The following is a 57,671-nucleotide window of genomic DNA, read 5'->3' as shown; positions in this document are numbered from 1 at the left end:
GATGAGTATGGGATGGTACTAAACTTGTCCGATGTGAAGCACGTCATCAAGAAGGAAGTTACCAGTCAACTAGATTTTTCCTATCTCAATGATGTGTGGACAGAATTTCAACAAACTCTCCCCACGACGGAAAATATGGCGCGAGTGATTTGGGAACGTTTATCACCCCATTTACCTGTGGTGCGCGTCCAGTTATTTGAACATCCTCAACTTTGGGCAGATTATCAAGGAGAGGGAAAACAAGCTAATTTAACCATCAGGACTCATTTTAGCGCTGCTCACCGTCTAGCACCTAACCTCAGTGTTGATAAATATGGTAGATGTACTCAGACTCACGGACATAATTATCATCTAGAGGTGACTGTAGGAGGGGAAATAGACTCCCGGACTGGCATGATTGTGGATGTAGCTGCTTTAAATCGAGTGGTGGAAGATTATGTGGTGAAAATATTTGATCACTCTTGTGTAAATGAGGATATTCCTTATTTTGCCGATATTGTCCCCACTACAGAGAATATTTCCCGTTACATTCATGGTCTTTTAGAATCGCCCGTTGATGAATTAGGGGTGAAGCTATCCAACGTTAAACTGTTTGAAAGTCATCAGCTTTGGACAGATTATTCAGGTCAGGATATGGAGGGGTATTTGAGTATTAGCACTCATTTTAGCTCTGCTCATAGATTGGCACACCCTGATTTGAGTTTAGCAAAAAACACGGAAATTTATGGTAAATGCGCCCGTGTAAATGGACATGGACATAATTATCAGTTGGAAGTAACTATAAAAGGGGATATTGACTCCTCTACGGGGATGGTGATTGATTTGGGGGCTTTAAATCAGATAATTACAGATTATGTGATTGAGCCATTTGATCATACTTTCTTAAATAAGGATGTTGCTTTCTTTAATCAAGTTGTGCCAACGGCGGAAAATATTGCTCTTTATATTAGTAATACTTTGCGATCGCCTATTCAAGAATTAGGTGCAACTCTTTACAAAGTTAAATTGGTGGAAAGTCCCAATAACGCTTGCGAAATCTATGCGGCTGATTCTGAATCAATATCTGTTAATGCAGCAGTAAGTCAACCCGTATTGGCAATAGTTTAAACCCATCCAGATCCCCGACTTCTTTGAGAAGTGGGGGATCTATTTGCTCTATTCAGTTATAAAACTAAGCTTATTTGCTAATTTTTTATCTAACGTCACCAACTCAAGTCCATAATGCTTGGTAGTTGCAGCAATAATAGAATCAATAGTTGGTGTTATGTTTGCCATAACTCCATTCATGAGAAATAGAAAAAACCAACAGGATCAAAAATTTTATATTTTAATTTTAATCTGATTCATAATGATAACGAGCTTGTAAAAAATAAACTTTATTTTCGGTAACTTTATAAACCAAACGATGTTCTAAATCAATGCGTCGTGACCAAGTATCAGGAGCAATATATTTAAGAGGTTCAGGTTTACCTAAGCCCGTAAATGGTTGACCATCAAGAATATCGGCTACTAGATCTAATATCTTATCCCCTTTTTTGCGGTCATGACTATACCACCAAGCCAAATCTACTTTAAAATCAGGACTGAAAATAGGAAAATAACCAGATAATTTTGGCTCTTCATCATGAGTATCTGGCTTTTTTTTCTTACTACTCAATTCCTAACTCCTCTTTTAATTCAGCCAATGTTTGAGGAGTTTCTATTGTTGTTTCAGCCCATTCTAAAGCCCGAAATAAACGTTGAGCGTTTTCAGGTGATCTTAATAAATAAACACACTCTAATAAACTAGAAAGTTCATCTTCGGCAATTAACGCCACATTTTTCTGATTACGACGTTTAATTACTACAATTTCCCGTTGGTCACACACCTGATCTAAGATAGTTGCTAAATTCAACTTTGCTTGCGAGTAAGTGGTTTCTTTGCTTAACATTCTCTTTTTTAAGGAGTTTTACAACTATATTGTACAACAGAGGAACTCAAAGCTAGTTAATCAGATCATTACTTGGTTAGTAAAAATATATTTGGATATTTTATGCGAACTGCAAAAAGCCGTCTTCAGTATTATGAAATTCACTCAAGATTGTAAGGATTGATAATTTTAACTGGTGTCATTTTAAAATCATCAACATTGCGAGTAACTAAAGTCAATTGATGATAATGCGCTGTTGCGGCAATCAGACTATCCATTACGGCTAATTTTTTACCTTTCAATTCTGCATTTGCAGAAAATTTTGCCCAATTATCTAAAATATCATCATGTATCGGTAAAACACGGGAATAAAATTCAATTTCTACTTTTTGCAGCCATATTTTTAGTTTTTGATATCGTTCAGGTTGTGAGTTTTGGATTTTATAAATCCCTTTTTTTTATTTCAGCGATGGTTATACTACTTAAAAATAACTGTTCCATTGGTTGCTGATTAAACCATTGACTAACTTGGGGGTTGGGAGCTTGTTTAACAAACTCAGACATTACACAAGTATCAATTAGATAAGTCATAGTTCAAAATTTCTGCCTGTGTCTTGATCACGTTCAAACAATAAGGCGATATCATCTTCGGCAGATTCTTCATCTATAAAACGTAATCTCTCAAATAAAGGCAGTTCCTTTTTTTGTTGCTGCAAGTAATTGGATAATATTTTAATGACTGCTTCCTGTGCATTTTCATAGTGACTGACTGCGATAATTTCATTAATTAGTTCATCATCTATTGTGATAATGGTCATTGTTTTGTTCTCCGTTATATTCAATAAAACAGGACTTACGCAAAATATTCCTCAAATCCTCATTTCTCCGTGTTCTCTGTGCCTCTGTGGTTCGTTATTCCGTGACTCGTACGTAAGTCCTATAAAAGTTCAGATTTACCTAAGCCTGTAAATGGTTAACCATCAAGAATATCCGCTACTAAATCTAATATTTTCCCTTCTTTTACTATCATGATTATACCACCAAGTCAAAGGAGCAGCTAGAAACCACATCTACATCCACCTAAGTTTTATTTTTGATAATGCTAATTATCGGTTAAACAAATACGGACGACCGACTAAACTGCGTAAATAGCGATAAATTAACCAAGCTAAAAGTCCTAAGCCAAAATTGAATAATAGTTCTTGGACTATAAACCAGAAAATTTTCGGATCAAACCAAAGTTCCCACCGCAAAGGACTAATTTTTCTGGAGAGAATCAATAATCCAAATAGAGAATTTCCGCCTAGTGATAGGATTAACAATACTAAACCTCTTTGCCAAGTGCGGGCTGAGGATGTAAGTCCAGAAATTAACTCTAAAGGGTGTTTTTTCTGGAGTTTTCGCAGTAGTTGTTCCAACCGCCAAAACATCCATAATAGTACAGGAAATAAACAATAAATGAGTAAATTTGTAGGTCGTGAAAACCTCACAGAAATAGATAAAATATTGACTAAAGCATGAAAGAAAACAGAATTTAACCAAGCAATAAAAATTAAATGCCGATGGCGATTAAACCTTTTACTGACAGAAATGTATATTGCTAAAGCATATCCCCAAGGGGCAGAAAACATGGCATGGACTGGTGTGCCAATGCTGCGGTCGAGAATGGAAGATGTGCCGTGAGATAAATAAATCCAGGTTTCTTCGGCTGTGAAACCTAAAGCTACGGCTATGGTAAATAAAAAAACTGTAGTAGCTCGCAGATAATACTGACGTTGTAGATAGGAAATGGGCAGAATAACAGCTACTAATTTACAACCTTCTTCAATGGGAGCGATCGCTAATATTTGCCGAAAAACGACTCCAGAAAAATGACGCTGAATCTGCTGCCAGTCTAAAACCCGGTTAGCCACATTTTCCATAGCCCATTCTAAGCCCAGAGCAGCAAAACCAGAGATAGCACCAATAGTGAACAAAACCCATAAACTGAACCAATGTGGGGCGGCAGGAGTTCTGCGGTAGTAAAACCACAAAAACAGCAGGGGGGGAATAACTGCCCACAACACTAAATATAAATTAGCCACTCACCTGAGCAATGATAGTACGGTGACGCGGACTATTGCTAGTAATAGTAGGAGGTTGGAAACCTGCCCCAATTAAGGCTTGTTCAATATCCAAACTGAAATATTCATCTAAATAAGGTTCAGTACTTCTAAGCAACGTCAAAATATAAGTTGGCATTTTTTTGTAAATTTCCGATTTGGGATTCATGTCCATAATTGCTAGGTGTCCACCGGGACGTAAAATACGTCTAGCTTCAGCAAAAATCTGGTGAGTTGCTGACTGAGGTAATTCATGACACATCAAAAAAATCGAAGCTAAATCAAAGGAAGCATCTGCTATGCCTGTAGATTCTGCTTGACTATGTACCCAGTTAATTTGGGTTTGACGTTCTTGGCTACGATAGTTAGCTACAGCTAGGAAGTAAGGAGATAAGTCTAAACCGATAATTTTAGCATGGGGATAAACTGCCTGGAGGGCAAACGTACTCATCCCCACGCTACATCCTAAGTCTATAATATCTTTTGGCTGCTCAGAAATAGAATTTTTGAGGATATCGTGAAAGCTTTGGCGAAGTTTTGCGTCACCTTGATTTTCCGGTTGCTGCCAAATCCTAGAGTGGACAGCATGAGCCGCAGATTCTACTTCAAAAGCTGCTTGCCAACTGAGATTTCCGGTTTCATAGGCGTGGAATGAGGTGACGTAGTAATCTGGGTAGTTTAGCTGGGGATTTTGGACTTGCGCTAAATCGCTTCCCCAATCACGGGTTTGCAGTTTCTCTACTTCCTTTGTCCAAAATACACCAATTTTTTCAGCCCGTTTAATCATCATTTGTCTAGCTCGGTGTTTAGCAAAATTAGCTACGGGTTTAATGGCCAAGATGCTATTAACAAAATGGGACGCTAAATCAGGTTCGGTCTTGATGGTAGTAGTCATAAATCAATCTTCTCTGGAACACTCTTTTTAATTTATGACATATTGGCTGGATTTGAGTCTATATCTGGTTAAATTTGCTATCTGTCATCCCCAAACTTTTAAGTTTATTAGAGGTAAAATGCCCCGTTTTGGTACTACCCTCCTCAAAAACCTTGCACCTATTTTCCTTGTCGGATTTGGAAAATTGAGGATATCCGGATAGTTGAAACTGTCACCTGTCCCCTGTCACCTACCTTCACAGACAACTTATTCAGCAAACCCTACTTAGAGTTTGCTGGCTAAAGCCGCGAGTCGTGTATAGTTGATCAGATTAATGGTGTTGTTAGCAGTATCAATTTTAATCCATTCTTTTTCAGAGAGTTTTTCCATGATTTTGGTTGTTTCTTCCAGGGTGATTTCTGTCACTTCTGCCAAATCTTTCAGGGGAATGTTAAAAATTTTCTGGCCTTGTTCTGATTCTTGACTATAACTATCGGTTAAACTTACTAAGACATGGGCAAGTTTAACCGCAGGTGGTGACAAACGCATTTGTAACCGCAGATTAATTTGACGAATTCTGCCTACCATCAGTTGCAGCATTCTATGATGTAAATGTGAGTCTTTAAACAGGATTTGAATAAAACTCTCCCTAGAAACACTTAGTAGTTTTACTTTGGAAAGGGAAACAACGTCCGTTGATCTTGGAAATTCATCTAAAACAGCCATTTCTCCAAAGAAATCACCTGGTCCTAAAATTGCTATGGTGACGGATTCTTCGACCTTGGTGCGGCGAACTTTTACCCAACCGGAAACAATAAAGTAAACTGCATTACCCCAGGCATCTTCCATTAAAACAGCCCGTCCTGATGGGTAATCATGTTCGGTTGCTATATTCAGCAGCCATTCTCTGGTTTCTGGGCTGGATGTACTAAAGAGTGGAAAAGTATCAATAATAATATCTTTTTTCATTATATCTAAGGAAGGATGGTAAGTAGGGAATAGGTAAGGGGCAGGGGCTTTCTAGGAGGGGTAGGGGCGAAACTCTGTCCACAACAGGTTTTTACTTCTGACTCCTGACTCCTGACTCCTGACTCCTGTGATAATTCTGACTTCTCAGAGTTTGGGCGGCAAGATAAATTTTCGTCCATTCACCTAGAACTTGATGATTTTTAAGTTGTAGTTGTTGGGCTATAGTTTCTATGGAGTTACCTGCTTTGCGGAGGTTGAGGATTTGTTGTCCTAGAGGGGTGATTTTTTCTGGGAGTTGTTGCCATTGGGTTTCTGTTAGCCCTAGATTATGTTCTTCTAGGGAGATGGATAGCCAGTTATCAATTAGTTCTGGTTGATCTTTGATGGCAAAAACGCGGACGGCATGATAACTGAGTTTTTCCCGGAGACGATATACTTCTTTGATAGGTTTTTGGAGTTGTTTGGCAATTTCTTCTGGGGATTTACCTTGCAGATACAATCGCAACCAGTCTACTGCGTGTTGTCCAATATTTTCTAACAGGTATTGTTCAAATTTTTCCTGTATGAGTTGACGGTTGGTGATTTGTTCTTCTAGGTGTTGGGTTTCTTGATATTGAGTGATCGCCTGATTATCAACTAAACTCACTGGATTGTCGTTGTTTTCGGTGAGAATTTCCTCGGAAACAAGTTTTACTAATTCCCTGCTAGGTACTTGTGTCAAGCCTCCCCGCTGCATCCGTCGCAGGTAGTTAACAAAGCGGTACATTAAAATTGGTTGATTCCGCACAGGGCGCAAACAATATTCTTCGATGCTGGCAAATAGTAATGTGTCCCGCAATCTTTTGTCCGTTGTTAATGCGGCAATGTGCGTCATTTGTTGTTGGATATATGAGTCACTTTGCATCAGTTCTTGGATGACTTCTTGCAGCACATCAACAACACTCCGTTGGCGATCGCGGCTGAGGGATATCCACGTTTGAATTTTGTTTCTGACTGCCACCACACTACCCAATCGGCTAATCAGTTGACGATAAGCCTTTTCTCTGCCCATCCCTAAATAACGTTTGTGCAGAATTCGCCACCGATATTCCATTGCTTGTTTAGCAATTTCTAATTCTTTTGGGTTAAGTAAATTAAACCTTTCTAAATCTACTCCCAAAAGCCAGTTAAGAATACTTTGTCTGGTAGCCTGACTTTGTTCTGGACATTCCGCACTTAGTCGCTGTTGCCAATATTGAGCTAGATTTGCCCCATCTGTTGTCATAGCGATATTCCGCTCCTCGAAATTAGATTTAGCGATTTAGTAGCAGGTAATAACTCCTATTTGATTCGTTCAATAGACCCCAATACCGAATTAAGATGAAGCTACATTGAATAAGATTTCAAAAATAATTAACCGTAGATAGAGACGGATGAATTAATGAATTTTATTTCAAGATTCAGCCGTTATGAAACTATGAAGATCATCCGACAGGTTACGTAGTTAGGAGGTACAAAATCTCAATTTAAACCTAGACACAAAGCCATTTTTACTCCTGACTCCTGAATTCTGCTGTAATATCGCTAGTTAGGGAAAGAGGGAATAGGAAGTCACTTGATTTTGGATTGACGATTTTGGATTTTGGATTGACGTTAGCGAAGCGTACGCAGCGCAGCGAGTATGTTTTTGTCCTCAAGTATGGAGACTTATACCAAATTTTTTTCATCTAAAATCTCAAATCTCAAATCTCAAATTCCCAGTCACTACCCATTACCCATTACCAGCCGAACATACCAATTAGCCTCTAGACGCACCAATGATGGGATTTTCCACAGAATCTCGATATTGTTGAACGTCTGCTGTATAAGCGATAGGTAATACAGCTTCAACGTTTTCATGGGGACGGGGAATAATTACCCAAGATTCAAGAGTACCACCATAAACATTTTCAGCAGCTTCTACCCCAGCGGCCATAGCAGCTTTCACTTCAGAAACGTCACCGCGAATATTCACGGTGAAGCGAGCGCTACCAACTCTGATATAACCTACAAGAGTAACTCGACCGGCTTTGACCATTGCGTCTGCTGCGGCGAGAACGGCGGGAAAACCCTTGGTTTCTAATGATCCAACAGCTTGTAGTGACATTTTTAATCTCCTGTTATGAATATAAAAAGTTATAGGTTGCTACAAATTATGTTTATGAAGCTGGGCTTCAATTTTTGATAGCGAACTTACTTAGAAAATACGGAAAGGTTCAGATTTGGACGTGAAGTGGATCGGTAAAACTGTTTCTACATTTTCCGGGGGATTGGGAATAATGTAGTGGGTAATAACCTGACCACCATAGGCTGCTTCACCAGCCACAATACCAGCCGCTACGGCTGTTTTTACTTCGGCCACCTGTCCTCTGACAGCAACAATCATACGGCCACTTTCGGCTATACCGTAGTATACCAAAGTGACAGCAGCGGCTTTAACCATAGCATCTGCTGATGCTAAGACTGCGGGAAAGCCTAATGTTTCAATTGCGCCAACTGCCATTGGCATGGCTTGAATCTCCTACTTTTGGATAACCGATTCTTATTTTACGGGGATTGTGTACCTATTTTTATTTTTGCGGAAATTTTCTTTTTTAATTGATCACTGGGTATTGGTCATGGTGGTACGCACTGATGTACACTGGAATTTATGTTTCCAAGTTTTCTTCCTGCCGCCGTTGGTCAACTCACAGAACCAACATCCATCGCTTTGGCTCAAAATATCCAAAGTCAGGCGATTCTTGCTCATGCCGCCAATGAACCCATTAATACCACTTATATTCAACAGGGTGATGGTGGTACACCGATTTTATTAATTCATGGTTTTGATAGTTCGGTGTTAGAATATCGCCGACTTTTGCCGTTATTGGCAGAAAAAAACGCAGTTTGGGCTGTGGATTTGTTGGGATTTGGCTTTACAGATAGATTACCGGGGATTGCTTACAGTTCTGAAGCCATTAAAAACCATCTCCACTCGTTTTGGCAAACCCTGATTAACCAACCTGTTATTTTGGTGGGTGCGTCAATGGGTGGGGCTGCGGCTATAGATTTTACCCTCACTTACCCGGAAGCAGTCAAACAACTAGTATTAATAGATAGTGCGGGATTAAAAGGTAATTCCCCATTAAGTAAATATATATTCCCACCTTTGGACTATTGGGCAACGGAATTTTTGCGGAATCCCAAAGTGCGTAAAAGCATTTGTCGAACTGCGTACAAAAACCCTGATCTCATCTCTGAGGATGCTTTGTGTTGTGGAGAATTACACTTACAAATGCCTAATTGGACTCAAGCCTTAATTGCCTTTACCAAAAGTGGCGGTTATAGCGCTTTTAAATTTCCCCAACTTGCCCAAATTGAGCAACAAACTTTAATTTTATGGGGCGATAGTGATAAAATTTTAGGAACTGGGGATGCTCCCAAATTTGCCAAAGCTATTCCCCAAAGTAAGCTAATTTGGATTAAAGATTGTGGACATATTCCTCATTTAGAACGACCACAAATTGTTGCTGAACATATATTAGAATTTCGGAAATAAAGTTTGAGTATACTCAACCACTATTTTCCCGATTTAATAAGATAATTAAATATCAATGAGCAACAATACACAGTAAAGAATATGGATAAAACAAAAATCAAATCTCTTATTTCTCATTTAGGATTTATAGAACAAGAATCGGATATTTTCCAACAAAATTACCGTAAAATATATACTAACCACAAAAACTATGTAATTAAAATTAATTTTGCTACCGAGAAAATTGATTATGGAGATAAAATTAAAGTAGAAGACGAAACTACCTCTAATTTTAGTCAACCTGAGAATTTCGTTGTTTTAGAATGTGTTAATAGACTGTTAGAAAAAGGTTATGAACCTAAACATTTAATATTAGAACGTAAATTTCCTTTAGGACGAACTGGTAAAAGTGGAAAATCAGATATTTCTGTTTTTGATAGAGAAGAAAAGTCTTTAATTATAATTGAGTGTAAAACCTGGGGTAAAGAATATGAAAAAGAAAAAAATCGCATGATAGAAAATGGTGGACAACTATTTTCTTATTTACAACAAGATAAAAATACTCGGTTTCTTTGTCTTTATACCTCACAACTTAATGATGATGGTTTACTTGTATATGAAAATGCAATTATTCAAATTAAGGATAGAGAAGAAACTTTAAGATTATTAACAGAAAGTAAGGAAGAGATAAAGAGCTATAAAGAAGCCAAAACAGCAGAAGAATTATATACACCTTGGAAAGAAAATTTTAACTGCTATTTTGCACCTAATGGAATTTTTGATCCAGAAGTGCAAGCTTATAATCCTGAATATATACCCATTAAGAAAAAAGATTTACAACCTTTTACTGAAGGAGAAGGGCGTAAATTATTTAATCAATTTGAAGAGATTTTACGTCATAATAATATCAGTGATAAATCAAATGCTTTCAACCGAATTTTATCCTTAATTTTATGTAAGATTGTTGATGAGCAAAAAAATGAGAATGATATTACCGATTTTCAAATTATTGAAAGTAAAGATACTCCTGAACAGATACAGGAAAGGTTACAAAAATTATATGCTAAAGGAATGAGAGAATTTCTGAAAGAAGAAATTGTTTATTATTCTGAGGAATATATTGATACATTAGTTAGTAATTTCCCTATACAAACGACTCAAGAAAGACTTAAACAAATATTACGGGAATTAAAATTTTATAGTAATAATGAATTTGCTTTTAAAGAAGTTCACAACGAGAAGTTATTTTTGGAAAATGCTAAAGTATTAAATGAGATTATTACTTTATTACAATATAAAAAGTTTAGATATTTTTATAACGATAACAATGGCTTAAAATATCAAAAACAATATTTAGGGGATTTCTTTGAACAATTGTTAGATGCAGGTTATAAACAATCTGAAGGACAGTTTTTTACTCCTTTACCTATTGCCAAGTTTATCGTTAAATCGCTGCCTTTGCGAGAAATTATTGAAGCTAAATTAAATCAAGAAACAGCAGATTTTTTACCTTATTTAATTGACTACGCTTGTGGTAGTGGTCATTTTTTAGTGGAAGCAATTGAAGAAATACAAAAGATTGTTGATACAATTAAACCTGAATTTACTAAAGATATTAATAGATATATTAGACAATATCAAGAATCATCAGATTGGGCGGAAAAATTCATTTTTGGGATTGAAAAAGATTATCGTTTAGCTCGTACTGCAAAAGTAGCTTGTTTTATGAATGGAGATGGACAAGCTAATATTTTCTTCGGAGATGGTTTAGAAAATTATAATGAAAGAGAACGTCAACTTGCTGATAGTTATGATGTTGTTATTGCTAATCCTCCTTATTCAATTCATGGATTTAAACCTCATGCTTTAAAATTAAAAGATAAATATACACTTTTTGAATCTTTAACCGATAGTTCATCAGAAATTGAAGCTTTATTTATCGAAAGAACTGCTCAATTATTACATACAGGAGGAAAAACAGGAATTATTTTACCGAGTTCTATTTTAAATAATACAGGTATTTATGCCCGTGCTAGAGAGATTATATTACAAAATTTCCTCATTAAAGCTATAGTTGAATTAGGTTCAAATGCTTTTATGGCTACAGGGACAAATACTGTAGTTTTGTTTATGGAAAAGCGAGAACCTCGCTGGAAGCAGGATTATAATTATGTAGCTGAAGATTATATTATTAATAACAGAGAACGTCCCCATGATTTTATGGATAGTGAATCTTTATTTAGAAGTTATGTTGACTATCTCGGTTTAGATTTTGATGATTATAAAACTTTTGTAGGACGTAGTAGTAATGATGCTATCAAAGCAACTGAATGGTATCAAGATTACCGTCATTGGTTTGAAAATTTAACAGATGTTAAAAATTTACAAAAACGTAAAGATTTCAAATCTTTAACAAAAGAGGAACAACAGGAGAGAATTGAAAGATTATTTTATGAAAAAGTATTACCTATTGAAAAGGAAAAGTTTTATTATTATTTATTGAGTTATGAACAAGAGTTTATTATTGTCAAATCTGGTAATGATATTCAAAGTAATCGAGAATTTTTAGGTTATGAGTTTAAGAAGGGAAGACAAGCAGGAATGGTTGTTTATCGAGATGGTGAAGATAAGGATAAAACTGCTTTATATGATGAGGATAATCTATTTAATTCTGACAAGGTAAATTATTATATTTATCAGTCTTTTTTAGGTAATATGGAAAATCCGGCTGATGCTGTTAAGGATTATATTTCTCTAGTTGATTTAGTTGATTGTATTGATTTTAAACAAGTTGAATTTGAAAAACAAATTCAATTTATAGAAAAACCAAAATTTAAAGTGAAATCAAAATATCAACTTGTTAATTTTTCAAGTATAGCTACTCTTGAATATGGTAGCGCTTTACCTGAAAATCAGAGAATACAAGGTCAATATCCAGTAATGGGATCTAATGGTATGGGTTATCATAATGAATATTTAATTCAATCTCCTGCTATCATTGTAGGACGTAAAGGTTCTGCGGGAAAAGTTAATTATATCGAGAAAAACTGTTTTCCTATTGATACTACATTTTATGTTAATCTTAAAAGTGAAGATACTTTACCTAAATACTTTTATTACTTACTAAATTCTATTAATTTACAAAATTTAGTAGCAGGTATAGGAGTTCCAGGACTTAATAGAAATTTGGTTTATAATATTAAATTACCTTTAACCCCTAAAGAAATACAAGAACAAATTATTCAAGAAATTGAAGTATTAGAAATTAGAGAACAAGAACTAAGAAGTAATATTGAGGAATTACAAACAAATATCGAAGAAATATTAAATAATTCCTTTAATACTGCACCTAAAATCAAACTATCTCAAGTAGCATCTTTAGAAAGAGGTCGTTTTAGTCACCGTCCTAGAAATGCACCTCATTTATATCAAGATGGTACATATCCTTTTATTCAAACAGGAGATGTAGCTAAGGTCAAGGGAAGAAATATTATCTATTCTCAAACATTAAATGAGGAAGGATTAAAAGTTAGTAAAATATTTGAACCTGAAACTATTTTAATTACAATTGCTGCTAATATTGGTAGTACAGCAATTTTAACTTATCCTGCTTGTTTTCCTGATAGTATTGTTAGTATTAAACCTAATGAACAAATGAATATTGATTACTTGGAATATTATTTAAGAACTCAACAACAATACTTAAATGATATTGCACCTCAAAAAGCACAAAAGAATATCAATTTAGAAATACTTCGTCCTTTATTGGTTGCTTGTCCTGAGAAAAATGAACAAGATAGAATTATTAATGAAGTATTAGATATGGAGAAATATATCCAAAACTATGAACAAGAAATTCAAGCTATACCACAACAAAAAGAAGCAATCTTGCAAAAATATTTATAAAAATTAAGCAGACTATCAGGAGTCAGCTTTATACATTCTGACTTCTGACTCCTAACTCCTGACTTCAATCATACAACCAGGTATTTTTAGAAAAATCCTCACTATCTTGATTAGGCTTTTCTTGCAGTCGTTCTATTGATCTATGGGATTTTTTGTATTGGATGGATTTGGAAATTTGACTAGCTTGTTGACTCATTTGTGGATAAGATGGTTGAGTAGGTTGTTTTAAAACCTTGATTTCTTCTAGCAACTGAGAGTTAGAATCTGCTAGTTGTAAAGCGGTTTGTTTTGTTTCCGAAAGTTCCTTTGTTAACCGTTCTACCAATGCTTCTTTTTCCGAAAAAGCTATTTGTAAATCACTAATTTGTTTGATTAAAGTAGATTCTTTTTGTTGTAATGTAGAAACTGTTTGTTGCAATTCTTTAATATTGACTTCTAATTCTAACTGATTATTATCCGTTTGTAGTTGGGTTTCTAATACTGCTTCAGCCGAAACTTCAATTACAGGTTCACCTTGCAGGGGTGTAAATTTTGTAGTTTCTTCTTGTATTAAGTTAGAGAGATTTTTTTTAGGCATTACTTTATTAACTCCAATTACGCCGCCATTATTTAAGTATACGTCTGGAAGTGACAATAAAATCTCAGATTCCCAATTTCTGGGAAAAATTGGATATTTGATGATTTTAGTTCACGATTTTAGTAGTCATGATTGATGAGGTACAGGATATAACTGCAAAGCTAGACACCAAGCTATTTTTACTCCTGACTCCTGCTGTATTAGTCCAGATAATAGGTAGAATTAAGATGTTTACTTATCTATCCTTTTTCTGTTTTGGCTACTATACCTTGTCCTCGTTGTCATCAAATTATTGATAGTCAAGCAATTACTTGTCCTCAATGTCGCTTATTGCTGAAAGCTTACGGACATCCTGGTATTCCCTTGCACCACGCTCAGGGGAATGATTATTTATGCGACAGTTGTAGTTATCATTTTGATCATACCTGTAATTTTCCCCAATATCCCTATGCTCAAGATTGTCCTCTCTATCAAAATATGGAAGAAAGGACATTAGAATTGCAAAAGCAAGATTCTCATCATAGCTTGAGTACAAGGGTGAATAATTGGATTAAACACCATCAAAGTTGGTTATTAATACTAGCTTTGCTATTAGTTTGTTTATTAATAACTTTGTTTAATTCTTGATCTGATGGTATTGTTTTTACTCTTAAAGTTTGTTTACTTCTAAGGTTTCTGGCATAGCTTCTACATTTGATAAAATCTCTTCCTCAAATATTTCTAAATCGAACCAGAAAGTAGTCCCAATACCAACTTCACTCACCAAATTAACTGGACTGTGATGTCTGTCCATAATGTTTCGGACAATTGATAAACCTAAACCTGTTCCTTCTAGAGTATGCACTCTATTTTCTACACGAAAGAATCGGTCGAAAATTGCTTGTTGATCTTCTGGTGCGATACCAATTCCTGTATCACTAATTTCAATTCTCACTTTACCAGCATGATGGTGAGAATGAGAATTAGCATCTAGTTGATAGGCACGAATAACTACCTTACCACCGGCTAGAGTAAATTTAAGAGAATTACCAATTAAGTTGCCAAATACTTGCAGTAATAAATCATAATTGCCTAAAACAAAAGGTAAATCAGGATTAAGTTCTTGATATATTTCAATACATTTATCTTTGGCATTAAGCTGATAGGTACGTAATGTCTGTTCTATGGCTTGTGGTAAATCTACTTTATCAAAGGTGTAATTTCGACCTGATTCAAGTTTTGATAAATCTAAAACGTCATTAACTAAACGGGTGAGTCTATCAGTTTCATTATTAACTGTTTGCAGAAATTCTTTGCGTTCATCAATACCTAGATCTTCACCATAATCATGCAGGGTTTCAATATAGGTTTTAATGTTAAATAAAGGTGTACGTAATTCGTGAGAAATGTTGCTGATAAATTGGCTTTTTGCTTCATTTAGTTCTACCTCTCGGCTAATATCTTGGACGGTGATAGCTATGCCTTTAATACTTTCCCGTTGCAGGTTGAGAACTGTGGTTAAAACAATGCGAATTGTGCGTTGAGTAGGTTGTTTGAGGAGGATACGAAATTCGGCACTTTCACATTCACCGGCTGCCATTTCATACAAAGTCCGGGATATTTCCATTTGGACACTATGGGGTAATTGATGCAGGATATTACTACCAACCACATCCACTCCTTCCCAAGCAAAAATCCGTCTGGCGGTGGGATTGACTAATATTACTTGCATATTATTATCAATCAAGACTGCACCATCAGCAATGGTGGAAACTAAGGTTTCTAATTTAGCTTTTTCGGCAGTTAATTCTTCAATATTTTGTTCTTCATAACGTTCTAGCCGTTCTGCCATTTCATTAAAGCTGAAAATTAGTTCTCCTAGTTCACCACCTAGAGGTATATCTATCCGTTGTTTAAAGTTTCCAGCCGCAATTTGTTTAACACCTACTAGCAATTCTTTAATAGGTTTAGTAATAGTTAAAGCATTAATTACTCCTGCTAAAATCACCATGACCCAAATTGTGATAAAGACGGCAATGGTAACATCACGGGTGAAATTAGTGGATATGACTGCGGTTTGATTAGGGTTAATACCAACTGCTAACACACCTAAGTATTTTTTATCTACTATTAAAGGCACAAATACATCTGTAACTGCGCCATCGGGGGTGTTATGCTGCCTAACCATTGGCTGGTCTTCATTGCCAGGATAATCTTCTGGTAGTTGGATATGGCGCTTAATGGTGAGGGAGTTTTCTACCTCTGGTTCCCAAAAGGGAAGACCAAAAAAGATTTGCCCAGTTTTATCGGCGTATAACATATAACGGACGCTAGAGGTAGCGCTGAAAAAACGTTGAGAAAATTGGGCAACTTCAGTTAAATTGTGATCGGCAATGAGGGGGGCTACATTTGCCCCCAGAAGTAGTCCTAGATCACGACCAAAGCGGGTATCATTGAGACGTGCATCTTGCTGAATTGTGTTTACAGCCCAGAAGGTCAAACCACTCATAACTAAGGAAACCATGAGGGTGGCAACAGCTAGGAGTTTAGTCTGAAGGGTGAATTCTGACCACCAATTGGCGATACCTGCGGCGAGGGATGCGTTGCCTTTGGCCAGTGCAGCGATCGCTTTTGACGCGCCGGAGACACATTCATCTCGGAAATTTCTGAAAATAGCCAGCATCTTAAAATATAAGTGTTAGTAAGTAGTTGGACAAAATTAAATTCAATCAGGTCGTGAGGGAAAAGGGAACAGAAAGACAATGTATGTAATTAATTTTGTCCGATTACCTCTTCTTTCCTAATTTAACTATGTTTTTGCAGTAATGGTGAAAACTAAGTTGCAACAGAGGTTATGTGATGTGACTATTACAATGTAAAATCAGTAATAATCTCAGGTTCAACATCAAGAATATTTTGACTTTCCCAGTTGAACTCACATTCTAACTCAGTAAATTATTTTCCAAATACTTGTAACCGAATTAAAATTTTTCTATCCTATTTATGACTTCTCCTGAAATACCCCGCAAATCACCCAGTCAAGCGATCGCTGCGAGAATTTTTCACGCTGGCAATGTCATCAGTTTTTGCAAATTTCCGGTTTGTCGAGTATGAGTTTATTACTAGGTGGTTGTGGTACACCCATGTTTGCAGATTTTGTAGGTAAACTTTCTGAACTCCTCAATCAGAAATTGGAGGAGTTAATATTTCAACCTCAAAAGCCAGTTCCAGAATTTTTACCCTCACCAGTAAATTATCAAATGCTAAAGGTTATTGGGAAGATATGGGTTATGAATGGTTCGCTGGATTGTAAATTTAATCCTCAGATCCCCGACTTCTTTGAGAAGTCGGGGATCTATATCACGGTTTCATTTTTTGACTAAAATATAGGCATTTGTATATTCAGGTAATTTTTGAATATATCGTTCAAAATCTTTTTCACTCGCAAAAGTTCCTGCTAATAAATCCAGTTGATAAAGGTTGGGTAAAAATGCCCCACCTGTATCAGCAATTACGCCCATTTTTAACCGTTTTTGATTGTCCTCAGTGACAATTATTCTACCTAAACCAATGTTTAGTACATCTCCTGCAAATGTTACTCCTGGTTTGATGGATATTTTCGCATCTATTTTATATCCATAGCCTTTAATTGCATCAACTTCTTGAAAATACCAATAACGCTTTTGTGCAGTGGCTTTTAAACCTCGAATATAGGAGATTCCATTATTTTTGTCTACGTTCAAAAACTCTTTAGTTCCATCAGTAAAATTAACTAAAACAGTTCCCTGCATTAGTGCTGCCTCTAAACCATTGCGAGTTAAATAAGCAATAGGTTTAACTTTGCCAAATTCCTTACCTCCAGGTTCATAAATACCTGATAAAACATCTTGTTTAGTATATTGAGTGTAAAATTTATCTTGACGAACTTCTTCATTAATAGCATAAATTGGTGTATTGTATTTAGAAGTTTTTTGTCGAGAACCGGGATGAATAAAAGCTGCATATTTAGTAATTCTTAATTTTTTCTGTTGGGGACTTTCTGGGTTATAGGCAGACCATTTAATTACGCGAAAATTGGTATTAATAAAGTTAGGATCTTGTAACCGAGTTGTCCGCTTATTAGAAATGTCTTCTTCTAAGACGACAATCATAAAATCTAATGTTTTTAGAATATCTTTAACGGTAACTCCTTGAGTTACTAAGATACCTGTGCGTTGAATATTGGGGTCTTCTTGAGAGTATTTTTGAAAGTATTTTCTAGTATTGGTGAGTACGGTTAATAAATCAGCTTGATTAAAATTTATGGGGTTATTTGGTAATTTTTCTGCTGTCAATACTTGATTAGAATTAATACTATATTGATATTTTTGCCATTCATTAATAACTGAATAAAATGTGGACTTTTCAGTATTTTTGGCATTTATATTAGATGGGTTTGGCGTAGGTAAATTATCAGCAAATCCTTGAGAATTTCCTATTTGGGATAATGATCCATTTTTCACGATTTGTGGTTGTTGAATTGGCTGCGGATTAGTGAAACTAATTACCAATAAAGCAGTAATAAATGCTGTAATTTTGAATTTTTGATTAAATAGAACACGCATAATTCATGAAGACCAACAATGATTATGTCCCATTTTAGCATTCTCGGAAATGTTGACAATGGGAAATATGCCCAATTATGATGATTAATCATTCATTTCCTTTAAGGTAGCTAATGCTGAAGGTGATAAACGACTAAGATAACGGAATATCCAATATTTAACTATAGTGTCTAAAATTACAGGAAATGTGGCAATGAACATAAAGATATAATTTCTATTTGCTGGTAAACCTAAGTGTTCTGTAAATCCTTCCAGAATTACTTCCCACCCATGGGGTGAGTGAAAGCCAACAAATACATCTGTAGATAGGATAATTAAAAAAGCTTTAGCACTATCGCTTAAACCATACACAACTTGATCTATAAATTGTTGAAGAGAAATAATATCTTTTGTGCTAAAAACAATGACCAATGCAAAAGCAATTAAGGACATAATATCAGCAAAGATATTACTAATGGCATTGTTACTTTTATGTTGAAATTCTGCTGCTATATCTATAGCTTTGGCCTTAATCTTGGATTCTTGATTTTCTGGAGAAATTTTAGTTTCTGAATCCAGTAAACTTTCAAACCTTAATTTCGCCGTAAATATTTTTAATTCATGAAAGGCTTTTTCTTCCATTTCTTGATTAAGAAAAATTTGCCCGGAGTGATCGTTTCTCAGGTTTTCTACTATGGGAAGAATAAGCAGGTGTTTGGATAGTTGATGAGTTAGCAGGGGAATTATAACCAATAATAATAGGAATTTGATGGCTATAGTTGTCCGCTGTCTGGATATTTGATATTTTTTAATAAATTCTTGATCTGCATTTGGAGATATATCAATGAGAATTTTCTGGAATGTTTTTCCGATTGATCTGGGAAATATGCCGGTTTTTAAGAATGTAAATGGTTGTGAGGAAACATCTTGATTAGATCGTGATGACTTTTTCATGGTAGGATAAATCAGAGGTTAGATGTAGCCATGATCAATGCCTACAACTATAACAATTAAACAGGTTAATGTTCAACTATAAAATAAATACTATTTTATTGTAGTGCATTACTATATTACCAGTTTGATTTAATTGAACTAAGAGGGTGGTTGAAAATTTAGAACAATGGTAAAAACACCTCTCAGTATGGGCTAAAGGCGTGATTTGTCAAAAAATCTTAATATATTTTCCCAATTGAAGTAGGATGACTATGTTTAGTGTAAAAATATTCGTACTGAAAATAAGCTGCAAAAAAAATTATGACTATGTATCCTCATCTGAAACGTGCATTCGCTCATCCTGTACTCAAGGTAATTAGTGGTTTGAATAACTTCAATGCTGCTAGTGTGGCTGCAACTGTGAAAGCGGCTGATTTGGGTGGTGCGACTCTTGTAGATATTGCTGCTGATGTGGATTTGGTAAGATTGGCGAAAAGCTTGACTAAATTACCTATTTGTGTATCTGCGGTTGAACCGGAGAAGTTTGTGACTGCTGTGGCTGCTGGTGCTGATTTAATTGAAATTGGTAACTTCGATTCTTTTTACGCCCAAGGACGCAGATTTGAAGCTGCTGAGGTTTTGGAACTAACTCGCCAAACCCGTGCCTTGCTGCCAGAAATTACCCTATCTGTGACTGTTCCCCATATTCTCACCTTAGACCAACAGGTACAACTAGCTGAAGATTTGGTGAAAGCGGGTGCTGATATTATTCAAACTGAAGGTGGTACTAGCAGCAATCCCATTCACTCCGGTACTTTGGGTTTAATTGAAAAGGCTGCTCCGACTTTAGCCGCTGCTTATGAAATTGCTCGTGCGGTTTCTGTGCCTGTACTGTGTGCTTCTGGTATTTCTAATGTTACTGCACCTTTAGCGATCGCCTCTGGTGCATCGGGTGTTGGTGTCGGTTCTGCTATCAACCAACTCAACAGCGAAATTGCCATGATTGCTGCTGTGCGTAGTTTAGTAGAAGGTTTAGCGACTGCAAATACCAGAACATTTGCGTAAAAGGCAAAATTACAAACTAAGCTAATTACAGCTTAATTTTATTCAATGCAGTGCGTTACTTTTTACTAACGCACTCTACATAATTACAAAGTGTCTAAATCAATTCCTTTTGCTTGTAATTTGGCTAATAATTCGTGATATTGCCCAATAGCGACTTCTTTTTCCTGACGTTCTTGTTCAGCAACTTGATTAAGTTCCACACTTGTGAGAAACTTTCTTCCATCAGGATAATAAATTTCTAAATTATCAGGTGTAAGTTGAAAACGTATTCTCAATCTTGGACTTATCCAACCATTAATATTTTCAATTACTGTAAAAGCATCTTCAGTAAGTATAAATCCAGATACTTCTAAAGTATCAGGATCATAAATATAATATTCTTCTACGCCATGACGTTGATAAAAAAGGGATTTATTAATCATCTGGGGAGTGCGATTTTCCCGAGATAAAATTTCAAAAACTACCTGGGGAGCAATATTATTTTCTTTCCATTGTTGATAAGAACCTCTATCTCCTTTCGGTCTACCAAACACTACCATCACATCAGGTGCTTGACAAGTTTTGACACTTCCCTCAACAGGATACCAGAGTAAATCTCCAGCAATAAATACATCATCTTGTGATGCAAATAATATTTCTAAATTTTCTTTAATTTTAACAATCCATTGATATTGTTTGGTATTATCTGCCATTGGTTGACCGTCGCTGTCAGGGTAGATGATTTCTGGTGTGGTTTCTGGTGCTAATTGCTGTACCATAGTGGACATCTCCTATGTTTCCTGCTTTTTCTAGTAGTAATATCAATTTTTAGCTTTTTCTGATGAAGGAAATATCAAGAATAATTGAACCCATGTAACCGCAGATAATAAAAGATATTGGATAGATTGGGTAAATTAAATGGGGTGCATTCATCACACCCCAACAATCATTCAAGATAAACAATTTTTCAACGTATCAATGACTTTATCTTGTTGTTCTTGCTCCAATTCTGGGAACATGGGTAAGGATAAAACCTCTTGACTTGCTTGTTCTGCTACTGGCAGTTGTCCTGATTGATAACCTAAATTTTTATACACTGGCTGCAAATGTAAGGGTAAGGGATAGTAAATCATGGAATTAACCCCCTGTTCCTGCATTTGATTTTTTACGGAATCTCGATACTTACCGCTGGCACCATTGCGTCTTTCTCCAGAAATCCGAATAGTGTATTGATTCCAAACACCAACTCCCCCAGGAAATTCTTGGGGGACAACGATATCAGAAACTTGGCTGAGGTGTTGGTAATAGTAATCAGCGATTTGCTTACGTCTAGAGTTCCAAAGATCAAGATAGCGCAGTTTAATTTGCAGAATTACGGCTTGAATGGCATCTAAACGACTGTTGACACCGATTTCCTCATGAATATATCTTACCTTACTCCCATGTTCGCGCAAAACTCGTAATTGGGTAGCGATCGCTGGATCATGCGTGGTAATTGCCCCACCATCACCGCAACCACCAAGATTTTTGGTAGGGTAGAAACTAAAACAACCAACATGGCCAATACTGCCAACTTTTTGATCTTCCCAACTTGCACCGGTAGCTTGAGCGCAATCTTCAATTACTCTTAAATTATGAGCTTTGGCAATCTCCATTAATCCTGTCATATCCACAGGGAGTCCAAATAAATGCACTGGCATAATTGCCTTGGTTTTTGCTGTAATCGCTGCTGCTACTTTTTCTACATCTAAATTAAAGGTAGTCCCATCAATATCTACAAATACTGGTGTTGCCCCGACAGCGCTGATAACTTCTGTGGTCGCAAAAAAAGTAAAGGGTGTGGTAATAACTTCATCCCCTGCCCCAATTCCTAAAGCGCGTAATGCTAAAAATAGAGCATCAGTACCAGAGTTACAAGCTACGCATTCACTGACACCATGATAAGCTGCAAACTGTTGTTCAAAATCTGTAACTGCTGGACCACCAATGTAACGCCCAGAAGCCAGAACCGCCAAGACAGCAGCACTTACTTCAGTTTCAATGGTGGCATATTGTTGTTTAATATCAAAGGCGGGAATCGAATTTACACTTTTAATCATGAGTTTTTATTTGTCAGTTGTCAGTTGTCAGGATAAAGAAGGAAGAATTAAAAATATTCCCCTGTTCCCTATTCCCTGTAATACGTAAAGTTTTGAATCATTAAGAGGTAGATGAATTATGCCAGAGCTAATCAAATTAGATATGGTAGATTTGGCTTTAGCGATGGGTTTAATGGCTGTTGCCATTGGCATATCGGCATGGGAGAAATTAGGACTAGAATTAAATTTAAGCGTAGCTACTGGTAGAACTATCCTCCAACTACTTGTACTAGGATACATTTTCGACTTCATTTTTGCCGTTAACAATGTTTGGGCGGTAGTGGGAATTTTAGCAATAATTCTGACAATTACGGCAATTATTACTCGCAACCGCATCAGTCAAAAAATTCCGCAAGTCTTACCTTTAGCCGGAAGTGCGATTTTTGTCAGCACGTCCTTAACATTGCTTTACACCAATTTTTTAATTATTCAACCAGAAAGATGGTATGAACCACGTTATATCATTCCTTTAGCTGGCATATTGCTAGGTAATGCCATGAATGCAGCAGCAATAGCAGGAGAACGTCTAGTTAGTAGTATCAACCAATTTCCTAGGGAAATAGAAACCCATTTAAGTTTAGGTGCGACTCCTGAACAGGCGATTAAGTCCTACCGCAAAGAAGCGATTCGGGCTGCAATTATGCCGACTTTGAATCAAATGATGTTGATTGGTATGGTGACAATCCCAACCTTTACCAATGGACAATTATTAGCTGGTGTCACACCCCTAGAGGCTGTATCCTATGAGATTGTAATTATTTTTATGGTAGCTGTCAGCAATTTGTTAACAACAATTTTAATTACTAAAGGCTTACGTCGGCAGTTTTTTAATTCTGCTATGCAGTTGGTTAGGTAATAGGTGATTGGTGAAAAAATTTTCAGAAATGGCTAACGCCACGCTATCAGGAGATTTTAAATCCCTTAATGAATTTGTGTTTATAAATACTACATCAATTATTTTTTCAGATATAAAATGTGTTTCTAAACCGTTCTCAGGCAAATATATTTTTAATGATTGTGTGGCTACCGTTTCAAAAATAACTCTCAAAAGTATTTTTTACCATCTTAGGTATTGATAATGACTTACAACTCAGAGGAAATGCAGCAGATTCTCGAAGTAGCTTTTAGACAAAAGCAAAAGGGAGAATATACAAGGGAACAAATTATAGAAATAGCCTCAGAATTAGGTGTTTCTTCAGAGTCGCTACAAGCTGCGGAACAAGAATGGTTGAAAAATAATGTAGAAGTAAAAAAAGAGCAAATGTCTAATAGTCAACAACGGAAAGGTTTCAAATCTCACCTATTTACTTTTCTGGCAATTAATGGTTTTTTAGTGCTGTTAAATTTGGTAGTAAGTCCTGAATATTTCTGGGCAATTTATCCCATATTAGGATGGGGATTAGGTTTATTATTGCATGGAATGAAGGTTTATATTAGTAATGCCTAAAAGAGATCCCCGACTTCTCCAAGAAGTCGGGGATCTTATCCCCTTTTAATTTAAGATTTACTAGAGCGCTCTTTTGGGTTTGATAATTACTCAACTATATTCACTATTTGGGAACTAGCTAATGTTGGTGTGGTGAAAATTTGCGAGTATAGGTTTGTAGGTTGTTGACGAGCAACAACTGGTAAAACTTGACGAGCATGAGCCGCAACTTCCACTGTTTTCACATCATAGGTTTGTGTGATCATCTTAGGATAAAAACCAATGCCGATGATGGGAACTAATAGACAAGCAGTGATAAACAATTCACGGGGCTTAATATCAAGAACTACAGCATCTAAATGTAAGTCTTGATGTTGATTACCATAGAATACTTGACGCAGCATGGAGAGCAAATAAATGGGTGTCAAAATCACGCCAACGGCTGATAGAAAGATGACGACAATTTTGAAGCTGGAACTGTAAACATCGCTGGTAGCAAGACCTAAGAATACCATCAATTCACCGACAAAGCCGCTCATTCCGGGTAAAGCCAGAGAAGCCATTGAACCGATAGTAAAGAGAGCGAAAGTTCTGGGCATTACTTTACCCATACCGCCCATTTTATCCATCACTAAGGTGTGAGTACGTTCGTAGGTGACACCGGAAAGGAAGAATAAACTAGCAGCAATTAAACCATGAGAAACCATCTGTAATACAGCACCGCTGATACCGATTTCTGTATACGATGCAATACCAATTAACACAAACCCCATGTGGGCAATTGAAGAGTAGGCCAAACGGCGTTTGAGATTGGTTTGAGCAAAGGCGCAAAAAGCACCATAAACAATATTAACTACACCTAAAATCGCTAAAACTGGCGCAAAGGTGACATGAGCGTCAGTTAACATTTCTACGTTAAAGCGAATTAGGGCATAACCACCCATTTTTAACAAGACACCGGCTAAAATCATTGAACCGGGTGCAGATGCTTCACCATGAGCATCAGGCAACCATGTATGTAAGGGGAAGATGGGGAGTTTGACACCGTAAGCGATTAAGAAACCTGCATATAGGGCTAATTCTAAGGCTTTGGGATATTCTTTCATTCCCAATTCGGTCATGTTGAAGGTGAAGTTATCACCGGAGAAAGCCATTGCAAAACCAGCTATCAGTATAAATATGGATGCAGCAGCGGTATAGATAATAAATTTGGTAGCTGCGTAACGGCGGTTTGCGCCTCCCCAGATGGAAATAAGTAAGTAAACGGGTACTAACTCTACTTCCCACATCAAGAAGAACATTAATATATCTTGGGCGAGAAATACACCTAATTGGGCGCTGTACATAATCAACATCAGCGCATAAAATAAACGCGGCTTGGTGGTTACTTTCCAAGCCGCGAATACTGCAAGTGTGTTAATGAAGCCTGTGAGAAGTATCAGGGGCATTGATAAACCATCAATGCCTAGAGACCAGTTAAAGCCAATTTGGGGTATCCAAGAATAGCTTTCTGTCATTTGCAAGGCGGAACTCTGAAAGTCGTAATTCTGCCAAAGGGCAAAAATCATCAGTACAAAGTCTAATAATGCCACTCCCAAACCGTACCAGCGGACCGTTTTACCCTCTTTATCGGGAACAAGGGGAATTACAAGGGCTGCCACTAAGGGCAGGAAAATTATGGCTGATAACCAAGGAATTTCTATGGCATTCATCACTTTTGACAATATGTTTTTGGTTTTGCTTTTGTTTACATTATATTAAGGAATCGTTACGTCTGTAAACGATTTCTTATGAAGATTTCCAATTTGGAGGATAAATAGTAATAAATACTTACTAAGTTATGCCGCAAGTCCATTCTAAATGTAAATTTTTGCAACGTCAACAAAAAAACAGCGACTAATATCGCTGTCTTTAGTTATAATGGGCATCTTCGGGATAAATTGAATTTTTATCAAAGTTATCTCTGTTTCTTAAACGATACGGTTGACAATCATCCAGACTTCCCCATCTGATCTGACGAAAGGGACGGAAATAGTCTTAAAGCCTGTGATGAAAGGTTTATAGTAAACTTGCCAATACATGGGACTAAGTTCATCAGCGCAGGTTTTGAGGAGTTTAATTTCTTTGGCTAGTTCCCCAGCTAGTTCGTTAACTCGTTCGGCATGAATTTGAGCAATTTTTTTGGCTTCTTCTAGCTGTTCTTGTTGTTGGGAGATGCGGATAGACATGGGCAAATACCGATTGAGATGAGCTTTTCTTTGTTGTATTTGCTTTTCTAGGTAATATATAGCATCGTCTATGCCTTTAAGTTCGGCAGACAGTTGGACGTTTTCTCTGGCTTGACGGCGGTAAGCTTCAACTATGGCTAGGGGTGAGTCGTTTTCAACCGATTCTAGATGATGATTAGTCAGTGCAGCGCGTTCTTGTTGGAGTGATTGGATTTGAGATTTTAGTGCTGCTATTTCTGACTGGATTTTTTCCATATATGATGATTGGTGATGGGTAATTGATAATTGGTAATTGATAATTGGTAATTGCTATTGATCAACCAAATTACCAATCCAAAATCTAAAGTTTAGAATATACTAATCCTTCAATTTTCAATCATCTGGTCTATCTTCGGTGAATTGATCAATTGCCTCTACCATGCCTTCTGAATAGGGTTCAAGGACTGTGGAACAAGCATAAAGATCAGCAAGTGCTTGGGAAAATTCCTCAGAATTAGGATCAGTGTGTTTGATGGCTTGAATTGCTTGAATTGCCTTTTCTAGCTGTGGTTGATATTCATTCAGAAATATTTCTAATCGTTCATAAGGATTTTTATAGAGTGCTATCATTTGCCTAATCTCCTTTCTAATTTCGCAATATTTTGGCGACAATTTGCCACTGTTTTCTCCCAATGGGCAATTAAGCCTTGATCTTGTCCTTCTGTTGGTTTCTCCTTTTCCTTGGCAATTTTTTCTAGATGTTCTTCTAAGGCTTGATGTTGTCCTTTTAGTTTTTTGCAGGTTTCCTGATTTTTACCCATAATTCTAATTTTAGTCTTCTCCTGACTAATTTAATTGTTATAATGCGATCGCCTGGTAATTCGGAGAAATCGCTATTTTTTGTGCAGATTTCCCGTAAATTAGATTAAGTAGGAAATATACTTGTCCCGTGCGGATCTAGGGGAAGCGATCGCACAATTGAATTTATACCCATTGCCGTCCAAGCATTTGCCATTGCCGTTTCTACGGACTTGACATGATTTGTATCTACTAAAGCTAAAACTGTGGGGCCTGCGCCACTAATTACTATGCCATACGCACCAGCAGCCACAGCCGCCGCATTCACAGCTTCATAACCAGGAATTAAAGCTTGGCGATAGGGTTGATGTAATTTATCTTGCAAGGCTGCTGTTAACCATTCTTCTCGATTAGTGGCTAAACCTCGCAATAATAAACCCAAATGAGAAATATTGAAAATTGCATCAGGACGACTGACTTCTGTGGGGACAACTTTTCGTGCTTCGGCGGTTGATAATTCAAAATCAGGAATTGCTACCACTGGAACTATATCTCGATGCCAGAGAATATCGCAAATTTCCCAACCTTTTTTGCTGGTAGCAGCCAGACGACAACCACCTAATAACGCTGGTACTACATTATCAGGATGTCCTTCCATGGCGATCGCTAATTCCATCACCTGTAATTCAGACAATGGCGAACCCGCCAACTCATTAGCAGCAACTAACCCCCCGACAATAGCAGTCGCCGAACTACCCAAACCTCGCGCTAAAGGTACACCTAACTTAATTTCTATTTTCACCGCTGGTGGTGTTTGTTCTATACATTCATATAACTTGATAAAAGCCTGATATAAAAGATTACCCTCATCAGTTTGTACCTTTGCGGCTTCTAAACCAGAGACTTGAATAATTAACTCACCTGCATCAAGAATAGTAAACTTAAATTCGTTATACAGCTTTAAAGCTGCACCAATACAATCAAACCCTGGTCCCAAATTCGCCGTTGTCGCGGGAACTTTCACAGTAATGCTAGAAACTACAGACATTGAAGTTAATTGACAATTCCAATATGAACTACCCCATTTTACTTCCTTATACGAAATTTAAGATGAAACTGCGTAGAATAAGATTGATAGAATTATTGACCGCAGATAAACGCAGATGAACGCAAATAAATTCGGATGAATTGATGGATTTGATGATTCTGTGTAGTCTTACATAAAAATCATAATAAGTAAGTGAACACAATAAAACAAAACTGTGTAAAGAAAAGTAAAATCGCCTAAACCCTTTTCACTCTTGCCTTTTGCCTCTTGCCTCTTGCCTTGCCATAACGACAATTTTCAATGCTAACCTACTTAACTTAAAGCCTTTGTCTAATTTTCATAAAAGCCGCACCCGTCACTAAAGCTGCAATTTGTCCCCAATAACTGACGCTAGAGAAGGAACTACCACCCGCCATATTTAAACTCCCTATACCATAAAATGACTGCTGGATAAACCACCAAAATAAATACAAAATAGCTGGGACTTCCACTGGGATATATAAAACTAATAATGTCAAAACTGAATATATTTTTGTCTGGGGAAATTTGATGATATATGCACCTAAAATAGATGCGATCGCTCCATTCGCGCCAATAACTGGCATTGTTAAATCGGAGGATAAAATAATTTTAAAAATGCCAGAAAAAAAGCCAGCAGTTAAATAAAGTAGTAAATATTGTTTATGTCCTAAAATACTTTCTACCGTTTTCACAAATACCCATAAAAACCGCATATTTCCTAAAATTTGGCTAAAACTGCCATGTAGAAACAGCGATACAGGTAAAGAAAGTAATCGCCAAAATACAATTATCCACGCCGCAGAATTGTAAAAAAAAGCGTTAGCAATTGCGAGATTTATTTGAGCGGGAATAATTCCCCAATTATTAATTAAATTTCCTAATTCATTACTCCAATCTAATGTAATTTCCCAGAAAAATATGACTACATTAATCCCAATTAACCAATAATTAATAATAGGCTTTTGCCAACTGCGAATATTATCATCTATAGGAATCATCTTGATTTTAACATTTGAGTTACTGAATTTTTAACTACTAATTAATATTTTTCCCCATCTCCTCATTTTTGTGTGGCAAGATTATCATAATGTAACACAATGTTCAAATAGGCTCAGGAAATGCTAGGAAACACCCTTGTAGGCAGATACCAAATCACCAATTACCTGGGAGGTGGCGGATTTGGTGAAACTTATGTCGCTAATGATACTCAATTACCAGGTTCTCCTCAGTGTGTAGTGAAGAAACTCAAACCTCAGTCTACGGATATTGCTACTTTAGAAATAGCTCGGAGGTTATTTGATACAGAAGCTCAAGTTTTATACAAATTAGGAAATCACGATCGCATTCCCCAACTTTTAGCTTACTTTGAAGAAAATGCCGAATTTTATCTGGTTCAAGAACTGATTATTGGTAATGATCTTAGTCAAGAATTAAAACCTGGTGTACTTTTTACTCAATATCAGGTAATTTCTCTATTACAAGAAATTTTAGAAATTTTGGACTTTGTACATCAACAAAAGGTAATTCATCGTGATGTCAATCCTCGGAATATTGTCAGACGAGAACAAGATAATAAGTTAATTTTAATTGATTTTGGTGCAGTCAAACAAATTAGGACAAAATTAGTAAACTCTGCCGATATGACTAAATCTACTGTTGCTATTGGCACACCCGGTTATACGCCTGGAGAACAAGCACAAGGAACACCAAAATTTAGTAGTGATATCTATGCTTTGGGGATTATTGCCATTCAAGCTTTAACTGGATTATCACCTGATCAATTAGAGAAAGATATGGAAACTAATGAAATTATTTGGGAGAAATTTGCCACCGTCTCTCCAGAATTTACCCAATTTTTAAATCAGATGATCTGTTATGATTTTCGCCAACGTTATGCTTCCGCAACAATAGCATTACAAGCTTTACAAGAATTAAATAAAAACCCATCAGGAACAATAATTATTTCCCCTGCTACCTTACCAAATCAAGGTAAAAATCCCCAAAATACAAAAGGTGTATTCTGGAAAATGCTATTAGGAATATTTGTTTTAGGTATTGGTAGTTTCGGGGCAATATTTATCCTCAATCGCCTGAATAGTAAAAACGCTATAGAATTATATAATCAAGGCAATACTCTCATTCAATTACAACGCTATAAAGAAGCCTTAGCAACTTATGAGAAAGCCATAGATATCAAACCTGATTATCCTCAAGCTGTATATGGTAAAGGCAAAGCATTATTTCAATTAAAGAAATACCAAGAATCTTTAATAGCTTATGATCAAGCCATTCAAATTCAACCCGATTATTTAGAAGCTTGGACTAATCGAGGTTTTGTTTTAGTCAGACTCAAACGTTATTCAGAAGCAATTGCCACTGTAGATAAAGCTTTACAATTAAAGAATGATGACCCCAAATTATGGCAACTTAAAGGAGATATTTTTATAAAAATGAGTCAATATAATGATGCCGTCAAAGCTTATGAACAAGGGATTAATTTCCAAGCTGACAATCCTGAATCATGGTATAAGAAAGGATTAGCATTACAAAACCTCAAACAATACGAAGAAGCAATTACAGCCTACAAAAAAACTGTAGAACTAAAATCCGATCATGAATTAGCTTGGTACAACTTAGGTAATTGCTTAGTGAATTTGAATCGTTATGAATTTGCCTTACAAGCCTATGATCAAGCCGTCCAGCATAATCCAAATAACTCCGCAGCTTGGTTATCCAGAAGTAATATCTTAATGACATTACGCAGGTATCCAGAAGCAATTGATTCCTTTAGCCAAGTGATTAAAATTAATCCTCAACAATATCAAGCATGGTATAATCGGGGTTGGGCATTACATCAAGTTAAACGCTATCCAGAAGCAATAGAATCTTACAAAAAAGTTATTAATTTAAAGGGAAATGATTATTTAGTATGGTACAATTTAGGGAATACACAATACAATTTACAAAAATATCAAGAAGCGATCGCCTCCTATAATAAAGCCATCCGTTATCAACCCAATCATTATGAAAGTTGGTACAGTAAAGGCAACGCCTTGTTAAATTTGCAACAATACCCACAGGCGATCGCCGCCTACGACAAAGCCATAGAATATAAACCAGACTACCAACAAGCCATAGAAGCCCGCACAAAAGCCCAAAATCAAAATATCCCCAAATTTAAATTTCCCCCCAACTTCTAACTCTTTCCCTATTGCCTATTGCCTTGACTTTACCAAAATCCAGTAAAATCTAGAATATTATCTCAAAGAAATCTCAAGCCCTTGCAACTTGAGTCAAAATTATGGACGTATTAGAACTAAAACGCGAAATCGAAACATTGTCTAGCCGCCTGGGTAAAACCCAGGACTATCTTTGACGTACCCGCACTCAAAGCCAAAATTCACGACTTAGAACAAATTTCCGCCCAAACAGAATTTTGGGAAGACCAAACCCAGGCACAAAACACCCTACAAGAACTCAATGATCTAAAATCCCATTTAGATCAGTATTACCAGTGGCACACCAACTTAGATGATACCAGAGCAGTGCTTGAGCTATTGGAACTAGAAACCGACACAGCACTATTGCAAGAAGCGGAATCTACCATTACCAAACTCAATCATGACCTAGACCAATGGGAACTACAACAACTGCTTTCCGGCACTTACGACGACAAAGGCGCAGTCCTGACAATTAACGCCGGTGCTGGTGGCACGGACGCACAAGACTGGGCATTTATGCTCATGCGGATGTATACCCGATGGGCAGAAGATCATGGATACAAAGTCACCCTGGCCGAAGAATCAGAAGGTGACGAAGCCGGCATTAAATCCGCCACCCTAGAAATTACCGGACGTTATGCCTATGGTTACTTACGTTCCGAAATGGGGACTCACCGTCTTGTGAGAATTTCTCCCTTCAACGCTAACGGCAAACGGCAAACCAGCTTTGCTGGCATCGAAGTCATGCCGCAAATAGATAACACCGTCAAATTAGACATCCCAGAGAAGGATTTAGAAATTAGCACCACCCGTTCTGGCGGTAAAGGTGGACAAAACGTCAACAAAGTAGAAACCGCAGTCCGCATAGTTCACCTCCCCACCGGTCTAGCAGTCCGGTGTACAGAAGAACGTTCCCAACTGCAAAACAAAGAAAAAGCGCTCGCCCGTCTCAAAGCCAAGTTGTTAGTTATTGCCAAAGAACAACGCGCCCAAGAAATTGCCGAAATTCGCGGTGATATGGTGGAAGCTTCCTGGGGTAATCAAATCCGCAACTACGTATTTCATCCCTACCAAATGGTGAAAGACCTCCGGACAAACATCGAAACCACGGCCATTACCGATGTTATGAATGGTGAACTGGATATGTTCATTCAAGCCTATCTTAGACAAGAAAACCAGATAGTTGAAGCGTAAGTCAGAGGGAATAGGTGACAGGTTATAGGTGACAGGTTACAGGTGCTACGTCACGGGGACAGGTGACAGGGAACGGGTAATTGGTGAAAACAATTTCTTCTTCCTCCTGAACTCCTGATAGCGCGGCGTGGCGTTAGCCATACTCCTGACTCCTTCTCCCCATTTCCCCACAATCGGTTACAGTAAGAAAAGAGATGATAATGAATTAATTATGGAAAAATCTCCTGCCAAAGAACCTCAACCCAGCTATGTCAAACTCGCCATGCGAAACATGGTCAGAAAAGGCGGCACTTCCCTCAAACACTTTGCGCTAACTGCCGTAGGACTGTTATCTGTCCTCGTGGGTTTGGCATATCTTACTCGCTAAGAGAGGAAAACTTGTGCCGCTACAGGTTGAATTATATTTAGAAAATTGCTTTGATGACTCTTCCCCTATTCCTCTCGAAACTTGGGAAAACTGGTTTTGGCAATGGTTAGAAATTCTTGAGGATTACTTGCCAACAGCACCTAGTTATGAAATCAGTTTACGTTTGACAACCGATACAGAAATTCAAACCCTTAATTCCCAATATCGTCAACAAGATAAACCTACAGATGTCTTAGCCTTTGCATCTCTAGAAGCAGATTTACCACAAAGCGAAGAAATGCTGGTTGCCATGCCTTTGTATCTAGGTGATATAATTGTCTCCATAGACACGGCAAAACGTCAGGCACAACAGCAGGAACATAGCTTGTTCACAGAGTTGGCTTGGTTAACGGCTCATGGTTTACTACACCTATTAGGTTGGGATCATCCTGACGAAGAGAGTTTGATAGCAATGTTAAACGAGCAAGTTGTATTACTGAAGAAAATAGGTATTATTATTAACTTAGAGTTGTAGATATATCTTGACAACTGCAAATTTTGGTAATTACCTTATAGTGTGGCTTATTTAAAATAGCCGACAATTACCTCACCTCACAGTTGATCTGGTTTATAAAATAGGTAAATTCTCACTCTTTTACATACCCTATTCTTTTGTATATGTCCCCAAAGGTTTCGTCATCACCAACAAATAATAGCTTACCAACGCTTGTGTCCAAAGATAGGGAACTTTCCTGGCAGATTGCCTCTAATCTATTTGTTAGTTTTAAGTATGCTTGGGCTGGAATTACCTACGCTTTTCAGACTCAAAGGAATTTTCGGATTCATGTGGCTGTATGTGCCTTAGCTATTGGATTAAGTGTATTCTTACAGTTGGAAACAGTGGAAATATCCATAATTGCTGTCACCAGCGGTTTAGTTTTGACCTTAGAGTTAGTGAATACTTCTATTGAGTCAATTGTAGATTTAACGGTCAAACAGTCTTATCATGAGTTGGCAAAAGTCGCTAAAGACTGTGCTGCCGGTGCTGTACTTGTCTCAGCTTTAGTAGCCTTATTAGTTGCTTCTACATTAATATTGCCTCCTTTAGCAACATTAATTCTATCTACTTTCTAAATGGTAGATTGTGAACAGTAGAGACGTTTTCAGGGAACATCTTGGATATTTTTAAATAAAATCAGGTAAAAATTGTGATATTAGTCATTGATAATTACGATAGTTTTACATATAACTTAGTACAATACTTGGGAGAATTAGCAGTAGATTTCCCAGTTGCTAATGACCTGCAAGTGGTACGAAACGATAAGATTACTATAGATGAAATTAGGGCATTAAACCCTGACGCAGTGGTAATTTCCCCAGGTCCTGGTCGTCCAGATGATGCGGGAGTTTCCCTGGGTGCGATCGCCCAATTAGGAGATAAACTACCGATTTTAGGCGTGTGCCTAGGACATCAAAGTATTGGTCAGGTTTTCGGTGGTAAAATTGTCTCCGCCCCAGAATTGATGCACGGAAAAACCTCTCAGGTCTCGCACACAGGCATAGGAATTTTTCAAGGTTTAGAAAATCCTTTCACCGCTACCAGATATCATAGTTTAGTTATTGAACGGGAAACTTGCCCGGAAGTATTGGAAATTACAGCTTGGGTAGAAGATGGCACAATTATGGGCGTGAGACATCGGCAATATCCTCACATTCAAGGAGTCCAATTTCATCCAGAGAGTGTTCTAACTGCTTTGGGTAAGGAATTACTGAGAAATTTTTTGCGAACTTTGTAAAGCGAGTGTTCTTATGAAACGACGACAATTGATAGGCTATGCTGGAGTAGGTTTAGTAACGGCTATAGTTACCAATTTAGGTAATCCAGTTCCAGCAAATGCCCAATCTAGTGGGGTATCAATTCAGTGGTTAGGCCATACTTGCTTTTTATTGATCGGTAATGGTATCAAAATTCTGATCAATCCCTTTAACAATTTGGGCTGTACGGCTAAATATCGTCCTCCAAAAGTTCCATCAGATTTGGTATTAATTAGTAGTCAATTATTAGATGAAGGGGCAATAGATAAAATATTGGGAAATCCCAAGTTAGTTTATCAGCCAGGTGTCTATGAGTTTCGGGGCGTTAAATTTCAGGGAATTACCACAGATCATGATCGTAAGGGTGGAAAACAATTTGGGCAAAATATAGCCTGGAAATTGAACCAAGGCGGAATTAATCTGTTACATTTAGGGGGTGCTGCTGCACCGATTACCTTAGAACAAAAAATTCTCATGGGTCATCCTGATGTATTATTTATTCCTGTTGGCGGCAGTGATAAAGCTTATAATTATCAAGAAGCAAAACAGGCAATTGATATCTTAAATCCTAAGTTAGTTATTCCTACCCATTATCGGACTCAAGCGGCTGAAAGTGGCAAGTGTGACATTACTCCAGTAGATGATTTTCTGAATTTGATGCAGAGTGCGAATATTAATGTCCGCCGCAGTAACAATGATTCTGTATTAGTTAACTCTAAGAGTTTACCAGAAAAAACGGAGGTTCAACTTTTGAGTTATAAGTTTTGATTCCTTAATTCATTGTAGCGACTGTCTTAATTGTCAAGCGATAGTCAAATAAAAAGTTGAAGTCTAGGAAAAATGACCTAATTCTGGTAAGTCAGAAACTAAAGTGGTAGAAATAACTTGACCAATACCAGGAGTAGTTTTGAATAAGTGGGTGGTGGGTGAACACAATAAAACCAATCTGTGTAAAGAAAAGTAAAATTCCCCAAACCCTCTTCACTATTGCCTCTTGCCTTGCCATAAGGACGATTTTCAATGCTAACCTACTTAGATTGACTTTATCAATCCATTGTTGATTATTTGGGTCCATTGGGACGCTGAATAATTGTCTCTACTACCCGTCGTTTTGCTTGTGGGTCAATTCCTACCAAACGCACATATTCACCGCTATATTCAGATAAACAAGATTCTAAAGTAGAAATAGCATCGGAATGGGCATCAATATTAAAAGAACCACAACTTTGCCAAGAACCTGTCCGAAACCGTCGTTCATCAACGTGTTCAATGCTAATTTTACAACCTTGAGATAAAATTTGGTGAACTTGTTCTTGAGTTTCTAAACTTAGATGAGTAGGTTGATTAACCGTAGGTTTGCTAACTGGACTTTCCACAACAGCTAAACTTGCTTGAGAAGCTTTACCGCGATTTAAACGATTATATTCATCTACTAAATGAGAAGTTTCTACCCGTTTTTGTTCACTCACCATAAATTTGCCAGACTCAATTAAATGAGAGAGAGTAAAATCTGGCTTTTTAAATGCTGGTGGACCCTCCAAACTATTAACAACTCGTAAAGAGACATTTTCAAACCCAATTTGATGGATAAAACTACGAATTTGTTCATCATAAATCCGAGAACGTAAAGCACTAAAAAAGTCAATAGATTGATGGGGAAAAGTATCAACTAATTGGGTAATTTCTCGGTCTGAAAGTCCATCAGGTGCAAAAATCCCACCCACAATTCCTATTTTATCATCACGGTTTGGTTCCCAATAAAATTTATCCATTCTCCCATCACGAATTAATGGTGCATAGAGAGTAGAAAAATCATTGCCGGTAACAATAATGGGGACACGACATAAAGGATTGGAATCATAACTTCCCGGTAGCTGCACATCTGTGGGATTATCAGCAATATTCATCAATGTGGCATTTACCAACTGAGTATTTACTGTATATTGAGTTCCTTCGTCAAAACGTCCCGCACCGGCATCTAAATCATTAATCATCAGTACGCACATTTTCCCCCGCACTTTGATTAATTCTGCTGTTTCCCGATAACGTAATCGAATTAACCGTGCAGGATCTCCCGCGTCTGGACTTTCTAATTCTCCTCCAGATATTAAGGTGACTTCGATACCCATTTTTTCAAAGACTAATTCGCATTGAAAAGTTTTTCCCTCACCTTTGCGTCCATGAATACCTAAAATTAGAGGAACGCGAATTCCAGGAATATTTAAGAAGTTTTTGGTGATATGAACTGCAAGTTTATCAAGAAAACTAGGTGCAATGTAGTAACTCATAGAATGTATCCCTGGTTATGTTTTATTTGTTAGTTGTCAGTTGTTGGTTGTTAATTATCTAAGTCACTTTCGAGAACAGAGGCTAAAACTTGTTTTGTGTTAGTTTGAAATTCTGTAACATTGACTCGATTCAAAAACCAAATTGATATCAACATTCCCACAGCTTCTAATAGAAATACCATGCCATAAGCTAAGACTAAATTATCGGGTAAAAACTTGCGTCCTAAATCTAAAACAGTACCACCAATTACCGTAGCAATGCCTCTAGATAAAGACTGGGCAAGTCCCCAAGCACCAATAAATGTACCTGCGGCTTCAGCAATTGTTAAGTCTAACATTAAAGTAACGGCTGCGGTGGTGACAAAACCAGTAGATAAACCAAATAAAACTAAAGTTGATTTGAGGAGAGATGGATTTGCGGAAAATCCCGAAAAACCTATTAATAAAGCGGCAACTGCTACTAAGATACAACCTAACTTTATGGTCTTTTTTTTACCTAAACGGGGAACAATGAAAAAACCTGTGATTCCATAGGAAATTAATATCCCTGTACCGTAAAAAACGTTGAGTTTGGTACTTTCTGCTAAGGGCATTTTAAATACTTGCCCTGCATAGGGTTCTAAAATGGGATCTTGCATAAACAAGCTGATAGTCATCACTAATAAAAATGCGAAAAATAAGCCTGTTTGGGGACTAGCTGTTAAAATTTTCCAAGCACCTTTTAAGGTTATACCATCTTCCCGATTTCCTTTATTGCCACGATTCAAGAAACGGGAATATTTGTTTTCAACCCCTACAGTGGCCACAATTGCTAAACTAAAAACGATGCTGGGAACTATTATAAATAGACGATTAATTGCCGCTTGTAAAGTTTCTAGAGGTGCGTTTGCATCTAATTGTTTTAATAGGCTGGAACTGATGATTGCTCCGACTATAATCCCTACCATTAACATTGACCAAACAATACCCACAACTTGGGAACGGTTGTCTTCTTCGGAAATATCAACTAATAAAGCTGCAAATGCTGTACCACTAGCACAAATTGCTAAACCGTAAATTGCGAACACGAAACCGAGAACCGCTGTCCAACCGATAGTTTGGGTAGTCCATGTCCACTTATCACCAATATTAGCCGCACTTAACTGCCACATTACTTGTACCGCTAAAAATGCAGCGATCGCAAATATTCCTGCTCCTCCCCACACATAAGCCGTGCGATGATAACCTAAGAATGGTTTAGCATCGGACATTTGCCCAAATAAAATCCTGGTCGGTGCGATAAAATAGGGGATGGCTAATACTAAACTACCTATCGTTGCCGGGATTGCGATTTCCTGAATCATGACCCGGTTAAGCACTCCCAGAGTCAAGATAGACATCATACTCAACCCCATTTGAAACAATCCTAGCCGAAACATCGTCAAAATATTGACTTTGGGGATAGAGAAGGATTGAGTTGGGGTGTCCAATGTATCATCCATTGCCATAGTTGCTTTTTTTTCTCGTTTTCTAAATAGTAGCACCCTCCGTATATTTCCAAAATCAAATATGAGTTTCATATGATCTCAATTAAATGGTAAATTTATTTTATAATCATCAGATTTAATTTTCATTAGAATATAATTCTCTCTATGAATAATTCATCAATTACCATTACTCAGTTATTAGATACAGATTTGGGAGAACTCAGGAAAATCAGTCAAAAGATTTGGTATAGCCATTATCCGACAATTCTCAGCCATGCACAAATTGAATATATGCTCAATAAAATGTATGGAATAGGAGTAATTGAAGATGAAATTTATCACCAAGGCATATTTTATGATCAAGTTTTACATAATTCTGAATTAGTTGGTTATTTATCTTATGGTTCAGAAAAGACGAATAATATCAGTTATTTAAAACTACATAAATGTTACTTATTACCATCATTACATGGTTTTGGTTATGGTCAAAAGATGTTATTTCATGTTTGCCAAAAAGCCCAAGCAATGAACCTCAAACAAATAATTCTCAATGTCAATAAAAGGAATCAGAAAGGCATTAAAGCCTATTCCAGATTTGGGTTTAAAATTATTGACAGTCAGATCAAAGATTTTGGAAGTGGATTTGTATTGGATGATTACATCATGGGTTATGATATTTGAATAATTCCATAATTTGTGATTTACTTCATATCAATAAATTATCCAAATTACAAAAAAAAGGGAACAGGGAACAGATAAGAAACTAAAGCAATACAATTGAGGGCGGGGAAACCCCGCCCCTACGGCTTTTGGAATTTAATCATTACATCAGTTTGGCATCACTGAGAATGAGAAATTATTAATTGATTCTAAAGTTTTTCGATTCTCAAGATATCTCCTTGTACGGTTATCAACGCCAGAAATCTCTCCCTATTTCCACCCTAACGAAGAAAAGAAGCGGTAGATTAGAGATAGTGTTACTTCTTCAAAACCGGAGAAGTGATCATAAAAATACAGTTGTCTCCATAAATGTGTTATGAGTAAAAAAATACAAGGACTCTTCAAACCCATATTTAAAACCGTTTTTATCCTTAGCTTAGTGCTAACTTTAGCTTTTAGTCATGCTAATGATGCCTTGGCAGCCCGTAGTGGCGGCAGGATTGGCGGTGGTTCTTTTAGAATGCCTTCTAGCCGCACTTATGCACCTCGGACAAGTATGCCAGGTAATGGCGGCTACTATGCCCCTTATGGTGGTGGTTTTGGATTTCCGTTTCTTTTACCCTTATGGGGTTTCGGCGGTGGTTTTGGCGGGTTGTTTGGGATATTGATCTTTTTTGCAATGGCGAATTTTTTAGTCCAAACCTTTCGCCGTGTCACCAGTGGAGAAACGGAAGAAGTCAGCTATAGCAGCAATCCCTCGGTGTCTGTCACCCGGTTACAAGTTGGTTTATTAGCCCAAGCCAGAGATTTGCAACCCGAACTCAATCGCATTGCGGAAACTGCTGATACCAATAGCCCAGAAGGAAGAACTGAAGTTTTACAAGAGGCTAGTTTGGCCTTATTGCGTCACCCTGAATACTGGGTATATGCAGGTGGGGGAACTCAACAAGCAAAACTAAATTCCGCAGAATCTCAATTTAATCGGTTGTCTTTAGCTGAACGCAGTAAGTTTAGCGAAGAAACTCTCTCTAATGTCAACAACCAACTAAAAGCTGTTTTAAGTAAAGATGCTTTACCAGGTGAAGTGGATAATCCCACCCGCTTGATTAGTGAAGGACCAGGAGAGTATATTATCGTCACCTTATTAGCAGCGACTTTGGGTAAATGTGAAATTCCCGCTATTAATAATGCTGATGATTTGCGTCAAGCCTTACGTCAAATTGGCAGTCTTCCCAGTGAACAACTTTTAGCCATTGAAGTTTTGTGGACTCCCCAATCTGAAGGAGATACACTGACATCAGATGATTTGTTTGCGGAATATCCTGATTTGAAATTGGTTTAATTGGGGATTGGGGCTGAAAACAGTTAGAAGTGACTGGTAATCGAAAATTGCGACATTCGTTTTAAGATGATTTATGTCACAATTGAGGAAACTACCATTTATAATCCTACTGCTGTACAAGCCCTAACCTGTCTTAGGGTTTGTGAGATGCTGTCTAACCGCCTTCTAGACATCCACTTAATTCGATTTGATGAAATTGAGCGATATGTATACATTCTCGCAGGCGATGAAATGGAAATTTTAATCTTCCCTGAAGGAAATTGGAGGTTTAATGATGAAACCTAATTTTGTTCAAATGTCGAGGTCTGATCTGAAAGACTATGTACGTAGACATCCCAGTGATTGGGAAGCTTTGAATGTTCTAGTGAGTCGTCGTACTCCTGATTCAGAAGCTACATGGTATGCGCCAATGGTGACAGCAGAAGGTGTCCCAATAGAAGAAAATGTTCGTTTAGCAGAAGAAGCTATTCAGGAACGAATTACCTTAGATAATCAAAAAAGAGTCTATTAGGAGTCTAATTGAAGCACAGGAGGCAGTTCATAAGGAAATGATGAAATCTGTTGAGTCGAGGGAAGAAAAAAAGAAAATCAATCAATAATCTCAGAATCAATAGCCTTTGATAAGGCTATCCCTACTGAAATATTAACTATTTTGGAAACTTTCCTTCTCGCACTTCCACAGCGTAATCTTGTACAGCTTTGGTAATTGTTTCGCGTAAGTTTGTATAAACCTTGGCGAATGGTGGTTGTTTTTCCGAAAGTCCGAGAATGTCGGAAGTGACTAATACTTGACCATCACAGCTAGAACCTGCACCGATACCGATTGTAGGAATACGGAGTTTTTCTGTAATTTGCAGTGCTAGTTTTGTGGGAATATGTTCTAATACTATCGCAAAAACCCCAGCTTGTTCGAGAGCGATCGCTTCATTGAAAATTCTCTCTCCTGCTTCCTGGGTTTTTCCCTGTTGTCGTAACCCTAATTGATGAATTGATTGAGGTGTTAAACCCACATGACCCATAACGGGAATTCCCGACTGCACCAACCGGGTAATAGTTTCCACCATTGCGGGATAACCACCTTCTAATTTTACCGCTTGCGCCCCCGTTTCCTTCAACACCCTACCGGCGGAGTGCATAGCTTGGGAAATACTTTCTTGATAGGTCAAAAATGGTAAATCCACCACAACTAGAGCGTTTTTGACCCCACGCCGCACAGCTTTAGCATGATGGATCATTTCATCCAAAGTTATTGGTAAAGTAGTTTCATAACCCAGGACAACGGCAAGAGAATCACCAACTAGGATAAAGTCTACACCAGCTAGATCCAAAAGTTGAGCGATCGCATAATCCCAGGCAGTTAACGCAACAATCGCCCGTCCCTGTTGTTTCCATTGAGTTAATTGTTGGGTAGTAACTGCCATAAAGAATTGATCATTGATAATTGTCAATTGTTAATTGTCAACTGATAATTGTCAATTAACTAAGTAGGTGGGCGTTAAAAACTGTCCTTGGGGCAAGGGAACAGGGAACAGGGAACAGGGAACAGGGAACAGGAAATACAGAATTGATACCTACTGAGTCTTATTCAAAAATCAAATAGGAGTCCTAATATTACTTTCTCAAATTCGAGACTATTCTTATATCCTTCTAATTCTTCCTCCTGACTCCTATTTCACATACCGACCAAAACCAAAATGAGGTTGAGCCGTACCCACCGAAGGCATTAACCAAGCTAAACCCTCCGTTGTTCCCACCCATAACTTATTACCAATATCCGGAGCCAAAGTCAAAACTCGACTAGAAGGCAGTCCCGTAACTTGGTCTAATACTGCCCCTGTATATGGATTTAATCGCAGCAAACCATTATTAGTACCCACCCACACACTACCATCCTTGGCAAACCTCACCGATGTCACGTTGCGTCCACGCAAAGGAGTCACAGACCGTAACACAATACCATTTTTGGGGTTAATCACCAACAATTGATTTGGCATACCCGCCCAAATTAACCCCTGGGGACTAATAGCCAAAGTTTGGACAGTTCCCCCCGGTAGATTTTGGATTCTCTTCATCAGTAAAGCACTGGAAGTATTCACCTTAACAATTCCATCCAGCGTCCCCACCCACAACTGACCGTCAGCATCTAAAGTCATCGCATTAACACTGACACCGGGCATATTTTTAACCGTCGTCATAATTAAACCTTGGTCGGGACTAACCAAAGTTAACCCAGCATCAGTTCCCACCCATAAATAGCCGCGTTTGTCAAGTAACAGTGATAATACTCGTTTAGAGGGTAATAATAAATTCTGGGCTGTAATTTGACTGGTTTGGGGGTCTACTCTCGTTAACCCTTGATTATTTCCCACCCACAAACGCCCTACCTTATCTTGGACTAAAGCACTAATCGCAATATTTGGTAAACTCACACGGGAAATAACCCTGCCTGTATTGGGATTAATGCGTGATAATCCACGCCACGAACCTACCCACAGATTACCAGTGAAATCTCCCAATAAGTTACTAATGCGATAATCTACAGGTGTTTCTCCCTGTTGCAATTGTCTCTCATTGGGTAAGGGTTTAATTCGTTCTGGTGGTGGTGCGGCTGGATAGGTGGGGGTAGATTTAGGTTGATTCAGACTGGGATTTTTGTCTGTATTCTCAACCGTTTGGGCTGTAGCTGGTGTCACTGTGCTTGGGAAAGCTATTAATCCCAGCAAAGTGGACATTATTAATAATTTAGTATGCTTGTGAAATAAAGTCACGGTTATATTCCTGCTAATAGAAGTATCCAATTCTTTCCAACATCCGCTTAAAAATCAAAAATTTTGAATTATCCCCAATTCCCAATATCACCACAATTTGATACCCTAGCTTAAACAGTTTCGAGAAAAGTTAAAGCGTGGAAATTCAACTTGGGCGGGGAAAAGTGGCGCGTCGAGCCTATGGAATTGACGAAATTGCTTTAGTCCCTGGTAACAGAACTCTCGATCCGAGTTTAGCTGATACTAAGTGGCAAATCGGCAATATTGAGCGAGAAATTCCCATTATTGCCAGTGCAATGGATGGTGTGGTTGATGTGAAAATGGCTGTTCGCTTGTCCCAATTAGGGGCATTAGGAGTAATTAATTTAGAGGGTATCCAAACTCGCTATGCTGACCCCGAACCGATTTTAGATCGGATTGCCTCCGTCAGCAAAGATGAATTTGTCAGCCTGATGCAAGAACTATATGCTGAACCAATAAAGCCGGAATTAATTGAAAAACGTATTCAGGAAATTAAACAACAAGGCGGTATTGCGGCAGTTAGCGCAACTCCAGCAGGTGCAAGCAAATATGGTGAAATAGTAGCTAAAGCAGGAGCAGATTTATTTTTTATCCAAGCTACAGTAGTTTCTACTGATCACCTATCTCCAGAATCTATTACCCCCCTTGATTTGGCAGAATTTTGCCGTTCTATGCCCATCCCTGTGGCATTAGGAAATTGTGTTACATATCAAGTTGCCTTGGAATTGATGAAAGCTGGGGCATCGGCGGTATTGGTAGGTATTGGACCTGGTGCTGCTTGTACTTCTCGCGGAGTGTTGGGCGTGGGCGTACCTCAAGCTACTGCGATCGCTGATTGTACAGCCGCTAGAGACGATTATTATCGGGAAACCGGGAAATATATCCCCATCATCGCTGACGGTGGTTTAATCACCGGTGGAGACATCTGTAAATGTATCGCCTGTGGTGCAGATGGTGTCATGATTGGTTCTCCCTTTGCCAGAGCCGCTGAAGCCCCTGGGCGCGGTTATCACTGGGGTATGGCAACTCCTAGCCCAGTCTTACCTCGCGGGACCCGCATTCGCGTGGGTACAACTGGAACTCTAGAACAAATACTCAGGGGACCCGCTGGTTTGGATGATGGTACTCATAATCTTTTAGGAGCTTTAAAGACTAGTATGGGAACTTTAGGCGCTAAAAACATTAAGGAAATGCAGCAGGTTGAAGTTGTCATTGCTCCTTCTTTGCTCACCGAAGGCAAGGTTTACCAAAAAGCCCAACAGTTAGGTATGGGTAAATAACTCAAGGGGTCATTGGTCATTGGTCATTGGTCGGGGTTTTCTGCTAATACCTGACAACTGACAACGAACAACTGACAACAACTTTGAGAATGACTGGAAAAATCACATATCTAGCCTACAATAGAGATGGCGGAGACAAAAGTTTCCGTTCACTCCTCACACCACACTCCGCCCGGACTAATGTTCGGGCGGTTCCTTATGTTGAGCATTCATTTTCTAATTTCTTGGAAATATACATCCTTTGCCTTTAAGACGACGTTTTTGCTATGGTAGAATTTTCACCAGGCTCAGAAATATCTCATGTGAGGGTTTTTAGGTATGTCAGCAGCAGCAGAAGTTAAAGATGATACGTTTAAGCAAGAAGTCCTCGACAGCGAAGTTCCCGTATTAGTTGATTTTTGGGCTCCTTGGTGTGGTCCGTGCCGCATGGTAGCTCCTGTTGTCGAAGAAATCGCTGTTCAATACGGAGAACAACTCAAGGTTGTCAAAGTTAACACGGATGAAAATCCTCAGATTGCTAGTCAGTACGGTATTCGCAGTATTCCTACATTAATGATTTTCAAAGGTGGACAAAAAGTAGATATGGTGGTGGGTGCTGTACCTAAAACGACTTTAGCTAACACTTTGGAAAAGTATCTTTAAGCTGAATAGACAATAAACTTAGCTTAAGTTATTCATTTACAAGATCAATTACGGAACGAAAATGGTGCTTCCCCTATCTTTTTTTAATCCCAGAGAAAGCCTAGCGTCAGTACCACTTTCGGACATTTTTGTTCTAATTGTTAGTCAATCAAAGATTAGTTACTGAGAAGCCTATATTGTCATAATTACCATCAATATGGGAAATATCATGTAAAATAACGTCAGTTACTAGTACAGGAAGGCGAAAGTCAAAAAGCAAATGATATTAAGTCTTTTCGGGATTTTTAATTATTGCTAGTTGATTTAGGCTTTACTGTACTAGCAACTTTGGTTAAAATATAATGCCATTGTTGCGGCAGTAAGTATGACTTCTGAAGCGTCCTTTCCTTCATTGGATTCTCTCCAAGCGGATATTGCTGAACTAATAGACCGTTTACCGACACTAAAACATAGGCAATTTATTCAGCAATCACTCACCACAATTTTGCGTCTTGCTGATAGTGATATTGAACGTCTTGACTGGAAAATATTATCTGCCGCCTTAGCAGATATGGAATGTGGTTTCCAGTTGTTTTATAACTACCGCCATGTTCGGAAAATTACTATTTTTGGTTCCGCCCGCCTAGCACCACATACACCAGCATATCAAATGGCAGTTGCATTTAGTCGCGCTGTTTCTGCACTAGGATTTATGATGATGACAGGTGGTGGTGGTGGGATTATGCAAGCTGGTCAAGAAGGTGCTGGTAGGGAAAATTCTTTTGGTTTAAATATTCAGTTACCTTTTGAGCAACAAGCTAATCCAATTATTGAAGGTGATGCTAAACTAATTAATTTTAAATACTTCTTCACTCGCAAGTTATTTCTTCTGAAAGAAAGTGATGCTGTGGCTTTATTTCCTGGTGGCTTTGGCACTCAAGATGAGGCTTTTGAATGTATGACATTGACCCAAACAGGTAAATTTGGTCCAGTTCCTTTGGTGTTAATTGATCAGCCAGGGGGTGATTATTGGCGGTCTTGGAGTCAATATATTGATGAGAAATTGGTAAAAACAGGGCTTGTTAGTCCAGATGATCAGAGTTTGTACACTATTACAGATAATCTTGAAGTTGCTTGTAGTACCATTACTGGATTTTACCGAATTTATCATTCTAGTCGTTATGTTGGTGATCAATTGGTGATTCGCTTAAAAGAAGATTTATCCGATGCTCAAGTGGAATTACTCAATACTCATTTTAGTGATATTTTGCTGAGAGGTGAAATTGTTAAAAGTCAAGCATTACCCCAGGAAGAACAAGATGAAACGTCTAATTTACCTCGGTTAGTTTTAAATTTTAATCAACGAGATTTAGGGCGTTTATATCAAATGATTGGGGTAATTAATCAGGTGGGTGTTCCCACTCCAGAGGAATTGGCACATCCAGAAAGGAAGTAGCCTATACCAATTATTAATTAGCCAAAATATTTTATTCCTAATACATAAAACTTGCACTATGGGAATAATAATTGGTTATTCTCATGTCATAATTCAGAGGGAACAGGGAACAGGAAACAGATAAGAAACTAAAGTTTCAGCTTTTAGAGCTTTAAGTAGGTAGGCAAAAATAAATAGAACTATGTTAAGTAAGTTAACAGATTCTGAAATTGGCTCGTAGTCAGGGCTTTAGCCCTACTTTCAGGTCTAAAGACCTTACTACAAACCTTTAATTATTTACGTTACTCTACTTAATCAAAAAAAGATGTTTTTAAAAGTTGCGTATCCCTAAAAACAATGTCATTATTGCCGTCTCATGTTTACAAACATGAGTTTTTCTGTTCCCTCTGAATTTATTATGACTCAATACTGATAAATATAATCAGGCTCGTATATTGGTATAAGTCGCTAGGAAAAAAGGGAATTAAAAGTTAAAAATAAGTAGGTAGACAAAAATAAATAGAACTGTGTTAAGTAAGTTAACAGATTCTGAAATTGGCTCGTAGTTAGGGCTTTAGCCCTACTTTCAGGTCTAAAGACCTTACTACAAACCTTTAATTATTTACGTTACTCTACTTAGTCTCACAATATAGTTGACGCTTAGGAAATTAAAGAAAACTCTTACCAATTAACGAATAAAGGAATTTGAATATGCTGGAATTATTAGGATCAGGTTTGTTTTCTATGTGGTTAGAAATGGCTAAGGCGCAGATTCAACCGTTAGAAGCCTTGAGTGTCTTGGCTTGGCAAGGTAGTTCTAATTTGATTCTTGTCCCTGATCCAAGCCCAGCAGGTGCTATTACAGTCCACCAATATCTGAGTGAGTTAATTACGTCAAAATTAATTGACAAAGATCTCATCTCTTCTCAGGGGATTTGGTTGCAGTCAGGACCAATGCTGATGGCTAATCATCAAGGTACTATACCTTTACCCGCTGCTTCCTTAACTAAGGTTGCTACTTCATTGGTGGCTTTGAAAGCTTGGGGTCCGAATCACCAATTTGAAACTTTAGTTAGTAGCACTGGACCGTTAGTAAATGGGGTGGTGCAGGGTGATTTAGTGATTACTGGTAGCGGTGATCCTATGTTTGTGGGGGAGGAAGCGATCGCTCTGGGAAATACTCTGAATAAAATGGGGATTAAGCAAGTTAAGGGCAATTTGGTAATTACTGGTAACTTTGCTATGAATTTCCAACGTCATCCCCTACTCGCCGGTCAATTACTCAAACAAGCACTAAATCACCAAACTTGGTCTCGTTCTGTGGTTTTCCAATACTCAGTTATGCCCAAGGGAACACCTAAACCTCAAGTGATTATTGCTGGTAATATTAAGGCGGACTCTCAGCCGAGAGTTGGACAGACTTTACTAATCCGTCATTTTTCCTTACCTTTGCAAAAAATCATTAAGGAAATGAATGTTTTTAGTAATAACGATATTGCGGAAATGTTAGCCGATTCTGTGGGCGGTGCAGATGTAGTTAGCACCACAGCATCCCAACTGGCTAGATTCCCAAAGTCAGAAATTCTCTTGATTAATGGTTCTGGTTTAGGGAAGGAAAATCGAATTTCTCCTAGGGGGGTTTGTGCTATGTTTATGGCATTGCAACGGGAAGCTAGTTTTTATCAGTTAACTTTAGCTGATTTATTTCCTACCTCTGGATTGGATCATAGAGGCACAATCCATTCTCGACATATGCCCAAAGCAACAGTAATGAAAACTGGTACTCTCAATGATGTGAGTGCTTTGGCTGGAGTTGTCCCCACACGCGATCGCGGTTTGGTTTGGTTTACAATTATTAATCGTGGTGGCAGTGTATCAGCTTTTCGGGTTCAACAAGATAAACTTCTCCAAAATTTAGAAAAAGAATTAGAAGTATCTACTGACACTCCCGATCCTGTAACACCTCGATTAGATAATTCTTTACCAAATTTTGGTGCAGCTAATCGCAATCAAGTTTTGTATAAGCAATCGTAGGGGGAAGGAGTCAGGAGTTAGGAGTTAGGAGTTAGGAGTTAGGAGTCGGAAGGAAGAAGGAAGAAAATAAATTTATACCCTGCTCCCCTGCTCCCCCTACCTACCTTCCTGGGGAGTAATTTCTGTAACTACTCTGCTGTTGGCAGAATTACCACCCTTAACAACAATATTTTCTGTTTCTAAATTACCGACGGCTGTTTCCCCTTGAAAAGTTAGTTTTGGTTCAATTTGACGATAAATTATATTTCCTTGAGCTTCTAACAATTTTTTATCTAAATACCAAGTTAGTTGATTTGATTTTAAAGACTGACTGCGTTTTCCAACCGCATTCACATTACCAGTGAGATACACAGTGTTTTCTGGTATTTTCATTTTTCCCTGATTAGCAGTCACAGTCACATTCTCAGCAGATTGGAATATGTGAATAGGAGAATTTGTGGTAATATTTTCTTTATTAATATTCCAGGTGATAGAGTTACTAGTAACTTGCATTGGTGGAGCTATTAACTCTAATTTTGCCTGTGGTTTGAGAGTAGCAATTTGAGTTTTTAAATTAATTTCTGCGGCGTTACCCTGACCACGTGCAGTAATTTTGTTGTCTTTATATCTTTCTATTTGAATAGGGCGATCGCTAAATAATTTCTCCTCCTGAATATGCCACATTAAATGCTCAGTTCGCATTTGTAACTGTGGATCTGTGGATTTAGCAACTACTCCTTGTGAAAATTCTACCCGTTGTTCACGAGTTTTAATCTTGGCTTCTTGAGCTACAGCTTGTAATTGTTTATGACTACCATTTAACTGATTGCGAACAATTAATAAATCTTCTTGAGGTCGCCATTCTAACTCATTACCCTTGAAAACAATCCCATTACGGGGATCGGTAGCGACAATTTTACCTTGAAGAAATAGTTGTTTACCATCTTGCTTAATGTTAGCTTTTTCTGCTTTAATTTGGTAGACAACTTTTCCATCTTGGTAAAGTTCCCCTTCAGGATTTTCCGCCTGACCTACCTGTTTATCTGTAGTATATTTTGCCTCTTTAGCCTTAACTTTCCAAATTGGTCTACCTACCTCATCAAATTGTTCAAAAACAATCCCAAAAAAAGTTACCTTAGTATCATCATCTTTTGGAGATGAAGGATCAGTTTTGGATTGGGTAGGTGATGGATTACCGCAACTCGACAAGCATAAACCTAAACATAATATCAAAGGTAGGTAAAACCAATTAGTTGGTAATGTTAACCCCAAAAATGAATAGAAGCGGGGAGAATGATTTTTAATTCCCCTCTGATGTTTTTCATCTTGTCTTCCATTCTCCCTAGCTTGTGAATATTGCATTATTCTGGAACTTCTAGATGTCTACTACTATCTCTAGGATCGTCTAAAAAGCCCATACTAGACAATGGCCGATATGGATAACTTTGACGGGGGGTTTTTTGGATATCTTCTTTGATGGCTTCTAAATCAATATAGCGATCGCTCACATTAATTAAACTATCACTAGTCATAGAACGCAAACTCACCACCTCTACCCTCACCCCACGATAGCTGACAGAATTGACAGCATAAGCCAAATCGCCGTCACCGCTGACTAAAACTGCGGTATCATAGGAATCGCACAATGCCATCATATCAACAGCTATTTCCACATCTAAGTTAGCTTTTTTAGAACCATCCGGTAATTGCACCAAGTCCTTAGCAATCACCCGATAACCGTTACGACGCATCCACAACAAAAAGCCCTGTTGCTTCTCATTTGTCCGATCCACTCCTGTATAGAAAAAAGCCCGCAATAGTCTTGATCCCCCAGTCAAACGGCACAATAACTTAGTATAATCAATTTCAATTCCTAGTTGGAGCGCCGCATAAAATAAGTTTGAGCCATCAATAAAGATCGCCACCCGACCCCGATTTTCCAAAACCTGTTCTGGGGTAAATATTGAGTCGTTTTCAAAATTGTTCAACATTGTTGTCATACCTTGTGTTGTTATCCCTGTTATGATAGAAAGTTCTAACTATCTACTTGTTAGAGTTGCTTATGATAAGAATTCAGAAGGCAAGAGGCAAGAGTAAAGATCAATATTGTTCTTTGTTTCCTGTTCCCTGTTCCCCGAATTCTTTAGTTTTTCAAGAAATTCGCAGTTCCCGAAATTAATCTTTTATTTTGATGTTTCTATCCGTTTAAAAACTGGTTTTGGTGTTCCCAATATTTGTTGATCGGATAATATTCCCCATGTTGAGTGGGTACAAAAAGGAGCTAAAATTGCACTTTCTTTTTGTTCATTAAAATTAATCCCCCAGCCTAATTGCTGATAAATATCACTACTGATATTAGGAATAATTGGGGAGAGAAGATAAGCTGCTAGTCTGACAGATTCTAGAACCGCATATAGCACCATTTCCACTTCTGACTGTTTACCTTGTTTATATAATGACCAAGGAGCTTGATCATCAATAAATTTATTACTGGCTTGTACCAGAGATAAAACATAGTGACAGGCTTCATTAAAAGCTAATGCTGTGTATGCTTGTTTCACCCTTTCTCCCAACTGTAACCCCATTGCTTTCAAAGGATTTTCAATGGGAATAGCTGATTGGTTAATGGCCGGTACTTGACTAGCACAGTATTTCTTCACCATGTTTAAAGTCCGATTTAACAAATTACCTAAATCATTCGCTAAATCTGCATTCAAAACATTAATGAACCTTATTTCATTAAAATCGCCATCCTTCCCAAATTCGATTTCCTTAAGGAAGTAATAACGAACGGCATCACTACCATAATTTTCCACTAAAGTAATAGGATCAAGGGTGTTACCTAAAGTCTTCCCCATTTTTTGACCATCTTTAGTTAGGAAACCATGTCCAAATACCCTGTCTGGTAAAGGTAAACCTGCGGACATCAACATTGCGGGCCAGTACACAGCATGAAAGCGTAAGATATCTTTACCAATCAAGTGCAGGTTAATCGGCCACCATGCTTGTAAAGCATTAGCTAAGGTTGGTTCTGCATCTGGTTCTAACAATGCTGTTACATAACCCAGCAAAGCATCAAACCATACATACAATGTATGTTGAGAATCCACAGGGACAGGAAAACCCCAATCCAGATTTACCCGGGAAATTGAAAAGTCCTGTAAACCTTGAGCGACAAAATTGAAAACTTCATTCCGTCTGCTGACAGGTTGGATAAAATCTGGGTGGGATTGGTAAAACTCCTCTAACTGGGTTTGATATTTAGACAAGCGAAAGAAATAGTTCTGCTCGTCTCGCCACTCTACTTGTTTGTTAGTATGGATGGGACAGTGTTTGTCTGCAAGTAAATCCCGTTCTTCCCTAAACTCTTCACAGGAAACGCAGTACCAACCTTTTTGTTCTCCTTGGTAAATGTCGCCATTTTCCCAAACTCGCTGAAAAAACTCTTTAACTATCCCTTGGTGACGAGGTGCTGTAGTCCGACTAAAGCGATCATATTGAATGTCGAGTAAATCCCACAGGTTAAGAAAACTGGGAACGATTTCATCACAAAAATCTTGTGGTGGTTTTCCTAAATTTGCTGCTGAACGCTGAATTTTTTGCCCGTGTTCATCCGTACCTGTAATTAGTAGCACTTGATGTCCCTGTAAGCGATTAAATCTGGCGACTACATCCGCTGCTATAGTTGTATAAGCACTGCCAATATGCGGAACATCGTTGACATAGTACAATGGTGTGGTCAGTGCAAAAGTCTTTTCTGTTTTATTCACAAGATTCATGGACTATAAAAGCAAATTATTAATCAGTTTTCTCTATTAATAATCTAGATGATTTAGACAAAACTACGTAATTATATAACATTGCTACTGTTTTTTTCAAACTCCTGGCGATGGATAACAAGTTTATGGACTGAAGAATTGTTTAATTACTTCTATAAATCCACCTGATTTTTAACTAAATCAGAGAAAGTATTTACTAATAATCATGGTAAAACCTGTTTCTTTCCTTAGTAGTTACAGAGAATACACTAACTGAAACTCTAGCGATATAACTAATTGCGTGGATAATTGACCAAACTGTTAGTTTCAATTTTGAATAATTTACTAGGTTGTTGTTGGAGAAGTTCCTAATTTGGTGAGCCTTATTTGAGAATTCTCAATTCGTTAATTATGAAAATAACTATTAAAAATTTACTCAAAGCATTTAGCTAATGTCTAGGGACTGAATGCTGAATCACATACTTATATATGATGAATACAAATTGCGATAAATTCTGTAATTATGGTTTCAGAGTGGATGATTTTTTATCTGGAAAGGTTGATTTTAGACAGATGACAAAAGATAAAAATTTCGTCACAATCTCTATCTGGATAAGGGAAAGGGTACAGTTAAAGATAGAGTAGATGAATAAAAATAAGTAAAATGCCAGCAGTTGATCCTCAACCTTGTTTTTTAACGCCAAATCCAGTACAATCGAATTCTCCCTTATTTGTCTATTTGCCAGGTATGGATGGGACTGGTGAGTTATTGCAATCTCAAATCCCAGAATTAGCCTCTGGTTTAGATATTCGTTGCTTGTCCATACCCAAAAACTGTCTGGCCACTTGGGATGTTTTAGTGAAGAATGTTTTGGACTTGGTTCACGCTGAGTTGGAAAAAAGCTGTCAACGGACAATATATCTATGTGGTGAATCTTTTGGTGGTTGTTTAGCAATACAAGTCGCAATCCAGTCACCGCAGTTATTTAAGCGTATTATCTTAATTAATCCTGCTTCGGCTTTGCAGCAGCAATCTTGGTTTAATTGGATATCCCCGGCTACTCAGTTTGTGCCATCATTTCTATTTAATGTTGGTGCCTTGGGTTTGTTACCGTTTCTAGCATCATTAGAACGGATTTCTCCAAGCGATCGCCATAAACTACTTACAGCTATGCGTTCCCTCCCATCAGAAACCGTAAATTGGCGCTTATCCCTACTGCGAGATTTCCAGATTGATAGCAAAGAGCTACAACAGCTAACACAACCAATTTTACTTATTGGCAGTGGTAGCGATCGCTTATTACCCTCTGTGAGTGAAATCAACAGATTGGCAAATATTTTCCCCAATACCCAGTCGTTCATCCTACCACATAGTGGTCACGCCTGCTTACTAGAGAAAGATGTCAATCTCTATCAAATTCTCAAAGACAATGATTTTTTAGAAGTTAATATTAATGTACCAAAAATTATCAAATCAACGGACAGCCCTATCTTCACCAAGTCTATCTGAAACCTGGTCATATTCAGTATAGGGTCAAGATACAGCAAGTTTTACTCCTGATTCGGTGACTCCTGAATTTTGCTGTGTGTAGCTTGCTTCCGAAAGGGTCTTGCCCTTATAATGTGTGGTTCTACAGAGATATTCTAGGCCTATCTTCATCCTCTCACAGGTAACAGAAAATAGCAGCCTGAAATACCAAGATAGTGTCAGGAGATTATCGGTGAGTTTTCACACTTCCCACTGCATTCTGTAAGATCCGTTTACTCTTCGCAGATGAATGCTCAGTATCCTTAGAGTTTCGCATCGCCTCTTTAACAAGGGTAGCTAGTTCCTCTAACTGATTAATCGCTTCTGCACCCTCTAACTTCATTAACTCTCGATCATCACGCATTTCTGTCCAAGTAATCCCATAATCAGATACTAAAAACCGGATTAAATGATTATCGCCTAAGCTGACCATAAAAGATGCACTGTTCATTTGGTCGCCGCAAGTATAACAAGAAGCTGGATAACCATACCTCTCTAGTACAACTGCTAAAGCTTGCAAATTCATTACCAAATCTTGAACAAATTGTCTATGCTCGTTTGCTAATCTTAAAAACACTTGTCCCTCCAGACACCACAGTCATTTGAGTTTATTTTATATTTTCTTTAGATTTTCTCATGAACTGGTATTGTAGAATAGTTTTTACAATTTTTGGTGTTTCATGAGTTCGTTAGTTAGTTAACTCGTCCAGGTTAGTAGATAACGATTCTTAAAGAAGTATCAACCTATTCAATTTATCAGGTAGTTATCACAGACTTAGTTACTAAAATTCACATTTTGGCTTTCTCGATCTGTCAGAACTATACTTGATAAAATTGAGACCTTATCAGCCTAACTTAAATTCGTTTATAGTCAAGTTCGTTAAACCTATATATGGCACTATTACAGGTGATGTAGAGCCATATTAAGATGATTTATTCAGTCTAACGCTTATTTTCGTTCCTTGTGTTTTTATCTCCATCTTAAATAAGCCTCAGATCATATAACATAGATTGAGATTAACACAAGTGTTGAATATACTTAATTAGGGGTTGCTGAAAAAGTTATCTGTGATAGCGCAGCGTGACGTGAGTCAGGAGTCAGGAGGAAGAATTAGAAGAAGATCAGAATAGTCTTGAATTTGGTCAAGTGATAGGGTTTCGGTAGTTTCAACGCTTATTCCTTGCACTTGTTTCACCTTTTTTACCTTCCAACTCTTGATATATCTCAGTTATAACCCACATTCCGCAGACCCTAATTAATGTATAGTCTTGCATACATTTTGACACCTTCCCTAATACTGCTGTTAGCATTACGAAAGCTGATTTGATTATTTGAAGAACTATAGAAATTCTAAATTTTGCCAAAGCAAATATTGATTGTTTATAAATTTAGGTCATGTTGTCAGAATCAGGGTAACCATGATTAGAGGATTTACAGGATGGTTATTGCAAAATTTATTTAGTCCGTTTTAACGGACTTTCGCTATGAGACTGGGAATTTATTCCCAGGCGGGTAATGATACTTCACGAAGCATCCTATTTTGTCAGAATCAGGATAACCAGGATTAGAGGATTTACAGGATGGTTATTTGATAGTTAATGGCTGTTGTTTTATCGTCCCCCATTATCAACTAACAAAAGGATTTTCAATCTTTAGTCCAGTAATTCCTTTAAAATCACCGACATTTCTTGTTACTAAAAATGCGTCTTGATTTATTGCTGTAGCGGCGATAATTGCATCAGGAAGTTTAATTTTATATTGTCGTTTGATTTGGATTGTCTGATTTTCAATTTCTCGTAACAATGGAACTGTATTAAACTGAGATAGTAAATCTTCAATAGACTGTTCCTCTTCTTTTGATAAGCCGGCAAAACTCAGTAATTCAATACGGATAATTGGTGAAATTAGAATTTCGTGCAAATTCAAAAACTCTTCTGTAAACCATGAATTAACTGTTATATCATCGGCTAAATAGTAAATAAAAATATTGGTATCATAAACATATTTCATTCTTCCCATTCCTGACGCAGAGTATCTAAATGATCTAACATTGCTGCTTTTTTATGCTTTAAAATTCCTTTGGCTTGAATAATTTTTTCATAGTCTTTTTTCCAATGTAATAGCATGGATTCAGGTACATCTACTGTAATTGAATCTTCATCTTGAGATACAAGATAATGTCTTGGTATTTTGATTAATGGCATAGTTTTATGCTCCTGTTTCTCTCAATTCAGATTGTAACATATTGTCTGATAGCGTAGCGTAAGCCATATCAGGATAACCAGAATTATAAGATTTACAGGATAATTAATTGCATTCACAATATTTTTAGCTATTAATACTTTGAGGATGAATAATTGTGATTTCGGTAACATTCCTGAGATTGAGAATTTGCAAATCTAAGAACAATATTGGTATCCAGTAAATATCTTTTCATATTCCTCTCTCATCATAAATATTTTCTCGACGCAGTGCTTCATCTGATAGGGTAATACTACTTTCAGGAAATTGAGATAACCATTCTTGAATTTGAATTTATATACATTGACACAATTAGGACATAAAATTAAGTTCGATTATAGTGATAGTGATCCAACAATCGAAGTTAATTTTCGGCAAGTTTTTGAAAGTCTAAATTTACCTTGTTGGAATTTTTTAAACGCAGAACCGCACAGATTTGAAATTATCGGTGAACGTAATCAAAGTATCACGAAAATAAAAGTAAAAGATGATAAACTTTTAAATGGTCGTCAAGAATGCCTATCTTCAGAAAGTACAATGGTTTTAGAATTTCTGAAAATTTATCTTCAACAATATGAAAAACGGGGCTTAACTTGGACAGATTTAATCCAGGAAGGTAAAATACCTAAAACAGATGAATATATCGTCAATGCAATTCTGTAAATCTTCAAATTCTGTAAATCCTGATTTAGACTATTTGTATTAGACAATACTACTCAATCACAAAGTTGTTTTTCTGGAGGTTGAAACTTTCTCCTATACAAATCTATCTGTAGATTGTTATCAGTAAAAGATGCAGGAAGTTTATCCAGAATTGCATTAACCATTTCTGAAACTGTAGTGCAAGCCCAGAAAGCAGCTTTAGCAGTGCTAACTTTCACTATTATTGATTCCGATATTGATTCCGATGGTGTATCTAGATATATACCTTTGCTGCGAAGATTTTGAAGTAGCTTTCTTCCAAAATATTTGATTTCACCATCCTCTTGTTCTTCAATGATATCTTCAGGTTTAAGATGAACTAAACAATCACGTAACTTGAATAGATCAGCAAAGTTCTGATAAAGTTTATCTCCCTTTTTAAAATCACTATTTAAGGCTTCACTAGCCAGCATAAACTTATGTTGTGTGTTTTTCTTTTTAGAATCTGATTCCTCAATAGCATCAATCAACTTATCTAAAAAAGCTTCAGTTGATCCATCTTGCTTTTCACATTTAGCAAGAGCAGGAATTTCATTAATAAAAGCCTCTAATGCTAGTGCGGAAAAAATTATAGATACTAAAGCATCGTCTTGTGTATGAATTTCAAAACCTTCAGTTGCTTTCAAATAACCATTCTTCGCAATTTTATAGAATCGACTGGAATCTACGAAAAACCCCTGAACTGCTTGCATAATTTTAGTCTGAATGTTATAATTACTATTATTGTGTGTTTTAAAATACTTGTCAATAAATTGTGTATTTAAATTGATAATGATACGTATAGGACTTACGCACTGTACAAATTCACCATGATGTGCATGAACGAAAATCCCTCGTTTCAGGCTTTTGGTGATTAACTTCTGCTCAATAGCGAGCGCTCAAAAATCATCAAAAAATCACGTTAAAATGCCCGAAACCCAT

The 57,671-nt window shown here is 37.4% G+C and carries 58 protein-coding genes and 1 pseudogene (1 of these 59 running past the window's edge); 25 read left to right on the top strand and 34 right to left on the bottom strand.

Annotated elements, in window-relative coordinates:
- Positions 1 to 1,107 carry the 3' portion of a 6-carboxytetrahydropterin synthase gene (locus tag PN471_RS09845; RefSeq protein ID WP_271776687.1) on the top strand. The gene continues 162 nt to the left of window position 1, outside the view, so the window shows 1,107 of its 1,269 coding nt (coding positions 163-1,269); the start codon falls outside the window, past its left edge; its stop codon occupies positions 1,105 to 1,107.
- 226 nt (positions 1,108 to 1,333) lie between these two features.
- Here the strand turns inward: PN471_RS09845 and PN471_RS09840 are convergent, their stop codons facing one another.
- The 11 genes from PN471_RS09840 to PN471_RS09790 form a co-directional block, all read right to left on the bottom strand.
- Positions 1,334 to 1,657, bottom strand: a complete 324-nt coding sequence (locus PN471_RS09840) for a Txe/YoeB family addiction module toxin (protein ID WP_271776686.1) — start codon at positions 1,655 to 1,657, stop codon at positions 1,334 to 1,336.
- Entirely contained in the window at positions 1,650 to 1,931 is a 282-nt protein-coding gene (locus PN471_RS09835) for a type II toxin-antitoxin system Phd/YefM family antitoxin (protein ID WP_271776685.1), read from the bottom strand. The genes PN471_RS09840 and PN471_RS09835 overlap by 8 nt, the downstream gene beginning before the upstream one ends.
- 140 nt (positions 1,932 to 2,071) lie before the next feature.
- Positions 2,072 to 2,290, bottom strand: a complete 219-nt coding sequence (locus tag PN471_RS09830; protein WP_334311907.1) for a PIN domain-containing protein — start codon at positions 2,288 to 2,290, stop codon at positions 2,072 to 2,074.
- 61 nt (positions 2,291 to 2,351) lie between these two features.
- Positions 2,352 to 2,501: a hypothetical protein gene (locus PN471_RS09825; RefSeq protein WP_271776684.1), complete on the bottom strand. Its 150-nt coding sequence runs from the start codon at positions 2,499 to 2,501 to the stop codon at positions 2,352 to 2,354.
- On the bottom strand, positions 2,498 to 2,728 hold the full coding sequence (locus tag PN471_RS09820) for a type II toxin-antitoxin system VapB family antitoxin (RefSeq protein WP_271776683.1): 231 nt from the start codon (positions 2,726 to 2,728) through the stop codon (positions 2,498 to 2,500). The genes PN471_RS09825 and PN471_RS09820 overlap by 4 nt, the downstream gene beginning before the upstream one ends.
- A 288-nt stretch (positions 2,729 to 3,016) precedes the next feature.
- Positions 3,017 to 3,994, bottom strand: a complete 978-nt coding sequence (locus tag PN471_RS09815) for a PrsW family intramembrane metalloprotease (protein WP_271776682.1) — start codon at positions 3,992 to 3,994, stop codon at positions 3,017 to 3,019.
- Positions 3,987 to 4,907 (bottom strand): class I SAM-dependent methyltransferase, encoded by a 921-nt coding sequence (locus tag PN471_RS09810; protein ID WP_271776681.1) that lies wholly within the window; start codon positions 4,905 to 4,907, stop codon positions 3,987 to 3,989. Before PN471_RS09810 ends, PN471_RS09815 begins: the two co-directional genes overlap by 8 nt.
- A gap of 264 nt (positions 4,908 to 5,171) precedes the next feature.
- Positions 5,172 to 5,855, bottom strand: a complete 684-nt coding sequence (locus PN471_RS09805; protein ID WP_271776680.1) for a Crp/Fnr family transcriptional regulator — start codon at positions 5,853 to 5,855, stop codon at positions 5,172 to 5,174.
- 91 nt (positions 5,856 to 5,946) lie between these two features.
- Positions 5,947 to 7,119 (bottom strand): HetZ-related protein 2, encoded by a 1,173-nt coding sequence (locus PN471_RS09800; RefSeq protein WP_271776679.1) that lies wholly within the window; start codon positions 7,117 to 7,119, stop codon positions 5,947 to 5,949.
- Between the two features lie 513 nt (positions 7,120 to 7,632).
- Entirely contained in the window at positions 7,633 to 7,980 is a 348-nt protein-coding gene (locus PN471_RS09795; RefSeq protein ID WP_271776678.1) for a carbon dioxide-concentrating mechanism protein CcmK, read from the bottom strand.
- A gap of 90 nt (positions 7,981 to 8,070) precedes the next feature.
- Positions 8,071 to 8,382 (bottom strand): carbon dioxide-concentrating mechanism protein CcmK, encoded by a 312-nt coding sequence (locus PN471_RS09790; RefSeq protein ID WP_104388181.1) that lies wholly within the window; start codon positions 8,380 to 8,382, stop codon positions 8,071 to 8,073.
- A gap of 141 nt (positions 8,383 to 8,523) precedes the next feature.
- Between PN471_RS09790 and PN471_RS09785 the strand changes: the two genes are divergently transcribed.
- Both PN471_RS09785 and PN471_RS09780 read left to right on the top strand, forming a co-directional pair.
- A complete protein-coding gene (locus PN471_RS09785; protein ID WP_271776677.1) occupies positions 8,524 to 9,411 on the top strand; it encodes an alpha/beta fold hydrolase in 888 nt (295 codons plus the stop codon).
- 81 nt (positions 9,412 to 9,492) lie between these two features.
- The gene (locus PN471_RS09780; protein WP_271776676.1) at positions 9,493 to 13,296 is read left to right on the top strand and encodes an N-6 DNA methylase; all 3,804 of its coding nucleotides are present in this window, start codon (positions 9,493 to 9,495) and stop codon (positions 13,294 to 13,296) included.
- A gap of 64 nt (positions 13,297 to 13,360) precedes the next feature.
- On the opposite strand, the gene PN471_RS09775 is transcribed toward PN471_RS09780, so the two are convergent.
- The gene (locus PN471_RS09775) at positions 13,361 to 13,873 is read right to left on the bottom strand and encodes a hypothetical protein (RefSeq protein ID WP_271776675.1); all 513 of its coding nucleotides are present in this window, start codon (positions 13,871 to 13,873) and stop codon (positions 13,361 to 13,363) included.
- 255 nt (positions 13,874 to 14,128) lie between these two features.
- Here PN471_RS09775 and PN471_RS09770 point away from each other — a divergent pair, with 255 nt between their 5' ends.
- Positions 14,129 to 14,500, top strand: coding sequence for a zinc ribbon domain-containing protein (locus tag PN471_RS09770; protein WP_193892343.1), 372 nt, complete (start codon positions 14,129 to 14,131; stop codon positions 14,498 to 14,500).
- Positions 14,501 to 14,522: 22 nt separating this feature from the next.
- Here PN471_RS09770 and nblS read toward each other — a convergent pair whose 3' ends face one another.
- Positions 14,523 to 16,535, bottom strand: coding sequence for a two-component system sensor histidine kinase NblS (gene nblS / locus PN471_RS09765; RefSeq protein WP_271776674.1), 2,013 nt, complete (start codon positions 16,533 to 16,535; stop codon positions 14,523 to 14,525).
- A 427-nt stretch (positions 16,536 to 16,962) separates the two neighbouring features.
- Between nblS and PN471_RS09760 the strand changes: the two are divergent.
- Positions 16,963 to 17,124, top strand: a pseudogene (locus PN471_RS09760) (oxidoreductase); the annotation flags it as partial.
- A 96-nt stretch (positions 17,125 to 17,220) separates the two neighbouring features.
- Here PN471_RS09760 and PN471_RS09755 read toward each other — a convergent pair.
- Positions 17,221 to 18,456: a hypothetical protein gene (locus PN471_RS09755; protein ID WP_271776673.1), complete on the bottom strand. Its 1,236-nt coding sequence runs from the start codon at positions 18,454 to 18,456 to the stop codon at positions 17,221 to 17,223.
- An 84-nt stretch (positions 18,457 to 18,540) separates the two neighbouring features.
- Positions 18,541 to 19,389 (bottom strand): CemA family protein, encoded by an 849-nt coding sequence (locus PN471_RS09750; protein WP_271776672.1) that lies wholly within the window; start codon positions 19,387 to 19,389, stop codon positions 18,541 to 18,543.
- Positions 19,390 to 19,689: 300 nt separating this feature from the next.
- Between PN471_RS09750 and PN471_RS09745 the strand changes: the two genes are divergently transcribed.
- Positions 19,690 to 20,433 (top strand): DUF561 domain-containing protein, encoded by a 744-nt coding sequence (locus PN471_RS09745; protein ID WP_271776671.1) that lies wholly within the window; start codon positions 19,690 to 19,692, stop codon positions 20,431 to 20,433.
- An 83-nt stretch (positions 20,434 to 20,516) separates the two neighbouring features.
- Here the strand turns inward: PN471_RS09745 and PN471_RS09740 are convergent, their stop codons facing one another.
- Together PN471_RS09740 and PN471_RS09735 are read right to left on the bottom strand one after the other, a co-directional pair.
- Positions 20,517 to 21,191 (bottom strand): Uma2 family endonuclease, encoded by a 675-nt coding sequence (locus PN471_RS09740; RefSeq protein ID WP_271776708.1) that lies wholly within the window; start codon positions 21,189 to 21,191, stop codon positions 20,517 to 20,519.
- A 171-nt stretch (positions 21,192 to 21,362) separates the two neighbouring features.
- Positions 21,363 to 22,511 (bottom strand): DegT/DnrJ/EryC1/StrS family aminotransferase, encoded by a 1,149-nt coding sequence (locus PN471_RS09735; protein WP_271776670.1) that lies wholly within the window; start codon positions 22,509 to 22,511, stop codon positions 21,363 to 21,365.
- Positions 22,512 to 22,629: 118 nt separating this feature from the next.
- On the opposite strand from PN471_RS09735, the gene PN471_RS09730 reads away from it, so the two are divergent.
- Entirely contained in the window at positions 22,630 to 23,406 is a 777-nt protein-coding gene (locus PN471_RS09730; protein ID WP_271776669.1) for an ABC transporter permease, read from the top strand.
- A gap of 222 nt (positions 23,407 to 23,628) precedes the next feature.
- Entirely contained in the window at positions 23,629 to 23,997 is a 369-nt protein-coding gene (locus PN471_RS09725) for a 2TM domain-containing protein (RefSeq protein ID WP_271776668.1), read from the top strand.
- Between the two features lie 86 nt (positions 23,998 to 24,083).
- Here PN471_RS09725 and PN471_RS09720 read toward each other — a convergent pair whose 3' ends face one another.
- The 6 genes from PN471_RS09720 to PN471_RS09695 all read right to left on the bottom strand — a co-directional run bounded on the left by PN471_RS09720 (position 24,084) and on the right by PN471_RS09695 (position 29,048).
- Positions 24,084 to 25,688: an NAD(P)H-quinone oxidoreductase subunit 4 gene (locus PN471_RS09720; protein WP_271776707.1), complete on the bottom strand. Its 1,605-nt coding sequence runs from the start codon at positions 25,686 to 25,688 to the stop codon at positions 24,084 to 24,086.
- 258 nt (positions 25,689 to 25,946) lie between these two features.
- Positions 25,947 to 26,459 carry a hypothetical protein gene (locus tag PN471_RS09715; protein WP_193892376.1) on the bottom strand — a complete coding sequence of 171 codons (513 nt, stop codon included), beginning with the start codon at positions 26,457 to 26,459 and terminating at the stop codon, positions 25,947 to 25,949.
- Between the two features lie 117 nt (positions 26,460 to 26,576).
- Positions 26,577 to 26,813: a hypothetical protein gene (locus tag PN471_RS09710; RefSeq protein WP_193892379.1), complete on the bottom strand. Its 237-nt coding sequence runs from the start codon at positions 26,811 to 26,813 to the stop codon at positions 26,577 to 26,579.
- Entirely contained in the window at positions 26,810 to 27,004 is a 195-nt protein-coding gene (locus PN471_RS09705) for a hypothetical protein (protein ID WP_271776667.1), read from the bottom strand. The genes PN471_RS09710 and PN471_RS09705 overlap by 4 nt, the downstream gene beginning before the upstream one ends.
- 104 nt (positions 27,005 to 27,108) lie before the next feature.
- Positions 27,109 to 28,029 (bottom strand): homoserine kinase, encoded by a 921-nt coding sequence (gene thrB / locus PN471_RS09700; RefSeq protein ID WP_271776666.1) that lies wholly within the window; start codon positions 28,027 to 28,029, stop codon positions 27,109 to 27,111.
- A 317-nt stretch (positions 28,030 to 28,346) separates the two neighbouring features.
- On the bottom strand, positions 28,347 to 29,048 hold the full coding sequence (locus tag PN471_RS09695) for a rhomboid family intramembrane serine protease (protein WP_271776665.1): 702 nt from the start codon (positions 29,046 to 29,048) through the stop codon (positions 28,347 to 28,349).
- A gap of 120 nt (positions 29,049 to 29,168) precedes the next feature.
- Between PN471_RS09695 and PN471_RS09690 the strand changes: the two genes are divergently transcribed.
- From PN471_RS09690 to PN471_RS09660, 7 genes are all read left to right on the top strand, one after another.
- Positions 29,169 to 31,250, top strand: a complete 2,082-nt coding sequence (locus PN471_RS09690) for a serine/threonine-protein kinase (RefSeq protein WP_271776664.1) — start codon at positions 29,169 to 29,171, stop codon at positions 31,248 to 31,250.
- Between the two features lie 101 nt (positions 31,251 to 31,351).
- A protein-coding gene (gene prfB, locus PN471_RS09685) for a peptide chain release factor 2 (RefSeq protein WP_271776663.1) occupies positions 31,352 to 32,465 on the top strand; the annotation gives its coding sequence in 2 pieces (ribosomal slippage) (positions 31,352 to 31,423 and positions 31,425 to 32,465; 1,113 coding nt in all).
- Between the two features lie 211 nt (positions 32,466 to 32,676).
- Positions 32,677 to 32,832: a DUF3285 domain-containing protein gene (locus PN471_RS09680; protein ID WP_071992792.1), complete on the top strand. Its 156-nt coding sequence runs from the start codon at positions 32,677 to 32,679 to the stop codon at positions 32,830 to 32,832.
- A 13-nt stretch (positions 32,833 to 32,845) separates the two neighbouring features.
- Positions 32,846 to 33,346 carry an rRNA maturation RNase YbeY gene (gene ybeY, locus PN471_RS09675; protein WP_271776662.1) on the top strand — a complete coding sequence of 167 codons (501 nt, stop codon included), beginning with the start codon at positions 32,846 to 32,848 and terminating at the stop codon, positions 33,344 to 33,346.
- Between the two features lie 143 nt (positions 33,347 to 33,489).
- Complete coding sequence (locus PN471_RS09670; RefSeq protein ID WP_271776661.1) at positions 33,490 to 33,945, top strand: diacylglycerol kinase family protein; 456 nt, start codon at positions 33,490 to 33,492, stop codon at positions 33,943 to 33,945.
- A 74-nt stretch (positions 33,946 to 34,019) separates the two neighbouring features.
- Positions 34,020 to 34,607 carry an anthranilate synthase component II gene (locus PN471_RS09665; RefSeq protein WP_271776660.1) on the top strand — a complete coding sequence of 196 codons (588 nt, stop codon included), beginning with the start codon at positions 34,020 to 34,022 and terminating at the stop codon, positions 34,605 to 34,607.
- 13 nt (positions 34,608 to 34,620) lie between these two features.
- Positions 34,621 to 35,394 (top strand): MBL fold metallo-hydrolase, encoded by a 774-nt coding sequence (locus PN471_RS09660; protein WP_271776659.1) that lies wholly within the window; start codon positions 34,621 to 34,623, stop codon positions 35,392 to 35,394.
- A 293-nt stretch (positions 35,395 to 35,687) separates the two neighbouring features.
- On the opposite strand, the gene PN471_RS09655 is transcribed toward PN471_RS09660, so the two are convergent.
- Positions 35,688 to 36,914 (bottom strand): ribulose bisphosphate carboxylase small subunit, encoded by a 1,227-nt coding sequence (locus tag PN471_RS09655; RefSeq protein WP_271776658.1) that lies wholly within the window; start codon positions 36,912 to 36,914, stop codon positions 35,688 to 35,690.
- 50 nt (positions 36,915 to 36,964) lie between these two features.
- Positions 36,965 to 38,401, bottom strand: coding sequence for a BCD family MFS transporter (locus PN471_RS09650; RefSeq protein ID WP_271776657.1), 1,437 nt, complete (start codon positions 38,399 to 38,401; stop codon positions 36,965 to 36,967).
- A 144-nt stretch (positions 38,402 to 38,545) separates the two neighbouring features.
- On the opposite strand from PN471_RS09650, the gene PN471_RS09645 reads away from it, so the two are divergent.
- The 4 genes from PN471_RS09645 (at position 38,546) to PN471_RS09635 (ending at position 40,893) form a co-directional block, all read left to right on the top strand.
- Positions 38,546 to 39,061: a GNAT family N-acetyltransferase gene (locus tag PN471_RS09645; RefSeq protein WP_271776656.1), complete on the top strand. Its 516-nt coding sequence runs from the start codon at positions 38,546 to 38,548 to the stop codon at positions 39,059 to 39,061.
- A gap of 355 nt (positions 39,062 to 39,416) precedes the next feature.
- Positions 39,417 to 40,382 (top strand): DUF1517 domain-containing protein, encoded by a 966-nt coding sequence (locus PN471_RS09640; protein WP_271776655.1) that lies wholly within the window; start codon positions 39,417 to 39,419, stop codon positions 40,380 to 40,382.
- A gap of 66 nt (positions 40,383 to 40,448) precedes the next feature.
- Complete coding sequence (locus PN471_RS23440) at positions 40,449 to 40,667, top strand: DUF6888 family protein (RefSeq protein ID WP_442867145.1); 219 nt, start codon at positions 40,449 to 40,451, stop codon at positions 40,665 to 40,667.
- The gene (locus PN471_RS09635; RefSeq protein WP_442867144.1) at positions 40,654 to 40,893 is read left to right on the top strand and encodes a DUF6887 family protein; all 240 of its coding nucleotides are present in this window, start codon (positions 40,654 to 40,656) and stop codon (positions 40,891 to 40,893) included. Before PN471_RS23440 ends, PN471_RS09635 begins: the two co-directional genes overlap by 14 nt.
- A 136-nt stretch (positions 40,894 to 41,029) precedes the next feature.
- Here PN471_RS09635 and panB read toward each other — a convergent pair whose 3' ends face one another.
- Positions 41,030 to 41,803 carry a 3-methyl-2-oxobutanoate hydroxymethyltransferase gene (gene panB, locus PN471_RS09630; protein ID WP_271776653.1) on the bottom strand — a complete coding sequence of 258 codons (774 nt, stop codon included), beginning with the start codon at positions 41,801 to 41,803 and terminating at the stop codon, positions 41,030 to 41,032.
- A 246-nt stretch (positions 41,804 to 42,049) separates the two neighbouring features.
- Positions 42,050 to 43,114 carry a ligand-binding sensor domain-containing protein gene (locus tag PN471_RS09625; protein WP_271776652.1) on the bottom strand — a complete coding sequence of 355 codons (1,065 nt, stop codon included), beginning with the start codon at positions 43,112 to 43,114 and terminating at the stop codon, positions 42,050 to 42,052.
- A gap of 173 nt (positions 43,115 to 43,287) precedes the next feature.
- On the opposite strand from PN471_RS09625, the gene PN471_RS09620 reads away from it, so the two are divergent.
- From PN471_RS09620 to PN471_RS09605, 4 genes are all read left to right on the top strand, one after another.
- On the top strand, positions 43,288 to 44,451 hold the full coding sequence (locus PN471_RS09620; protein WP_271776651.1) for a GuaB3 family IMP dehydrogenase-related protein: 1,164 nt from the start codon (positions 43,288 to 43,290) through the stop codon (positions 44,449 to 44,451).
- 318 nt (positions 44,452 to 44,769) lie between these two features.
- On the top strand, positions 44,770 to 45,093 hold the full coding sequence (gene trxA / locus PN471_RS09615; RefSeq protein ID WP_271776650.1) for a thioredoxin: 324 nt from the start codon (positions 44,770 to 44,772) through the stop codon (positions 45,091 to 45,093).
- 364 nt (positions 45,094 to 45,457) lie between these two features.
- Positions 45,458 to 46,528: an LOG family protein gene (locus PN471_RS09610; protein WP_271776649.1), complete on the top strand. Its 1,071-nt coding sequence runs from the start codon at positions 45,458 to 45,460 to the stop codon at positions 46,526 to 46,528.
- A 690-nt stretch (positions 46,529 to 47,218) separates the two neighbouring features.
- On the top strand, positions 47,219 to 48,541 hold the full coding sequence (locus tag PN471_RS09605) for a D-alanyl-D-alanine carboxypeptidase (RefSeq protein WP_271776648.1): 1,323 nt from the start codon (positions 47,219 to 47,221) through the stop codon (positions 48,539 to 48,541).
- A 96-nt stretch (positions 48,542 to 48,637) separates the two neighbouring features.
- Here PN471_RS09605 and lptC read toward each other — a convergent pair whose 3' ends face one another.
- The 3 genes from lptC to metG all read right to left on the bottom strand — a co-directional run bounded on the left by lptC (position 48,638) and on the right by metG (position 52,299).
- Positions 48,638 to 49,882, bottom strand: a complete 1,245-nt coding sequence (lptC, locus tag PN471_RS09600) for an LPS export ABC transporter periplasmic protein LptC (protein ID WP_271776647.1) — start codon at positions 49,880 to 49,882, stop codon at positions 48,638 to 48,640.
- Positions 49,882 to 50,511, bottom strand: coding sequence for a LabA-like NYN domain-containing protein (locus PN471_RS09595; RefSeq protein WP_096664423.1), 630 nt, complete (start codon positions 50,509 to 50,511; stop codon positions 49,882 to 49,884). The genes lptC and PN471_RS09595 overlap by 1 nt, the downstream gene beginning before the upstream one ends.
- Before the next feature lie 192 nt (positions 50,512 to 50,703).
- Positions 50,704 to 52,299 (bottom strand): methionine--tRNA ligase, encoded by a 1,596-nt coding sequence (gene metG / locus PN471_RS09590; protein ID WP_271776646.1) that lies wholly within the window; start codon positions 52,297 to 52,299, stop codon positions 50,704 to 50,706.
- Positions 52,300 to 52,942: 643 nt separating this feature from the next.
- Here metG and PN471_RS09585 point away from each other — a divergent pair.
- Complete coding sequence (locus PN471_RS09585) at positions 52,943 to 53,788, top strand: alpha/beta fold hydrolase (RefSeq protein ID WP_271776645.1); 846 nt, start codon at positions 52,943 to 52,945, stop codon at positions 53,786 to 53,788.
- 205 nt (positions 53,789 to 53,993) lie between these two features.
- Here the strand turns inward: PN471_RS09585 and PN471_RS09580 are convergent, their stop codons facing one another.
- The 3 genes from PN471_RS09580 to PN471_RS09570 form a co-directional block, all read right to left on the bottom strand.
- Positions 53,994 to 54,383 (bottom strand): DUF1815 family protein, encoded by a 390-nt coding sequence (locus tag PN471_RS09580; protein ID WP_168644094.1) that lies wholly within the window; start codon positions 54,381 to 54,383, stop codon positions 53,994 to 53,996.
- Between the two features lie 1,050 nt (positions 54,384 to 55,433).
- Positions 55,434 to 55,817, bottom strand: a complete 384-nt coding sequence (locus PN471_RS09575) for a type II toxin-antitoxin system VapC family toxin (RefSeq protein ID WP_271776644.1) — start codon at positions 55,815 to 55,817, stop codon at positions 55,434 to 55,436.
- Positions 55,814 to 56,011 (bottom strand): hypothetical protein, encoded by a 198-nt coding sequence (locus PN471_RS09570; protein ID WP_193896463.1) that lies wholly within the window; start codon positions 56,009 to 56,011, stop codon positions 55,814 to 55,816. Before PN471_RS09570 ends, PN471_RS09575 begins: the two co-directional genes overlap by 4 nt.
- Before the next feature lie 319 nt (positions 56,012 to 56,330).
- Between PN471_RS09570 and PN471_RS09565 the strand changes: the two genes are divergently transcribed.
- Positions 56,331 to 56,711, top strand: coding sequence for a hypothetical protein (locus PN471_RS09565; RefSeq protein WP_271776643.1), 381 nt, complete (start codon positions 56,331 to 56,333; stop codon positions 56,709 to 56,711).
- Between the two features lie 53 nt (positions 56,712 to 56,764).
- On the opposite strand, the gene PN471_RS09560 is transcribed toward PN471_RS09565, so the two are convergent.
- Positions 56,765 to 57,442 (bottom strand): hypothetical protein, encoded by a 678-nt coding sequence (locus PN471_RS09560; RefSeq protein ID WP_271776642.1) that lies wholly within the window; start codon positions 57,440 to 57,442, stop codon positions 56,765 to 56,767.
- Positions 57,443 to 57,671: the final 229 nt, after the last annotated feature.

This window comes from Aphanizomenon sp. CS-733/32, from assembly GCF_028330045.1.
Classification (GTDB): domain Bacteria; phylum Cyanobacteriota; class Cyanobacteriia; order Cyanobacteriales; family Nostocaceae; genus Dolichospermum; species Dolichospermum gracile.
The sequence above is the reverse complement of the archived record's forward strand: the minus strand, read 5'-3'. Positions and strand labels throughout refer to the sequence as shown.

What these genes read in the sequence shown, in the direction of transcription:
- PN471_RS09835 (WP_271776685.1), bottom strand. Translation starts at nt 1,931, where the DNA reads ATGTTAAGCAAAGAAACCACTTACTCGCAAGCAAAGTTGAATTTAGCA.
- PN471_RS09825 (WP_271776684.1), bottom strand. Translation starts at nt 2,501, where the DNA reads ATGACTTATCTAATTGATACTTGTGTAATGTCTGAGTTTGTTAAACAA.
- PN471_RS09820 (WP_271776683.1), bottom strand. Translation starts at nt 2,728, where the DNA reads ATGACCATTATCACAATAGATGATGAACTAATTAATGAAATTATCGCA.
- PN471_RS09810 (WP_271776681.1), bottom strand. Translation starts at nt 4,907, where the DNA reads ATGACTACTACCATCAAGACCGAACCTGATTTAGCGTCCCATTTTGTT.
- PN471_RS09805 (WP_271776680.1), bottom strand. Translation starts at nt 5,855, where the DNA reads ATGAAAAAAGATATTATTATTGATACTTTTCCACTCTTTAGTACATCC.
- PN471_RS09800 (WP_271776679.1), bottom strand. Translation starts at nt 7,119, where the DNA reads ATGACAACAGATGGGGCAAATCTAGCTCAATATTGGCAACAGCGACTA.
- PN471_RS09795 (WP_271776678.1), bottom strand. Translation starts at nt 7,980, where the DNA reads ATGTCACTACAAGCTGTTGGATCATTAGAAACCAAGGGTTTTCCCGCC.
- PN471_RS09790 (WP_104388181.1), bottom strand. Translation starts at nt 8,382, where the DNA reads ATGCCAATGGCAGTTGGCGCAATTGAAACATTAGGCTTTCCCGCAGTC.
- PN471_RS09785 (WP_271776677.1), top strand. Translation starts at nt 8,524, where the DNA reads ATGTTTCCAAGTTTTCTTCCTGCCGCCGTTGGTCAACTCACAGAACCA.
- PN471_RS09780 (WP_271776676.1), top strand. Translation starts at nt 9,493, where the DNA reads ATGGATAAAACAAAAATCAAATCTCTTATTTCTCATTTAGGATTTATA.
- PN471_RS09775 (WP_271776675.1), bottom strand. Translation starts at nt 13,873, where the DNA reads ATGCCTAAAAAAAATCTCTCTAACTTAATACAAGAAGAAACTACAAAA.
- nblS (WP_271776674.1), bottom strand. Translation starts at nt 16,535, where the DNA reads ATGCTGGCTATTTTCAGAAATTTCCGAGATGAATGTGTCTCCGGCGCG.
- PN471_RS09755 (WP_271776673.1), bottom strand. Translation starts at nt 18,456, where the DNA reads ATGCGTGTTCTATTTAATCAAAAATTCAAAATTACAGCATTTATTACT.
- PN471_RS09750 (WP_271776672.1), bottom strand. Translation starts at nt 19,389, where the DNA reads ATGAAAAAGTCATCACGATCTAATCAAGATGTTTCCTCACAACCATTT.
- PN471_RS09745 (WP_271776671.1), top strand. Translation starts at nt 19,690, where the DNA reads ATGACTATGTATCCTCATCTGAAACGTGCATTCGCTCATCCTGTACTC.
- PN471_RS09740 (WP_271776708.1), bottom strand. Translation starts at nt 21,191, where the DNA reads ATGGTACAGCAATTAGCACCAGAAACCACACCAGAAATCATCTACCCT.
- PN471_RS09735 (WP_271776670.1), bottom strand. Translation starts at nt 22,511, where the DNA reads ATGATTAAAAGTGTAAATTCGATTCCCGCCTTTGATATTAAACAACAA.
- PN471_RS09730 (WP_271776669.1), top strand. Translation starts at nt 22,630, where the DNA reads ATGCCAGAGCTAATCAAATTAGATATGGTAGATTTGGCTTTAGCGATG.
- PN471_RS09725 (WP_271776668.1), top strand. Translation starts at nt 23,629, where the DNA reads ATGACTTACAACTCAGAGGAAATGCAGCAGATTCTCGAAGTAGCTTTT.
- PN471_RS09720 (WP_271776707.1), bottom strand. Translation starts at nt 25,688, where the DNA reads ATGAATGCCATAGAAATTCCTTGGTTATCAGCCATAATTTTCCTGCCC.
- PN471_RS09715 (WP_193892376.1), bottom strand. Translation starts at nt 26,459, where the DNA reads ATGGAAAAAATCCAGTCAGAAATAGCAGCACTAAAATCTCAAATCCAA.
- PN471_RS09710 (WP_193892379.1), bottom strand. Translation starts at nt 26,813, where the DNA reads ATGATAGCACTCTATAAAAATCCTTATGAACGATTAGAAATATTTCTG.
- PN471_RS09705 (WP_271776667.1), bottom strand. Translation starts at nt 27,004, where the DNA reads ATGGGTAAAAATCAGGAAACCTGCAAAAAACTAAAAGGACAACATCAA.
- thrB (WP_271776666.1), bottom strand. Translation starts at nt 28,029, where the DNA reads ATGTCTGTAGTTTCTAGCATTACTGTGAAAGTTCCCGCGACAACGGCG.
- PN471_RS09695 (WP_271776665.1), bottom strand. Translation starts at nt 29,048, where the DNA reads ATGATTCCTATAGATGATAATATTCGCAGTTGGCAAAAGCCTATTATT.
- PN471_RS09690 (WP_271776664.1), top strand. Translation starts at nt 29,169, where the DNA reads ATGCTAGGAAACACCCTTGTAGGCAGATACCAAATCACCAATTACCTG.
- PN471_RS09680 (WP_071992792.1), top strand. Translation starts at nt 32,677, where the DNA reads ATGGAAAAATCTCCTGCCAAAGAACCTCAACCCAGCTATGTCAAACTC.
- PN471_RS09670 (WP_271776661.1), top strand. Translation starts at nt 33,490, where the DNA reads ATGTCCCCAAAGGTTTCGTCATCACCAACAAATAATAGCTTACCAACG.
- PN471_RS09660 (WP_271776659.1), top strand. Translation starts at nt 34,621, where the DNA reads ATGAAACGACGACAATTGATAGGCTATGCTGGAGTAGGTTTAGTAACG.
- PN471_RS09655 (WP_271776658.1), bottom strand. Translation starts at nt 36,914, where the DNA reads ATGAGTTACTACATTGCACCTAGTTTTCTTGATAAACTTGCAGTTCAT.
- PN471_RS09650 (WP_271776657.1), bottom strand. Translation starts at nt 38,401, where the DNA reads ATGGCAATGGATGATACATTGGACACCCCAACTCAATCCTTCTCTATC.
- PN471_RS09645 (WP_271776656.1), top strand. Translation starts at nt 38,546, where the DNA reads ATGAATAATTCATCAATTACCATTACTCAGTTATTAGATACAGATTTG.
- PN471_RS09640 (WP_271776655.1), top strand. Translation starts at nt 39,417, where the DNA reads ATGAGTAAAAAAATACAAGGACTCTTCAAACCCATATTTAAAACCGTT.
- PN471_RS23440 (WP_442867145.1), top strand. Translation starts at nt 40,449, where the DNA reads ATGATTTATGTCACAATTGAGGAAACTACCATTTATAATCCTACTGCT.
- PN471_RS09635 (WP_442867144.1), top strand. Translation starts at nt 40,654, where the DNA reads ATGATGAAACCTAATTTTGTTCAAATGTCGAGGTCTGATCTGAAAGAC.
- panB (WP_271776653.1), bottom strand. Translation starts at nt 41,803, where the DNA reads ATGGCAGTTACTACCCAACAATTAACTCAATGGAAACAACAGGGACGG.
- PN471_RS09625 (WP_271776652.1), bottom strand. Translation starts at nt 43,114, where the DNA reads ATGTCCACTTTGCTGGGATTAATAGCTTTCCCAAGCACAGTGACACCA.
- trxA (WP_271776650.1), top strand. Translation starts at nt 44,770, where the DNA reads ATGTCAGCAGCAGCAGAAGTTAAAGATGATACGTTTAAGCAAGAAGTC.
- PN471_RS09610 (WP_271776649.1), top strand. Translation starts at nt 45,458, where the DNA reads ATGACTTCTGAAGCGTCCTTTCCTTCATTGGATTCTCTCCAAGCGGAT.
- PN471_RS09605 (WP_271776648.1), top strand. Translation starts at nt 47,219, where the DNA reads ATGCTGGAATTATTAGGATCAGGTTTGTTTTCTATGTGGTTAGAAATG.
- lptC (WP_271776647.1), bottom strand. Translation starts at nt 49,882, where the DNA reads ATGCAATATTCACAAGCTAGGGAGAATGGAAGACAAGATGAAAAACAT.
- PN471_RS09595 (WP_096664423.1), bottom strand. Translation starts at nt 50,511, where the DNA reads ATGTTGAACAATTTTGAAAACGACTCAATATTTACCCCAGAACAGGTT.
- metG (WP_271776646.1), bottom strand. Translation starts at nt 52,299, where the DNA reads ATGAATCTTGTGAATAAAACAGAAAAGACTTTTGCACTGACCACACCA.
- PN471_RS09585 (WP_271776645.1), top strand. Translation starts at nt 52,943, where the DNA reads ATGCCAGCAGTTGATCCTCAACCTTGTTTTTTAACGCCAAATCCAGTA.
- PN471_RS09575 (WP_271776644.1), bottom strand. Translation starts at nt 55,817, where the DNA reads ATGAAATATGTTTATGATACCAATATTTTTATTTACTATTTAGCCGAT.
- PN471_RS09570 (WP_193896463.1), bottom strand. Translation starts at nt 56,011, where the DNA reads ATGCCATTAATCAAAATACCAAGACATTATCTTGTATCTCAAGATGAA.
- PN471_RS09560 (WP_271776642.1), bottom strand. Translation starts at nt 57,442, where the DNA reads ATGCAAGCAGTTCAGGGGTTTTTCGTAGATTCCAGTCGATTCTATAAA.